Below are 56175 nucleotides of genomic sequence, written 5' to 3'. Positions count from 1 at the left end.
GCCGATGCCCGTCACGAAGCCGTCCGCCGCACGGCGCACGTCGCAGCCGAGCTCGGTGTAGAACTCCACGGCGCGGTCGAGATCCGCGGCCGAGCGCACGCGGTACGAGAAGGCGGCGACGGCGGCGATCGGCCCGCGGCGCAGCACGAGGTTGTGGTGGATGAACTCCTCGGTCGAGCGCAGGTAGATCGCGTCGTCGTCCTCCTCGGTGACGTACAGGCCGAGCACGTCGACGTAGAACTCGCGCGACGCCGCGAGGTCGGTCACGACCAGCTCCATGTACGCGCAGCGCAGGATGTCGGGCGGCGTGCTCGTCGGCGTCGCGACGGGGTTGTCGGAGTGGATCGGCGCCTCCTGGGAGACGAAGAATCCGGACGAGGTGAGGGTCTTCTGGGTCTTGTCGGTCATGTCAGCGTCCTTGCTGGAGGGGGTCAGTTCTTGCCGAAGGTGGGGTTGTGGGGAGCTCCGAGCGTGATGTGCACGCTCTGCTGATCGGTGTAGAAGTCGATCGAGCGGTAGCCGCCCTCGTGGCCGAGGCCCGACGCCTTCACGCCGCCGAACGGGGTGCGGAGGTCGCGCACGTTGTTGCTGTTGAGCCACACCATGCCGGCCTCGACCGACTGTGCGAAGTTGTGCGCACGGCGGAGGTCGTTCGTCCAGATGTAGGCGGCGAGGCCGTACTTGGTGTTGTTCGCCAGCGCCAGCGCCTCCTCCTCGGTATCGAAGGGCGTGATCGCGACCACGGGACCGAAGATCTCCTCCTGGAAGATGCGGGCATCGGGAGACACGTCGGCGAACACCGTGGGCGCCACGAAGTTGCCCTCGTCGAAGCCCTCGGGGCGTCCGCCGCCGGCGACGAGACGGCCTTCGCCCTTGCCGATCTCGATGTAGCCCATGACCTTGTCGTAATGCTCGGGGTGCACCAGGGCTCCGACCTCGGTCGCCGGGTCGTGCGGGTAGCCGACCTTCACGCGCGCCGCCTGGGCGGCGTAGCGCTCGACGAACTCGTCGTAGACCGAGCGCTCGACGATGATGCGCGAACCGGCGGTGCAGCGCTCGCCGTTGAGGGAGAACACGCCGAAGATCGTCGCGTCCACCGCCGCCTCGAGATCGGCGTCGGCGAAGACCACGGCGGGAGACTTGCCCCCGAGCTCCATCGAGAGACCCTTGAGGAACGGGGCGGCGTTGCCGAAGATGATCTGCCCCGTGCGGCTCTCGCCGGTGAACGAGATCAGGGGGACGTCGGGATGCTTCACCAGGGCGTCCCCGGCATCCTCGCCGAGTCCGTTGACGAGGTTGAAGACGCCGGCCGGAAGCCCCGCCTCCTCGAAGATGCCGGCCCAGAGCGAGGCCGAGAGCGGCGTGAACTCCGCGGGCTTGAGGACGACCGTGTTGCCGGTCGCGAGGGCCGGACCCAGCTTCCACGACTCCAGCATGAAGGGCGTGTTCCAGGGGGTGATGAGGCCGGCGACGCCGATCGGCTTGCGGTTGACGTAGTTCATCTGGCGACCCGGCACCTTGAACGCGTCGTCCGCCTGCGCGACGATCAGGTCGGCGAAGAAGCGGAAGTTCTCGGCGGCGCGCCGGGCCTGGCCCAGCGCCTGCGTGATGGGCAGACCGGAGTCGTACGACTCGAGCTCCGCCAGACGCGCATCGCGCGACTCCACCAGATCGGCGATGCGGTGGAGCACCCGGGAGCGCTCACGCGGCAGCATCCGCGGCCAGGGGCCCTCGTCGAACGCCCGCTTCGCTGCGGCGACCGCGAGATCGATGTCGGCCTTCTTGCCCGCGGCGGCGGTCGTGTAGGTCTGGTTGGTGACGGGGTCGAGCACGTCGAACGTGTCGCCGTCGACGGAGTCGACGAAGGAGCCGTCGATGTAGTGCTGGATGTGGTCGGGGAGGTCGGCGGGGATGCGCGGATCGGTCATGACAGGTCTCCGGTCGTGGGGGCGGAACGGGTGTGCAGGGCGTCGAGGAAGGCGTCCATCGTGCGCCAGCGGTGACGGCGGGCGGCGAGCTCGATCTCGAGGGGGTCGGCCTCCTCGCGGATGAGCTCGAGGATCTCGGTGTGCTCCTCGACGGAGTGCCTGGCGCGGCCCGGGACCGACGCGAAGGTCGAGTCGCGGATGCCGGACAGGCGCGACCACCCGCGGTGCACCAGGTCGAGGATGTGGGGATTGGGGCACGGCTCGAACAGCACCGAGTGGAATTGGCGGTTGAGCTCCGTGAACGCGTGCGCGTCGAGATGGTCGAGCATGCGGGCCATGCGGTCGTTGATGCGCGCCGCCTCGTCGAGGGCCGCCTCGTCGAGGAACGGAGCGGACAGCGCGGTCGCCGAGCCCTCGACGACGCCGAGCGCCTGCATCGTGTGTGCGTACTCGCTCTCGTCGACGAGGGTGACCCTGGCCCCGACGTTGCGCTCGAACGTCACGAGCCCCTCGGCCTCGAGCCGGCGGATCGCCTCGCGCACCGGGACGACGCTCATGCCGAGGTCGTCGGCGAGCGAGCCGAGCACGAGACGGTACCCAGGGCTGAAGATGTGCCCGGTGATGCGCGAGCGGATCCACTCGTACGCGACCTCGGACTTGCTCGTGGCGGTGGTCGTCATCGCTCGCCGCCGTCCTGGGCCGCCTCGTACCGCGCGCGCCACGCGGCGTTCAGCGGGAACAGGCCGTCGACCGAATGCCCGGCCTCGACCTGCGCCGCGATCCAGGCGTCCTCGGCCTCCTGCGCGAGCGCGGCATCCGCCACCTCCTCGGCGAGCGAGGGTGGGATGACGATGACGCCGTCGCCGTCGCCGACGATGATGTCGCCGGGCTGCACGGCGGCGCCCCCGCAGGCGATCGTGACGTCGACCTCCCAGGGCACGTGCCGGCGACCGAGCACGGAGGGGTGGGCCCCCTGCGAGAAGACGGGGAGTCCGATCTCGGCGACCGCGTCGAAGTCGCGCACCCCGCCGTCGGTGACGACGCCCGCGGCGCCCCGGGTGCGGGCCCGCAGTGCCAGGATGTCGCCGAGCGTGCCGGTCGAGGCGTCGCCGCGGGCCTCGATCACGATGACCTCGCCCTCCTCGACCGCGTCGAACGCGCGCTTCTGGGCGTTGTACCCGCCTCCGTGGCCGGCGAAGAGGTCTTCCCGGAACGGCACGAAGCGGAGCGTCTTCGCGGTGCCGACGATCTTGGCGCCGGCCAGATTGGCCGAGACGCCGTCGACGAAGCAGGCGTGGTGGCCGCGTTTGCGCAGCTGTGCGGAGAGACCGGCGGTCGGAGCCTCGAGCAGCTTCGCGCGCAGGGCCGGCGACAGCCCTTCTGCTCGCTCAGGCGCGATTCCTGAGCGAGGAGCATCATGGCGAGACGAAGGGCGGTCGGGAGCCGGGAGGCCCGCGGCCTCGGCGGATCCCCAGGCCTCGGTGCGCTGCAGGTCGTCGACCGCCGGCAGCGACCCGAGGTCGGGGTCGAAGGGGATCTCGCCCTGGGTCACGGTGGTCACGAGACGCCCGGAGGAGGGAGCGCCGGGTGCCTGGGGAGCGTCGACCTCGATCTCGACGACGTCGCCGGGCACGATGACCGACGAGCCGGCGGGCGTGCCGGTCAGGATGACGTCACCCGGCTCGAGCGTGAAGTGCTGCGAGAGGTCGGCGACGAGTTGGGGGAGCGGGAACAGCAGGCCCGCCGTCGTGTCGTCCTGACGCAGGTCGCCGTTGACCCACGCACGCACCCGGAGCTCGGCCGGGTCGACGGTGCGGGCGTCGATCAGCTGCGGACCCAGGGGGGTGTACCCGTCGCCGCCCTTCGAGCGGACGTTGGAGCCCTTGTCGTTCGCGCGGAGGTCGTAGAGTCCGAGGTCGTTCGAGGCGGTCACCCAGCCGACGTGCTCCCACGCGTCCTCGAGACGGACGCGGCGGGCAGGAGTGCCGATCACGAGCGCGATCTCGCCCTCGAAGGCGAGCAGCTCGGTGCCTGCGGGGCGTTCGACCGTGCCGCCCGAGACGCCGACGGAGCTCGCGGGCTTGAAGAAGTACGAAGGAGCGGCGGGACGGCGGCCCCGCTGGTCGGCCCGAGACGTGTAGCTCAGGTGGATCGCGATGATCTTGCCGGGGCGGCTGATGGTGTCCGTCACGGGGCGCCTCCTCGCGCGTCGTCGATGCTTGTGCGTCGTATCCGAAATCATATATCATCGGTCGTACCCCGGCAAGCGATTCGACCGAGACTCGGATGCGCGCCGTGACAGTGCAGTCACGAACAAAGGAGACACCGCATGAGCGGGCAGTCACAGACTGGGTTCACACCCACCGGAACCATCGCGACGGCGGCCGACCGCCGGCGCGTCGTCTTCGCCACGGTGGTCGGGACCACCGTGGAGTGGTACGACTTCTTCATCTACGCCACGGCGGTCGGGTTGGTCTTCGGCCAGCTCTTCTTCGCACCGCTCGGCGCCGACAGCGCTCTCATCGCCTTCGCGACCGTGGGCGTGAGCTTCCTCTTCCGCCCGCTCGGCGCGTTCCTCGCCGGTCACTTCGGCGACAAGCTCGGCCGCAAGACCGTGCTGATGTGGACGCTGATCCTGATGGGGGCGGCCACCGCTCTCATCGGCGTGCTACCCACGTACGAGGCGATCGGCGTCACCGCGCCGATCCTGCTCGTGCTCCTGCGCATCCTGCAGGGCATCTCCGCCGGCGGCGAGTGGGGTGGCGCCGTGCTCATGGCCGTCGAGCACGCGCCCCGCAAGAAGCGCGGCATCTTCGGGGCCTCGCCCCAGATCGGCGTGCCGCTGGGCCTCCTCCTGGCCTCGGGCGTGATGGCGGTCATGACCGCGATCGCCCCCGGCGAGCAGTTCCTCGCGTGGGGATGGCGCGTGCCGTTCCTGCTGAGCGTGGTGCTCATCCTCGTCGGATACTACGTGCGCCGTCGTGTCGAGGAGAGCCCGGTGTTCGCCGAGCTCGCCGAGCGCAAGGAGAAGGCGCGGATGCCGATCCTGCAGCTGTTCCGCAAGCACCTGCTGCTCGTGATCATCGCCGCGCTCGTCTTCGCCGGCAACAACGCCGTGGGGTACATGACCACCGGCGGGTACATCCAGAACTACACGACCAACCCGGAGGGGCCGATCGGGCTCGAGCGCGGACCCGTGCTGTGGGCCGTCGCCGGCTCGGCGGTCACCTGGCTGCTCACCACGCTCCTCGCAGGGTGGGTCTGCGACCGGATCGGTCGCCGCACGACCTACATCATCGGCTGGGTGCTGCAGCTGATCGGCGTGTTCGCACTGTTCCCGCTGGTCAACACCGGCGAGATCGGCCTCGTCTTCGCCGGTCTGGCCGTCCTCACCATCGGACTGGGCTTCACCTACGGGCCGCAGGCGGCGCTGTACACGGAGCTGTTCCCGGCCAGCATCCGCTTCTCCGGCGTCTCGATCTCGTACGCGATCGGGGCGATCGCCGGGGGCGCGTTCGCTCCGACCATCGCCACGGCAATCGTCGCGGCGACCGGATCGACGCAGGCCGTCACCTGGTACCTCGCGGGCATGACCGTGCTCGGCCTGATCGCGACGCTGCTCCTGCGCGATCGCTCCGGCATCCCCCTCGGACCGGATCACGAGGAGGAGCAGTCGGTCAGCCCGATCTACGGCCTGGCGAAGGCCTGAACCACTCCGCTCCCGTCGCCCTTCCCGTCTTCCGCCCCCGGGCCGAGGACGGAAAGGGCGATGGGAGCACACAACGACGACGAGAATAGAAGCGTCCGGAAGGAATCGACGACGATGCAGTTCCACCACCACGGCTATGTGTCCGGTGACCCGCGCGTGAAGGATGCCGAGGGAACCGGTATCGGGCGCTCGGAAGACCTCCCCAACGAGGTCGACGTGCTCATCGTGGGCTCGGGTCCCGCCGGCATGCTGCTCGCCGCGCAGATGTCGCAGTACCCGGAGGTGACGACCCGTCTCATCGAGAAGCGCGAGGGGCGCCTCGAGCTCGGCCAGGCCGACGGCATCCAGCCGCGCAGCGTCGAGACCTTCCAGGCGTTCGGGTTCGCCGAGCGCATCACCGCCGAGGCCTACAACATCGGGTGGATGAACTTCTGGGGTCCCGACCCGGCCGACCCCCAGAGGATCGTCCGGACGACCCGCACCGCGGACTACGCCTACGACATCTGCGAGTTCCCGCATCTCATCGTCAACCAGGCCCGTGTGCTCGACTACTTCGCCGAAGCCGCCGCCGACGGCCCCGGACGCATCGTCCCCGACTACGGGGTGGAGTTCCTCGGGCTGACGGTCCACGACGACGGCGACCACCCGGTCGAGGTGCGCGTGCGGCACACCGCCGGTCCGCGAGCGGGGGAGGAGCGCACCATCCGTGCCAAGTACGTCGCCGGCTGCGACGGGGCGCGCAGCGGCGTACGCGAGGCCATCGGCCGCAAGCACGTCGGCAGCATGGCCGCCCACGCGTGGGGCGTCATGGACGTGCTCGTCAACACCGACTTCCCCGACTGGCGCATCAAGTGCGCCATCAACTCCCGCGCCGGGAACATCCTGCACATCCCGCGCGAGGGCGGGTACCTGAGCCGGATGTACATCGATCTGGGCGAGGTCGCGGAGGACGACGACCACCGGGTGCGGCAGACTCCCATCGCGGAGATCATCCGCAAGGCGAACGCCATCCTGCACCCTTACACGCTCGACGTGCGCCAGGTGGCGTGGCACAGCGTGTACGAAGTCGGGCACCGCGTCACCGACGGCTTCGACGACGCGCTCGATGCGGACAGGACGCCCCGGGTGTTCCTCACCGGAGACGCCTGCCACACGCACAGCGCGAAGGCCGGTCAGGGCATGAACGTGTCGATGCAGGACGGCTTCAACCTCGGGTGGAAGCTCGGCTCGGTGCTCACCGGGCGGGCGCCCGAGAGCCTCCTCGCCACGTACGGCGCGGAGCGCCAGCCCGTCGCGCAGCAGCTCATCGACTTCGACCGCGAATGGTCGAGCCTCATGGCCCGCAAGCCGGAGGAGATCTCCGACCCGGGCGATCTCGCCACCTACTACCTCGCGACGGCGGAGTTCCCCTCCGGCTTCATGACGCAGTACACCGCGTCGATGATCACGGGATCCGATGCGCACCAGGGGCTCGCGGCGGGCTATCCGCTCGGAAAGCGCTTCAAGTCGGCGGAGGTCGTGCGCGTCGGCGACGGCAATGCCGTGCACCTCGGGCATCACGCCCGGGCCGACGGACGCTGGCGCGTCTACGCCTTCGCGGACCGCGACGGCACCGCGCTCGCGGCCTGGGCGGCGGAGGCGGAGTCGCTGTTCGCCCGCTTCACCCCGGCGGATGCCGATCAGGACGCCGTGTTCGACGTCAAGGGGATCTACCAGCAGCCGTTCGAGGAGATCGAGGTGACGACGACGCCGGCGCTGTTCCAGCCCCGCAGCGGTCCGCTCGGGCTGGTGGACTGGGAGAAGGTCTACGCTGCGGGTCCGAGCAAGTGGACGGACGTCGACATCTTCGCGGCGCGCGAGCTCTCGCGGGACGGCGTGGTCGTCGTCGTGCGGCCGGACCAGTACGTCGCTGCGATCCTCCCGCTGGACGGCACGGCGGAACTCGAGGGGTTCCTCCAGGGGGCGTTCCTCCCCGCACGCTGATCCCCGCGGGGAACCCGGTCCGGAGTCGTGGAGGAATGTCGGCGCCCCGGCGTACCGTGGTCGCGGACGGGCGACGGCGCCCGACAGAAGGAGTGCGTGATGGACTGGAAAATCGAACTCATCTTCGTGCCGGTGTCTGATGTCGACCGCGCGAAGGACTTCTACGTGAAGATCGGCTTCAACGCCGACCACGATCAGACGCCCGTGGAGGGTCTGCGCTTCGTGCAGATGACGCCGCCGGGATCCGCCTGCTCGATCGCGTTCGGCACCGGACTGGGGCTCGACCTCGAGCCGGGGCAGCAGAACACGATCCAGGTGGTGGTGCCGGACGCCGACGAGGCGCTCGCGCACCTGCGCGGCCTGGGCGTGGAGGCCGACGGCGTGGACGACCAGGACTGGGGTCGCTTCGTCCGCTTCGCCGACCCCGACGGCAACACCTGGACGCTGCAGGAGCTCCCGGACTACGGCGCTCAGGGCTGAGCGCGCCCGCCTCAGTCGAGCGAGAGCGGGGTGCTGACGCTCTGAGGGGCGCTCGTGCTTCGACGCGCGTTGCTCGTGCATTGACCGGCGTGCTCGTGCGCGGACTAGCGGGCTCATGCTCGGACGGGCGTACTGAGGCTCGGACGGGCATGCTGACGGTCTTGAGGGACGTGCTCATGCTCTGAGGCGCGTGCGACTGCGGCGTGCCGTCGTGTGGCTCGGTGTCGGGCGGTGTGGGGTGCGCCAGGTGCGGTGGGGGTCCCACCAGGCGGGTCCGCGGAGGTGGGGGATGCCGTTCTGCATGCGGATGTCCCACCCGGAGGTGTCGAGGGTGCGGTGGTGGTGCCAGCACAGGGCGACGCCGTTGTCGGTGCTCGTGGGTCCGCCGCGGGCGTGTTCGGTGACGTGGTGGATCTCGCACCATGCTGCGGGAACGTGACAGCCGGGGATGAGGCATTCGCCGTCGCGAAGGGCGATGGCGCGGCGTTGGGCGGTGGTGAAGATCCGGTCGGTGGAGCCGATGCCGGTGATCCGGCCTTCCGGGTCGAACAGCACCCGCTGCACGGTGCCCCCGCAGGCGGTGTGCCGGGCGGCCGAGACCGACACGGGGGTGTCGATGCCGTCGATGTGCGCCCATCCGCGCCCGGTCGCATAGTCGCTCGCATCGACGGAGACGACCAGCGTCGGCGCCGCCCCGCCGAGGGTGGGCATGTCCCGGTGCCGGGCGGCGATGCCGAGGGCTGCGGTGAGGGCGTCGTGCTGCTTCTGCGCCCGAGTGCGGGTATCGATCATCCCGCCGGGATCGCTGCGAGGCAGGATCGAGTTCTCGCCCGGTCGAAGCGCCTCGGTGGAGGAGGCGGGCGAACCGGCGGACGCGAAGGTGTCCGGCGCGGACGGTGAGCCCTCGTTGTCCACGAACCGCACCCCGGGCAGGGGCGGCCCGTCGACTTTCGGGTTCAGGTACGCGTCCCAGATGCGCTGCAGCTGTCCCGCGGTCTCGGGCAGCAACGACCCGCGGATCGGGATGACGCCATGCCGCGCCCGGCCGAGGATGATCCCCCGCTCGCGCATCGCGATCTCCTCCGCCGGGACCGCCCCATCCGGGTCCAGGTACGTCACGATCGCCTGCGCCAGAACCCTCAGATCCTCCGGCGTCGCGGCCGGACCGGACTCGGACTCACGACCGCCCTCTGCCTCTGCATCGGCATCCAACCGGGGACTGCCGTCATCAACGGCGTCCCAACCCCGCGCGAACGCGGCCAACTCCGCGTCCGCCTGCAACCGCTCCGCCGCACCGATCCGCCCCGCGGCCTGCTCCACAGGTCCCGTGGCGGCGAGAACCCCCGCGACTCCGACCACGCCGGACAACAGCGCCTCCCGCAGGGCGGGCCACCGCGCCGGCAGCAGTGCCCCGGTGGTGAACTCGACCTCCCGGTGCACCACCCGCGCCGCTTTCACGACCCGCCCCGCGCCCGCCACGTCCGTGCGGAGCACCCGCTGCAACAGCTCCCCGAGCGTGCGGCATCCGACCCCGCGCAGAACGTCGCCTCACCCGACCCCGCCGGACGCCCGTCGACCGACGCGACCGTCTCCACGACCACCGCATCGACCAGCCGGGACACCTCCCCGGCGGCACGCAGCACCTGCATCTTCGCCGCATCCGACAACCCCACCACCCCGTCTGCAGACAGCACGCGTCGGAGGTCGGTCGCGACCTGATCGAGCATCTCGGCGGGGTTGTTCATACCGCTCAGTCAACACACGGCCACCGACATTCACCCGCGATATACCCAGGTCATTCGCGATAAACGCTTGAATGGGGATGACCCTGCTTCTGGCGCGGGCAGTGCAGACGGAGTCGCCCACAAGACGGCGGCTCCGTCGGCCACCGCCGTCATCCGCGTCAGCCGATCGCGACCGCGCCTCCCGAGACGACGATGCCGCCCGAGGTGGGGATGGTGACGGTCAGCAGGCTCGGGCGGCCGACGTGCGCGCCCTGCCGGATCCGCACGGTGGAGCCGGCCACGCCGAGCTCGCGCAGGTAGGCGCCGGTGGATGCCGCGGCCGATCCGGTCGCGGGGTCCTCGGTGATGCGGCCCACGGGGAAGAGGTTGCGTGCTTCGAGGTCCGTCGGACCGGTGGGGTGCAGCACCGTGACGGTGCCGAGCCAGCCCTGTTCGCGCATGAGGCGGGCGACGTCGGCGGGGGCGAAGCGGAACTGGTGGAAGAGGTCGCGATCGGCGAGCACGAGGATCGGATGCCAGTTGCCGGCGAAGGCCTCGCGGGCGGGATAGCGATCGTCGAGGTCGGCGACGTCGAGGCCCAGAAGGGCGAGCAGCCGGTCGCGCACCGACGCGTCGAGATGCCGGACCTGCGGCTCCACGCTCGTGAACGACACGGTGATCGCACCGTCTCCGTCGACCGTCGAGCGCATGGTCACCGCGCCCGCGGCGGTGTCGAACACCGTCGTCCCCGGGCCGTCGCTCTCCGCCAGCGCGACCGCGGTCGCCACGGTCGCATGACCGCAGAACGGCACCTCCGCCGCCGGCGACCAGTAGCGCACCCGGTACCTCGGCGGGTCGTCGGCATCCGCATCCGCAGCGGACGACCGGCTCACGAGGAACGCTGTCTCGGAGTAGCCCACGTCGGCCGCGATCCGCCGCATCGCCTCGTCGTCGAGTCCCGTGGCGTCGAGCACCACCCCCGCGGGGTTGCCGCCTTCGGGCGTCGCGGCGAACGCGCTGTAGCGCAGGACCTCCGGATCACGACTCACGGCGCGAGCCTAACGGACGGCGGCAGCCGCCGAACGGGTGCGCGACGCTTCACGAGTTCACGCGGATGATCTCCTGCTGGTAGGGCGCGATCACGTCTCCCGAGATGCGCAGGTCGAGGAGGAGGAAGCGCCGGGTCTCGGCATCCTCCGCCGCCCACTCGCCGAGCCGGTCGAGATCGTCGAGGGTGCGGACGACCACGCCCTCTGCGCCGACGGCCGCGCCGAACGCGGCGAAGTCGACCTCGGGGATGCGCATGGGGCCCTCGGCGAGGCCCTTGAGCCCGTACAGGTTCACCTCGGCGCCGTAGGCGGCGTCGTTCCAGATGACAGCCAGGCCGCGACCCCGCGCGGCGCGCACGGCGGATTCGAGATCGGCGATGGCCATGAGCCCGCCGCCGTCGCCGGAAGTCAGCACGACGGTCGACTCCCGTCGCGCCAGTGCGGCGCCCACGACGCTCGGCCAGCCCTGCCCGATCGACTGGAAGGCGGTGCCGATCATCATCATGCGATCGGGTGCCGCGACCGGCCAGTACATGTTCGCCCAGCCGATGAAGTGGCCCCCGTCGGAGACCACGACGCGGTCCTCCGGCAGCAGCTCGGCGATGCGCCGGGCCGCGGAGCGCGGATCGAGTCGACCGTCGGGGGCGAGCGCGTCGCCCGCCTCGTAGGCCCGGGCCGCGGCGACGTCGACCGTCTCGCGCCAGGGGAGTGCCGGGACGGGAGCGGATGCCGTCGGCGACGCACCGCTCGTGACCGGGACGGATGCCGCGCGCCGCGGGTCGGCCCCGAAGCTGTGCACGACGCTGGGGTTGGCCGCAGCGGCGTTCAGCCGCGCGACGAGGGACTCGGCCGCCAGGCGGGCGTCGGCGCGCACGAAGCCGCCGACGTGGGCGTGCGTCGCCGCGAGGGCCGTGTCGATCTGGAAGACACGGGTGCCCGGGGCGAACAGCGCGCCGAAGCGCATCGTGAACTGGTTGAGGGAGGCGCCGAACACCACGGCGACGTCGGCCTCGCGGATGAGCTCCATCGCCCCCTCCGCGCCGAAGCCCCCGGTGACGCCCAGGTCGTACCGCTGATCGGGGAACACGCCGCGGCCGAGGGCGGTCGACGCGGTGAGCGCTCCCGTCATCGCGGCGAGCTCGCCCAGCACCTCGCCCGCTCCCGCCAGCCAGGCTCCGCGTCCGGCCAGGAGGAACGGGCGCTCGGCGTCGCGCAGCGCGGTCGCGATCTCCTCCAGCATCCCGTCGGCGAAGGCGCCGGCCGGGGCGAGCGGGGCGGGCACCCGGGGAGCGGGCGCGGCCGGGAGGGGGCCGGCGTCGCGCGAGGCGACGTCGTACGGGATCGCCAGCACCACGGGCACGCGGTAGGTCAACGCGTGCTCGATCGCGATGACGGTCGTGGCCGCGGCATCCGCCCGGCCGACGGTATAGGTGCGCGCGCCCACGGCCGAGGCGAGCGCGATCTGGTCGACGTCCCACGGGCGCGGGCCCGAGGTCGGCTCGTCGCCGACGACCAGCACGAGCGGGACGTGCGCCTGCACGGCCTCCGCCAGCGCCGTGAGGGTGTTGGTGAAGCCCGCCCCGTACGTCGAGGTGCCCGCGGCGATGCGGCCGGAGGCGCGGAAGTGGGCGTCGGCGGCGACGACCGCTCCCTGCTCGTGGCGCACCGCCGTGAAGATGACGTCGGTCTGGGTCTCGAGCGCGTCGAGGAAGTAGGCGTTGCCGTTGCCCATCACCCCGAACACCGCATCAACGTGCTGGGCGAGGGTGAGGGCGACGTGCGCGGAGACACTGGGCATGGCGAAGCCTTTCGAGACAGGGACGGAGAACCGGGGGATCCGTGTGTGTCTCGCAGCCGCTTCGACGCGACGTGCTTCGTGCCTCTTTTTCAGGCACCGGCCGAAATCAGCCGGACGCCGTCAGTCTAGCGGCCGGCTGCCCCGCGGATGCAGGACAATGGGCCGATGACGGATGCAGCTGACGCGCGCGAGACACTCACCTGGGACGGCTTCGGCACAGCGACCCGCGATCTGGCGCGGAGCATCCTCGCCAGCGGTTTCGAGCCCGAGGTGGTGGTCGCCATCGCGCGGGGAGGGCTGCTGCCGGCCGGCGCGATCGCGTACGGTCTGGGTGCGAAGAACTGCGGCGCGATCAACGTCGAGTTCTACACGGGAATCGGCACCGTGCTCGACGCGCCCGCCGTGCTTCCGCCCGAGCTCGACATGGCCTACCTCGACGGGCGCCGGGTGCTACTGGTCGACGACGTCGCCGACTCGGGCCGGACCCTCGCGCTCGCTGTCTCCCTGCTGCAGGAGAAGGGCGCCGACGTACGGTCGGTCACGATCTACACCAAGCCGTCGACGGTCATCCAGCCGGACTACGCGTGGAAGGACACGGACCTCTGGATCAACTTCCCCTGGTCGTTCCAGGGCACGGTCCACGAGGAGGACCAGGGGCTCGCACCCTCCGCCTGACCCGCCCCCGGCGCGGCCGTCGCAGGGCGTCAGCCCCGCAGGAACTCCCGCAGCGCCTGGACCGTGTCGGCCTCGGCGGGCGCCTTGTCGGGGCGATACCCCTTCACGCGCGCGAAGCGCAGCGCCAGGCCGCCCGGATAGCGGGAGGAGCGCTGCACGCCGTCGATCGCGATCTCCACGACGATCTCGGGCCGCAGGAACACGGCGCCCTGGGTCCGTCGCGTCTCGTAGGCGGGGAACGTCTCGGTCTGCCAGCGCAGCAGATCGTCGGTCAGCCCCTTGAAGGTCTTGCCGACCATCACGAACCCGCCGGGGTCGCCGAAGGCGCCATCCGGATCGCGCGCGCCGAGATGCAGGTTCGACAGCCAGCCCTGTCGCCGGCCGGAGCCCCACTCGGCCGCCAGCACCACGAGGTCGAAGGTGAGCACCGGCTTGACCTTGACCCAGGACTTGCCCCGTCGGCCTGCGGTGTAGGGCGAGTCGATCCCCTTCGTCACCACCCCCTCGTGCCCGGCCGCGAGCGCCTCTCGCGACAGCTGCTCCGCCGCGTGCGGGTCGGCGGTGACGATCCCCGGCATCCGCCAGTCGCCCGCCACGCGCTCGAGCTCGGAGAGCCGCGTGCGCAGCGGTTCGTCGATGAGGTCGCGGCCGTCGACGTGCAGCACGTCGAAGAACCAGGGGCGGAGCGCCAGCTCGCGCGACGCGTCGGCGCCGAAGCGCGACATGGTCTCCTGGAAGGGCCGCGGCCCGCCGTCCTCGTCGAGCGACAGCGTCTCGCCGTCGAGGATCAGGTCGTGCGCCGGCAGCCCGCGGACGATCTCGACGAGCTCCGGCACGCGGTGCGTCACGTCGGCGAGACTGCGCGTGTACACGCCGACCTCGTCGCCGCGCCGGTGCACCTGGATGCGCGCGCCGTCGAGCTTGTACTCCACCGAGGCCTCGCCGGTGATCCCGATCGCCTCGGACGGGGTCGATGCGGTCGAGGCGAGCATCGGCAGCACGGGTCGTCCGACCCGCAGTCCGACGCTCTCGAGCTCGTCTTCGGTTCCGGTCAGCGCGAGACGCGCGGTCTCGCCGAGGTCTCCCGAGAGCATGGCGGCCCGGCGCACCACCGCGATGGGGCGGTCGGAGGCGCGGGCGATCGCGTCGAGCAGCACGCCCCCGAGCGCGCCGGTGCGCAGCTCGCCCAGCATCGCCCGGGCGAGGAAGTCCCACTCCGCGGCCGTGGTGCGCGAGGCGAGGGAGCCCAGCAGCTCGGCGCGCAGAGCGGTGGAGCCGGCTCCGGATGCCGCGGCCAGCGCGCTGAGCGCCGCGTCGACATCGGCGATGCGCAGGCTCGATGCGGCGGCGTGCGACACCTCGAGCCCGCTCAGGCTCCGCCAGCCGACCCCCAGGCGTCCCTGGCGCGGGCTCGCCAGCAGCAGCCCGACGAGCGCCGCGACGTCGTCTTCGTCGGCTCGCTGCAGCAGGCCGGCGAGGGCGTCGATCTTCGCGAGACGCGACGAGGTCGCGGCGACCTGTTCGGTCGTCGACACGAGGGCGGAGAGCAGCATCCCCGCATTCTCGCACCGGCCGCCGACATCCGAGAGGCCGTTGACGCGGGAGCGCTCAGCGCTCAGCGACCGTGGAACTCCGGCGTGCGCTTCTGCTGGAAGGCCGCGAACCCCTCCCGGTAATCGTCCGTGTCGCAGAGCGCCGCCTGCGCGGCGTTCTCGTGATCCATCGCCTCCCAGAGCACCAGGCGCTCGTCGCGGATGCGTGCGATCAGGCGCTTGCTCGCCAGGAACGCGGCGGTCGCGCCGCGTGCGGCGGACCTCGCGGCATCCGCCGTCGCCTCCGCCACCTGGTCGTCCGGCAACACCCGGGAGAACAGGCCGGAGGCCACGGCCTCCGCACCGCTCATGAGCCGGCCCGTGTAGATCAGGTCGAGGGTCTTGTGCGCGCCGAGGCGGTCGAGGAACAGTGCATGCCCGCCCGAGTCGAGGGTCGCTCCCAGGGCGGCGAACGGCGAGCCGATCCGGGCCGACTCGGCCACGTAGACGACGTCCGTCGCGATCAGCAGTCCCAGCCCGACGCCCAGGCACGCCCCGTGCGCGATGGCGAACGTGGGCGCCGGGAAGCGCGACATGCGCTGCAGCAGCGGCGTCACGAGACCGCCGAGGTACCCCATCACGTCGTCCTCGCGGGGATCGACCGCCGAGATGTCGCGCCCGGCGCAGAACGCGCGCCCCTCGCCGCGCAGCACCAGTGCGCGCACCCCCGCAGCCTCCGCCTCCGCGTACGCGGCGTCGAGGTCTCGTACGGCCTGCTCGTCGAGCGCGTTCAGCCGTGCGGGGGCGTTCAGCGTCACGCGGGCGACGCCCTCGGCGATGGCGAGATCGATCATCCGGTGCTCCTCTCGGGCCGCGGCCTCAGACGTCGTAGTCGACGACGACGCGGTCGCTGGTGGGATGGGACTGGCAGGTGAGCACGAAGCCCCGCGCGATCTCGTCGGGCTCCAGCGCATAGTTCTCGGTCATGCTGACGCTGCCCTCGATCACGCGCGCCCGGCACGTGCCGCACACGCCGCCCGCGCAGGCGAACGGGGCGTCCGGTCGCCCCCGCAGCGCCGCGTTCAGGACCGACTCACGGGCATCGACCGGGCTCTCCACGGTCGACGACACCCCGTCGAGCGTCACCTCGATGCGCACCGTCCTCTCGCCCGCGCGCACCTCCACGGGACGCGCGGTGCGGGCGGACTCCTCGCCGGTCGTGAACAGCTCGAAGCGGATGTGCTCGCGTGCGACGCCGACGTCCGCCAGCACGGCGCGGCACAGGTCCACGAGCGCGAGGGGACCGCAGAGGAACCACTCGTCGACGTCGGCGGGCGGGATCAGCGAGGCGAGGATCGTCCGCAGCTTGGGCTCGTCGATGCGGCCCGACAGCACGGGTGCGGTGCGCTGCTCGCGGGACAGCACGTGATGGAGGGTGAGCCGGGTCGGGTAGCGGTCCTTGAGGTCGGCCAGATCCTCGAGGAACATGACGTCCAGCGTCGAGCGGTTCGTGTACAGCAGTGTGAACCGCGCGGATGCCGAGCGCGAGAGCACGGTGTGGGCGAGCGCCATCAGCGGTGTGATGCCGGAACCCGCGGCGATTCCGACGACGTGCCGGTGATCGAGGTCCGGCAGCGCCGACGTGAACGTGCCCTGGGGACTCATGACCTCGATGCGGAACCCCGGCGTCAGCCCGGTCTGCGCCCAGGTCGAGAACACACCGCCCTCGTCGCGCTTCACGGCGACGCTCAGCCGGGTGTCGCCCCCGTCCATCCGGTGCTCGGGTGCGCGGCACAGCGAGTACGACCGGCGCACCTCCCTGCCGTCGAGCACCGTGCGCAGGGCGACGTACTGCCCGGGCAGGTGGTCGTACTCCTCGGCGAGCGCCGCCGGCACCGTGAACGTCACCTCGACGGCATCCTCGGTGAGCGGGCGCACGTCCTCGACCACCAGTTCGTGGAAGCGGGCGCGTCGCCGCGGCGGAGGAGCCGAGCGGGGGAGAGGGGCATCGGATGCCGCGACCGGGGCGAACAGCGACATCAGTGCACCTTGAAGTGGTCGAAGGGCTCGAGGCACGCGCGGCACTCGAAGAGGGACTTGCACGACGTCGACCCGAACCGGGAGACCTCGCGGGTGTCGAGGGACCCGCACCGCGGGCAGCGGACGCTCAGCGCGAGACGGATGGGCCCGGCGGGCACGGCGGCGCGCCCGGTCGGCGGGGCGATCCCGTAGGCCGAGAGCTTGTCCTTGCCGGCATCCGTCATCCAGTCCGTGGTCCAGGCGGGAGAGAGCACCAGCCGGACGTCGACCTCGGCGAACCCGGCGGCGGTCAGCGCCAGCACGACGTCGTCGCGGATCGTGTCCATCGCGGGGCAGCCGCTGTACGTGGGCGTGATGTCAACGCGCACGCGCTCGCCCTCGATCACCACGTCGCGCAGCACGCCGAGGTCCGCGATCGTGAGCACGGGCACCTCGGGGTCGGGCACGGAGGCGGCGATCTCCCACGCCTCCCGGGCGCGCAGCCGGGTCACCACGTCGCCCCCGGGTGACGGCGGGCGAGCACCTGCATCTCGGCGAGGATGTGTCCGAGCGGCGTCGCATGGGAGCCGCGTCGTCCGCCGGCGGAGGAGGCCGCGACCTCGGGAATCGGGATGCCGGCCTCGGCGAACACGGTCGCCACCACCGCGTCGAATCCGCTCCGGAGGGACGACGGCCGCGCGGCGACGCCGTCGAGACGGTCGACCAGCTCATCGTCGCGGAATAGCTCGTCGGCGTACGGCCAGACGTCCGAGACGGCGCGGAGGATGCGGCGGCGCGACTCGTCGGTGCCTCCCGCCAGGCGCAGTACCCACTGCACGGCGTGGTCGCGGTGGTAGTCGACCTCCTTCCACGCCTTCTCCGCGATCGCCGCGAAGGTGGGATCGGTGCTCGCACGCAGGGCCGCGTACAGCTCGAACATGTACGTCGACACGACGAACTGGCGGGCGATGGTCTGGGCGAAGTCGCCGTTGGGCTGCTGCACGATCCAGGCGCACCGGAACTCCGGCTCGTCGCGGAAGTACGCCAGGTCGTCCTCCGAGCGTCCGTCGAACGAGCCCGCGTAGTGCAGGAACGACCGGGCGTGGCCCAGCAGGTCCAGCGCGATGTTGCCCAGCGCCACGTCCTCCTCCAGCTCGGGCGCCCGCGAGATCCAGGCCCCCAGCTGCTGCGACAGGATCAGTGCGTCGTCGCCCAGGCGGAGGGCGTACTCCGCGATGTCGGCGGAGGCCGCGACGGCGCCCACGCCCGCGAGCTCCTCCGACAGGCGCAGCTCCTCCACCGAGACGTCGCCGTGCCCTTCGTCTCGGTCCGCGTCGAGTCGTATTCCGTTCACAGGTGCGGCACCCCCTCGGACGCGGTGTAGTACACGGCATGGCGGTAGTTCTTGCCCGCCGCACTCTCGAAGTAGGCGCCCTTCGCGTCCGGGTCGCTCGTGGTGATGGCCGCGGCCGGGGCGACCCAGATCGACACGCCCTCGCCGCGCCGGGTGTAGAGATCACGCGCGTTGCGGATCGCCATCTCGGCGTCGGGGGCGTGCAGCGACCCGACGTGCACGTGGCTCAATCCGCGGTTCGCGCGGACGAACACCTCCCACAGCGGCCAGGGCTCGCGCTGATCCGTGCCGGGCGTCGCCATCACGCCACCGCCCTCTCGCGCTCGGCCTGCTTGCGGGCATACTCCGCCGCGGCCTCCCGCACCCACGCGCCCTCCTCGTGCGCGGAGCGGCGACGCTCGAGACGTTCGGCGTTGCACGGGCCGTCGCCGCGCAGCACCCGGAAGAACTCGTCCCAGTCGATCTCCCCCATCACGTAGCGTCCGCTCTCCTCGTCGAAGCGCAGGTCCGGATCGGGGAGCGTGACGCCGAGGATCTCGGCCTGGGGCACCAGCATCCCGACGAAGCGCTGCCGCAGCTCGTCGTTCGAGAACCGCTTGATCTTCCAGGCCATCGATTGCGCGGAGTTGGGGGACTGGTCGTCGGGCGGTCCGAACATCGCCAGGCTCGGCCAGTACCAGCGGTCGACGGCGTCCTGCGCCATCCGGCGCTGCTCGTCGGTGCCCTGCATGAGGGTGAGCAGGATCTCGAACCCCTGCCTCTGATGGAAGGACTCCTCCTTGCACACCCGCACCATCGCGCGGCCGTAGGGGCCGTACGAGGCGCGGCACAGCGGCACCTGGTTGCAGATCGCCGCCCCGTCGACGAGCCAGCCGATCGCGCCCATGTCGGCCCAGGTGGGGGTGGGATAGTTGAAGATCGAGGAGTACTTGGCCCGGCCGTCGATGAGCTGCTGCATCATCTCGTCGCGGGTGATGCCGAGCGTCTGCGCGGCGGAGTACAGGTAGAGTCCGTGACCCGCCTCGTCCTGCACCTTCGCCATCAGGATGGCCTTGCGCTTGAGGCTGGGCGCCCGGGTGATCCAGTTGCCCTCGGGCTGCATGCCGATGATCTCGGAGTGCGCGTGCTGCGAGATCTGCCGGATCAGCGTCTTGCGGTAGGCCTCGGGCATCCAGTCCCGCGGCTCGATGCGCTGCTCGTTCGCGATGAGCTCGTCGAAGAGACGCTGCTCGTCGGGGATCTCGGTCCCCGCGATCGAGAGGTCTGCCGGGCTGGTCATGGGGGTCTCCTCGCGTGCAGCATCTTTACTGACCGATCGTTAGGTAATTCTCACACGACGGGTCGCGGACTTCAAGGCCGTGGATCAGTCGTCGATCGGTGCGAGCCGCGGCGGCCACACGGTCGCGCCCAGTTCGCGCGAGATGTTCCGGGCGGTCTCGCGCAGCGCGTCGACCACGGCATCGGATGCCGGGGCCTGCGTGGTGGGGAGCACCACGGCGACGGCGGCCACGATGTCGTTCGCGGCGTCGGCGACGGGCGCGGCGACCGACGACTCTCCGAGCACCGCCTCGTCGGACTCGCTCGCGGTGCCGCGCTCGGCGATCGCCGGCAGCTCGAGCGTCAACCGTGCGACGTCCGTGATCGTGTCGCCGGTGAGACTGCGCAGCGGCTGCTCGAAGACGCGGCGCTGGAACCCCAGGTCGTGGGCGAGCAGCACCTTTCCCATCGCCGAGGCGTGGGCCGGGATCGCGACGCCCGTCTCGAGCATCTGCTGGCTGTCGTCCGGTCGCAGCTCGTGGTGGATGACGAGCACGTCCGCGAAGTGCGGGGCGCCCAGGCGGACGGCCAGGTTCGTGCGGCGCGCCAGCTCCTGCGTCCAGCGCATGGCCCGGGCGCGCACGTCGAGCGTGTCGAGGTACACGTTGCTCAGGCGCAGGAGTGTGGGGCCGAGCATGTACCGCTGCCCTCCGCGCTCCTTGGCCACGAGGCCGTGTTCGCGCAGCGACTTGACGATCCCGTGCACGGTGGACGGCGGCAGGCCGAGCGCGGCGGAAAGATCGGTGATGCCGAGGTGTCGCGCGCCCTGGAGCAGGTCGAGGATCTTGGCGGCACGGTCGATCGCCTGGATCACGGTGCGCCTCCTTTCCGGTCGTCGTCGAGCCGGCGGTGCGTGATGTCGGGATCGATCTTGACAAGAGGACCCGCCCCGAGCATATTCGACATTGACGAATTTCTTTCCGATTAACCCGACGACGGGTCCATCGATCGGCTGAGGGACCCGTGACAGATCAAAGGAGATCGCACGATGAAGAAGCTCATCAACGCCCCGGAGGACGTTCTCGTCGAATCGCTGAAGGGCGTCGCGGCCGCGCATCCCGAACTCTCGGTCGACCTCGAGACGCACGTCATCACGCGGGCGACGCCGAAGGCCGAGGGGAAGGTCGCGATCGTGTCGGGCGGCGGCTCGGGCCACGAGCCTCTGCACGGCGGCTACGTCGGCGTCGGGATGCTCGACGCCGCGGTCGCCGGGGAGGTCTTCACGTCTCCGACGCCGGACCGCGTGCAGGCCGCCACCAAGGCCGTCGACCGCGGTGCCGGCGTGCTCCACATCGTGAAGAACTACACGGGCGACGTGCTCAACTTCGAGATGGCGGCGGAGCTCGCCTCGATGGAGGGCATCGAGGTCGGCACCGTCGTGGTGGACGACGACGTGGCCGTGCAGGACTCCCTCTACACAGCGGGGCGTCGCGGCGTCGGACTCACCGTCCTGATCGAGAAGCTCGTGGGTGCGGCGGCGGAGGAGGGGCAGGACCTCGCCGCGGTCGTCGAGCTCGCGCAGCGCATCAACGCGCAGGGGCGCTCGATGGGCATGGCGCTGACGAGCTGCACCGTGCCCGCGGCGGGCAAGCCCACCTTCGACCTCCCCGACGATCAGATGGAGATCGGGATCGGCATCCACGGAGAGCCCGGCCGGCACCGGGAGCCCCTCGCCCCGGCATCCGACATCGCCCGGCAGCTGGTCGAGCCGATCCTCGCGGACCTGGACCTCACCGGTCCCGCGATCGTGATGCTCAACGGCATGGGGGCGACGCCGCTCATCGAGCTGTACCTGATGTACGGCGAGGTCGCGGCGCTGCTCGAGAAGGCCGGGGTGACGGTCGTCCGCAACCTGGTCGGCAACTACATCACCTCCTTGGACATGGCGGGATGCTCGGTCACGGTGCTCAAGGCCGACGACGAGCTCCTGCGCCTGTGGGACGCGCCGGTCAACACACCCGGCCTGCGCTGGGGCGCCTGACCCCGGCTCTCGTCGCGGCGCGACGACGCGCCCGGTGACCGCATCGACGGTCCCGGGTCCGTCGGAGGGCGTCGCGAGACCCACTTCCCCCACCCATCTGCGAAGGGACGCCATGACCACCCGCACCGTCACCACCGCCACGCTCCAGGACTGGATCGCGCGCTTCGCCGCGGCCGTCGCCGAGAAGCGCGAGTGGCTCACCGAACTCGACTCCGCCATCGGTGACGCCGACCACGGGGCCAACATGGCCCGCGGCATGACGGCGGTGACGGAGAAGCTCGGAGCCGGAGCGCCCGGGACCGTCGACGAGCTGCTCAAGACGGTGGGCATGACGCTCGTGAGCTCGGTCGGCGGCGCCAGCGGCCCGCTGTACGGCACGTTCTTCCTGCGCACGGGCATGACGGCCGGAGCCGTGACGGAGCTGGACGCCGGCGCCCTCGCCGCCGCGCTGCGGGCCGGTCTCGACGGCATCGTCGCCCGCGGCAAGGCCGAGGCCGGGGACAAGACGCTGTTCGACGCGATGTCCCCCGCGGTGGACGCGTTCGACGCCGCGCTCGCGGACGACGCGGACCTGATCGCTGCCGCGCAGGCGGCCGCCGAGGCGGCGGCTCGGGGCCGGGACGCGACCCTCCCGCTCGTGGCGCGCAAGGGCCGGGCGAGCTACCTGGGAGAGCGCAGCGCGGGGCATCTCGATCCCGGCGCCGCCTCCACGACCCTGCTGTTCGAGGCTCTCGCCGCGGCGATCGCGGAGGCGTGATGATCGGCGTCGTCGCCGTCTCCCACAGCACTCGGCTCGCGGAGGCGGCGCTGGAGCTCGCCCGGCAGATGGTGCGGGGCGCCGATGCGCCGCTGCGGGTCGCCGCGGGCGCGGGAACGGATGCCGACGGCGCGCCCGTCCTCGGGACAGATGCCGTGGCGGTGGCCGCGGCGATCGACGAGCTCGCCGGTGAGGCCGACGGGGTGCTCGTGCTCATGGACCTGGGGTCCGCCGTGCTCAGCGCCGAGCTCGCGCTCGAGCTGCGCAGCAGCACGGTGCCCGTGCGGCTGGCGCCCGCGCCCTTCGTCGAGGGCCTCCTCGCCGCCGTCGTCGCCGCCGGGGCCGGGGGAGACCTCGACACGGTCGCGGCCGAGGCCGCGGCGGCCCTGGGCGCGAAGACCGATCAGCTCTCGGACGACGGCCCGGTCACGGAAGAGCCGGTGCCGACAGACGGGGGAGCCGAGGGCGAGGGAGCACCGTCGGAACCGGACGCCGTCGCCGTGCGGGTGGTGCGGGTGCGCAATCCCCAGGGCATGCACGCACGCCCGGCCGCGATGATCGCCGAGGCGGCGGCGGGGGAAGAGGTGCGACTGCGTCGGCTGCCGGACGGTCCGGAGGCGCCGTCGAGCAGCCTCATGCGACTGCTCACCCTCGGCGCGCGCCAGGGCGATGAGATCGAGCTCTCCGCCCGGGGAGCGCAGGCCGAGGCCGCGCTCGACCGGCTGGTCAGCCTCTTCGACGACGGATTCGGCGAGGGGACGGATGCCGCGGCGGAGGTCCTGCCGACCTCGGAGACGGCGCCGGCTCCGGTGCCCGCCGGCTCGCCCGACAGCGCCGTCGCGCCGGGGACGGTGCTGCACGGTCGCGGAGTGAGCCCCGGCGTGGCCGCCGCGACCGTCGTGCACCTCGCTCCCGCCCTGCCCGAGCCGGACGCCGCGGTCATCGTCCCTCCGGAGCAGCGCGATGCGGAAGCATCCACGATCCGGGCGGCATCCGCTGTCGTGGCCGATCGCCTGCGGGCGCGGACCGACGCGGCGTCCGGAGAAGCGCGCGACATCCTCGACGCCGCGCGCGTGCTGGCCTCCGATCCCGAGCTCCTCTCCGAGGCGACGGCACTCGTGCGCACGCAGGGGCGCACCGCGGCGCGCGCGGTCTGGGAGGCGGCGGCGGCGCACGAGCAGGCGCTCGTCGCCCTCGGCGGCCGGATGGCCGAGCGCGCGGTCGACGTGCGCGACGTGCGCGACCGCATCGTCGCCGAGATCCTCGGCCGGGAGCTGCCCGGTGTGCCCGAGCGGGACCGCCCGTTCGTCGTGGTCGCGGTCGATCTGGCCCCGGCCGACACGGCGGCGCTCGCCGGCGGCGCCTGTGCCGCTCTCGTCACCGAGCACGGTGGTCCCACCTCGCACACCGCGATCATCGCCCGCTCGCTGGGGCTTCCGGCCGTGGTCGGCGCCGCGGGCGCGACCGGGATCGTCGAGGGGGAGACCGTACTCGTGGATGGCGACCGCGGGACGGTCGAGGTCGCGCCGGCCGTCGAGCGCGTGACCGCCGCCCGGGCCGCCTCGGCGGTCGTCGCCTTCGACGGTCGGGGAAGGCTCGGTGACGGGCATCCGCTCCCGCTGCTCGCGAACGTCGGAGGTCCGGACGACGCCGAAGGAGCGGCGGATGCGGCAGCCGAGGGGATCGGCCTGTTCCGCACCGAGTTCTGTTTCCTCGGCCGCACCGACGCCCCGGGCGTCGACGAACAGGTGGCGGCGTACCGCGGCGTGCTGGCGCCCTTCGCCGGTCGCCGGGTCGTCGTGCGCACCCTCGACGCCGGGAGCGACAAGCCGCTGCCCTTCGCGAACACAGCGCCGGAGGACAACCCCGCCCTCGGCGTGCGCGGCCTGCGCATCGCCCGGCGCGCCCCCGCCCTGCTCGACGATCAGCTCCGGGCGCTGTCGCTCGCGGCGGCGGCGGAGTCGGCGGTGGTCGAGGTGATGGCACCGATGGTGGCCACGGTCGAGGAAGCCCGCGACTTCGCGGAGCGCGCCCGCGCGGCGGGCCTGGAGCGGGTCGGCATCATGATCGAGACCCCCTCCGCCGCGCTGCTCGCCGCCGAGATGCTCGAGGTCGTCGACTTCGTCAGCCTCGGCACGAACGACCTCGCCCAGTACACGCTCGCCGCCGACCGGCTGCTCAGCGATCTCGGCGACCTCACCGACCCGTGGCAGCCGGCCGTGCTGCGGCTGATCGGAGCGGTGGGCGCCGCCGGTCGCGCGGCCGGTCGCGGGGTCGGGGTGTGCGGCGAGGCGGGTGGAGATCCGGCACTCGCGCCGGTGCTGGTGGGGCTGGGCGCGACCTCTCTCTCGATGACGGCCCGCTCGCTGGGGCGGGTGGCCGCCGCGCTCTCCACCGTGAGCGCCGACGACTGCCGGCGGGCCGCCGAGGCCGCGTCGAGCGCCGGGACCGCCGACGAGGCCCGGGCCGCCGCCTCCGCGGTGCTGGATCGCGCGAGCGGAGGCTGATCCGCGGGAGATCCATGCCCGCGTCGGCATGCGTCTCATATCGTTCTGGTCTCGACACCCCGGCGCGCGAGGGGCCGCCGCCCTCAGGGTCCTACGCTCACGAGTGAGGCGCCGCGGAGGGCGGCCCGTCACCCGGAGGAACCGCGCATGTCCACGTCCCGCCCGCTCGTCCAGGCCGTCCTCGGCTCTCTCGCCGTCGCCGCCGTGCTCGCCCTGTCGGCCTGCGCGCCGGAGGTCGAGCCCACGGCGTCCCCGTCGCCCGCGGCCGAGGCGCCGACTGCCGAGCCCTACTCCGGCCCCCTCGTCTTCGTCGGGGACGAGCTCGACCTGTTCGCGCTGACCCCCAGGAGGCCGCGAGCCTGTTCCCCGGGGTGGGCGAGGTCGAGACGCTGCAGGCGGTGCTCGAGCAGATCTCCGACGGCGGCGGCCCCGAGCCGGTGCCGGCCGTCTGCGCGGCGGTCCTGGCCGAGCAGTCCCTCGGCGCGGTCGAGGCGCGGACGCTGTCGTGGACGGTTCCCGCCGAGTCCGCGCCGTCCGGGTTCGGGCGCCAGTACATCCTGGGGTTCCCCGACGAGCAGCATGCCGCCGGGCGCATGGATCAGCTCGTCGCCGCGGCGGAGCAGTGCGCGAGCTTCGAGTGGGACGGTCCCGCGACGTTCGAGACCACGATCCTCGAGGAGGCCGACGGCGTCCGTGCCCTCGCCGGCGTGCTGCACACCGGGGAGGGCGAGTTCGACACCCGGCTGTACGTCGGCTTCGCCTCCGTCGGCAACGTCCTCGTCGACGTCTTCCAGCCCTTCACGGGGGAGACGTCGTTCGATGCGGACTCCCTCGCGGCGCTGCTGCGCGACCGCGCGTCCGAGGCTCGAGCCTTCGTGATCGAGCAGCTCACGGCCGACCCGCCGACCGAGCGTCCGGCCGACGCCCCGGCGGATGCTTCTGCGCCCTGGAGCGACTGGACGATCAGCCTCGACGGCGTCGGACCGGTCCGGCTGGGCGCAGACGTCCCGTCGGCCCTGGCGGCCTTCGAAGGGGTGCAGATCGTCGAGCCCGCCTACGCGAACGGGCCCTGGAAGATCATCGCGCCCCACGGCGTCTCGACGCTGTCGGTGCAGCCGGCGCCGGGAGGAACGACCGTCGGCGCCGTCGTGGTCGGTGCGGACTACAGCCACGGCGACGTCGACCAGGACGGATCGGCCCTGCCCGCGGCATCCGGCGTGCGGATCGGGGCGCCCCTCGCCGAGGCGCGCGCGGCCTTCCCCGGTGGCACGAGCGTCACGGTCGTCTCGTCGGGCGAGGACTTCTACGACGTCGCGACGCGTGACGGACGCCTGCTCCGGTTCCGGGCGGATCGCGAGGCGTCGGACCCGGCGGCCGTCGTCATCGGCATCACGCTGGAGGACGCGACGACGCGGGAGGAGCCGGTCTTCGGCTGACGCTCGACCCGGTCACACCGGTACCGGGGCGGGCGACGGCTCCTTGGTCACGAGGGTGAGGACGTCGTAGGTCGCGACCGTCTCGTCGGACTGGTTGCGGATCACGGCATCCCAGCGCACCTCGCCGTAGTCGTCGGTCTCCCGCGGGGTGATCTGCTTCGCCGTGAGCTCGACCCGGATCTCGTCGCCGGGCGAGACCGGGGTGACGAAGCGCAGGTTCTCGAGGCCGTAGTTCGCGAGCACGGGACCGGGCTCGGGGTCGACGAAGAGGCCGGCGGCCCAGGAGACGAGCAGATACCCGTGCGCGACGCGGCCCGGGAAGAACGGGTTGGCCGCGGCGGCCGCCTCGTCCATGTGCGCGTAGAACGTGTCGCCCGTGAAGCGCGCGAAGGTCTCGATGTCGTCCAGGGTGACGGTGCGCGACGCGGACACGACCTGATCGCCGATCCGCAGCTCGGCGAGCGACTTGCGGAACGGATGCCGTCCGCCGCTGCGCGCGACCGACCCTGCGTGCCACACGCCGGTGAGGGCGGTGAGCATCTCGGGCGAGCCCTGCACGGCCGTGCGCTGCATGTGGTGGAGCACGGCGCGGATGCCGCCGAGCTCCTCGCCGCCGCCGGCGCGGCCGGGGCCCCCGTGCACCAGGTTGGGCAGGGGCGAGCCGTGCCCCGTGGAGGAGCGTGCGTCGTCGCGGTCCAGCAGCAGCATCCGCCCGTTGAAGGGGGCGATGCGGGTGGCGAGCGCGACGGCCTGCGCGGGGTCGTGCGTGGCGATGCTGGTCACCAGCGAGCCGCCGCCCCGAGCGACGAGGTCGACCGCCTCGTCCGTGGTGCGGTAGGTGAGCAGCGAGGCCACCGGTCCGAAGGCCTCGACCTCGTGCACGGCCCGGGAACCCGGGTCGTCGAAGCGCAGCAGGATCGGCTCGACGAACGCGCCGTCGGGGGCCGGCGCGCGCGTGCCGTCCGCGTGCACGACCTCCGGCGCCTCGGTCGAGCCGAGCACGACCGTGCCTCCGCCGGCCTCCAGCGCATGCACCTGGCGCAGCACCTCGTCGCGCTGCCCCCGGGACGCCAGCGGCCCCATCGTCACGCCCTCGGCTCGCGGGTCGCCGACAACCGTCTTGTCGGCGATGCGCCGGCGCACGGCATCCACCACCGCGTCGGCCGTGGCGGCCGGGACGATGGCCCGTCGGATGGCGGTGCACTTCTGCCCCGCCTTCGTCGTCATCTCGGTCACGAGCTGCCGCACGTAGGCGTCGAACTCCGGTGTCCCCTCGACAGCGTCGGTGCCCAGCACCGAGGCGTTGATCGAGTCGGTCTCGGTCGTGAACCGCACGCCGCCGGTCTGCACGGACGGATGCCGGCGCAGGGAGTCGGCCGTCGAGGCGCTGCCCGTGAACCCGACGAGGTCGCCGAGCCTCAGGTGGTCGAACAGCTCGGGCACGCTCCCGCTGACGAGCTGGAGCGACCCCGCGGGGAGGAGCCCCGACTCGACGAGGATGCGCACCATGGCTTCGGTCAGATACCCGGTCGGCGTCGCCGGCTTCACGAGCGTCGGCATCCCGGCGAGGAACGCGGGGGCGAACTTCTCGAGCGAGCCCCAGACCGGGAAGTTGAAGGCGTTGATCTGCACCGCCACCCCGGGCAGCGTCGTGTACACGTGGCGGCCGAGGAACGACCCGTCCTTCGACAGCGGCTCGACCGGTCCGTCGACGTGCACCGTGCTGTTGGGCAGCTCCCGTCGTCCCTTGCCGGAGTACGAGAAGAGCACGCCGATGCCGCCGTCGATGTCGACCCAGGAGTCCGCCCGGGTCGCGCCGGTGCGCGCGGACAGCGCATAGAGCTCGTCCTTGCGTTCGGTCAGCGCGAGCGCGAACTGCTTGAGCAGGACCGCCCTCTGGTGGAACGTCGACGCCCGCAGGCTCGCCTGGCCGACCGTCCGCGCATGTTCGAGCGCCGCGGCGAGGTCGAGCCCGCTCGTCGACACCCGCACGATCGGGTCGCCGGTCGCGGCGTCGCGCACCTCGGTGGCGTCGGGGTCGTCGGACGGCATCCACCACGCATCCTGCACGTAGCTCGGCAGATATCCGGTCATCGCGTCTCCTCGGTCCAGTCGTAGAATCCGGCGCCGGTCTTGCGACCCAGGCGCCCCTCCGCCACCAGGCGACGGAGCAGATCGGGTGGGGCGAAGCGGTCGCCCAGCTCGCGTGCGAGCTCTTCCGCGATCCCCAGGCGCACGTCCAGGCCCACGAGGTCGGTGGTGCGCAGCGGACCGATCGGATGCCGGTAGCCGAGGGTCATGGCGGCGTCGATGTCGGCCGCCGTGGCGACGCCCTCCTCGAGCATCCGGATGGCCTCCAGGCCGAGGGCCACGCCCAGGCGGGAGGAGGCGAACCCGGGGGAGTCGGCCACCACGATCGGCGTCTTGCCCAGGGCCTCGACCCAGCCGCGCGCCCGCTCGACGACCTCGCCGGCCGTGCGCCCTCCGCGCACGATCTCGACCAGCGCCGAGGAGGGCACGGGATTGAAGAAGTGCAGGCCGAGAACGCGCTCGGGCCGGCGGCGGGCGGCGGCCAGGACGTCGATCGGGATCGAGGACGTGTTCGTGGCGAGCACCGCGCCGTCGGGCAGCACCGCCTCCGCGCGGGCCAGCGCCTGCTCCTTGAGGGCGCGATCCTCGGGCACCGCCTCGATCAGCAGCTCCGTATCGCCGAACAGCGTCACGTCGGTCCCGGTCCGGAGGCGCGCGGTGAGCTCGCTGGCGTCGAGCCCGGGGTCGCGCTCGACCGAACGGCGGATGCTGTCGCCCACGCGCTGCGCCGCAGCATCCGCGCTCGCCGCGTCGCGCTCGACGACCACGACGTGCGCTCCGGCAAGCAGGAAGGCGTGGGCGATGCCCGCCCCCATGCGTCCGCCGCCCAGCACGCCGACGCGGCCCGGGGCGCTCACCGCGCCTCCTTCCGCTCGAGGAACGCGGTCATGCGCCGCTCCTTCTCGGGGTTCTCGAAGAGCTCGGCCTGCAGGGTCTTCTCGATATCGGGATGCTCGGAGCGGGGAGCACGCAGCGCCAGCTTGGTGTGCCGAGTGGCGAGGGGGTCGTTCCCGGCGATCCGGTCGGCGAGCGCGTGCGCGGCGTCGAGGAGGTGCTCCGCGGGGTGCAGCGCCGAGACGAGTCCCCAGTCCCGCGCCTCCTCGGCCCGGAGGATCCGCCCGGTGAGCAGCAGCTCGGCGGCCCGTCCGGCGCCGACGATCTCGGGCAGACGCCAGGTCGCCCCGGCGGCGGCCATGATGCCCAGGCTCGTCTCGGGATTGCCGATCCGCAGCGCGGGGGTGGCGATGCGGATGTCGGCGGCGTAGGCGAGCTCGGCCCCGCCGCCGAGCGCGTAGCCGTCGAGCGCCGCGATCACGGGCATCGGCAGCTCGGCGATGCGGATGAAGGCGCTCGCGTTGATCGCCCGATGCGCGTCGTCGGCGCGTCGCGCCCGCAGCTGGGCGATGTCGGCGCCCGCGGCGAAGTCCCCGCCCGCCCCGGTCAGGATGAGGGTGCGCGGCTCGGCCTCCAGCTCCGCGCACAGGCCGTGCAGGGCGTCGATCGTCCGCTGGTCGATCGCGTTGCGCTTCTCGGGACGGTCGAGGACCGCCGTGACCCGGTCGGTCCGGCGCTCGATCCGCAGCGTCTCGTTCATGCGACCCGTTCCAGGATCATGGCCGTGCCCTGTCCGACGCCGACGCACAGGGTCGCGAGGCCGAGCCCCGCCTCCTCGCGCTCCATGCGTCCGAGCAGCGTGACGACGAGGCGGCACCCGCTGGACCCGAGGGGGTGCCCGAGGGCGATCGCCCCGCCGTCGCGGTTGACGATCTCCGGGTCGAGGCCGAGCCGGCGCATCGAGGCCAGGGTCTGCGTCGCGAACGCCTCGTTGATTTCGACCGCGCCGAGATCTCCCGCCGTGAGGCCCGCGCGACGGAGGGCCTTCTCGGTCGCCGGCACCGGGCCGAGCCCCATGATCTCGGGGGCCAGCGCCGCAGACGTCGCGGTCACGATGCGTGCGCGGGGGCGCAGGCCGTACCGCCGCACCGCCTCGCCGCTGGCGACGACGACGGCGGACGCGCCGTCGTTGAGCGAGCTCGAGTTGCCGGCCGTCACCACGCCGTCGGCCGAGACCACCGGCCGCAGCGCGGCCAGGGCGTCGGCGCTCGTGTCGCGGCGGGGTCCCTCGTCGGTCCGGACCTCGCCCGCGCGGGTCGGCACGGCGACGATCTCGGGGTCGAAGCGGCCGGCGTCGATGGCCGCGACGGCGCGCCGGTGGCTGCCCAGGGCGAAGGCGTCGGCCTCGGCGCGCGTGATGCCCTCGCGGCGCGCCACCTCCTCCGCGGTCTCGGGCATCGTGAACGTCGCGCGGTCGCGCGCGGCGAGACGCGGGTTCGTGAATCGCCAGCCGATCGACGTGTCGAACGCCTCTCCAGGCTTCGCCCACGGGCGCTCGGGCTTCGCCTGCACCCACGGCGCGCGGGTCATGGACTCCACGCCGCCGGCGATCAGGAGATCGGCGTCGCCGGCGCGGACGGCCTGAGCCGCCATCGCGATGGCGGACATCCCCGAGGCGCAGAGCCGGTTGACGGTGACGCCGGGGATCTCGTCGGGCAGGCCGGCCAGCAGCACGGCCATCCGCGCGACGTTGCGGTTGTCCTCGCCGGCCTGGTTCGCGGCTCCCAGGATCACCTCGTCGACGGCCTCCTCGGGGGCGCCTGCGCGCTCCAGCGCCGCGCGCACGACGAGGGCGGCGAGGTCGTCGGGGCGCACGCCGGCGAGCGATCCGCCGTAGCGGCCGATCGGGGTCCGCACCCCGCCGATCAGAAAGGCATCCGTCATCTCGTCGTCCTCACACCCGGCCGAAGGCGTGCAGCGGATGCTCGATCAGCTCGACGACCCGCCGGAGGAAGCTCGCGGCGTAGCCGCCGTCGCACACCCGGTGGTCGAACACGAGCGACAGCTGGGCGACGCGGCGCACCACGACCTGCCCCTCGACCGCCCACGGGCGCTCGAGCACGCGACCGACCCCGAGGATCGCGACGTCCGGGTGGTTGATGATGGCCGCGGACCCGTCGACGCCCAGGCCGCCGTAGTTGTTCAGCGTGAAGGTCGAGCCGCGCAGGCGCTCCGGGGGAAGCCCGCCGGTCCGTGCCGAGGCGGTGATCTCGCGCAGCGCGTCGTCGAGCCGTTCGACCGAGAGCCCGTGCGCGTCGGGGATCACGGGGACCAGGAGTCCGCGCGGGGTGTCGGTGGCGATGCCCAGGTTCACGCCGTCGAAGGTCAGCAGCTCCGTCGCGTCGTCGCTGAGCCGGGAGGCGAGCACGGGATGCTCCTCCAGGGCGATGAGCGCGAAGCGCGCGACGAGCGCGGTCAGCGACGGCGCCCGGCCTCCCTCGGCCGCCATCTCGCGGCGCAGATCCCACAGGCGTGTGGCATCGACGTCGACCCAGACCGTGGCCTCGGGGATCTCCGAGCGGCTGCGGCTGAGCCGGGCGCTCACGGCCTGACGGAGCGGTGACAGTCGCTCGCGGGAGACGACGGGGAGCCCGTCCACGACGGATGCCGGGGCGACGGCTGCCGGGGCGACGGATGCTGTGGCTGCCGGGGTGGGCACGCCGTCGACGGCGTGGTCGACCGCCGCGCGCAGGACGTCGGCGCGGGTCACGGCACCGTCGGCGCCGGTCGCGGCGATCGTGCGGACGTCGAGGCCGAGGTCGCGCGCGAGGCGGCGGACGAGCGGCGACCGGACGGCGACGGGGCGTCTGCCCGCGTCGCCGGTGGAGGTGCCGACCGGGGAGGCGGGTGCGGTCGGGACCGCAGGGGCCGGACGCTCGGCGGGCATCGGCGGCTGCACGGCGGCAGAGGTCCGACGGCGGCGCCGGCTGCGGCGTCCCTCGGTGGTCCCGTAGCCGATGAGCACGTTGCCCGATCCGGCCCGCTCCTCCTGGCGGTACGCCTCGTGCTCGGGAGCGCCGAAGGCGTCCGCCCCGGCCTCCGGCGGAGCCTCCGCCCCGGCATCCGGCGCGGCATCCGTCCCGGCGGTCGGCGGCGGCGGGGTCATCGCGTCGGCATGGGCGACCTCGAGCACCGGCGCGCCCACGGCGATGGTGTCGCCCGCCGCGCCGTGCAGTGCCGTCACCGTGCCGGCGAAGGGGGAGGGCAGCTCGACGATGCTCTTCGCGGTCTCGACCTCGGCGATCGGCTGATCCGTGGCGATCGTGTCGCCCACCTGCACGAGCCACTGCACCAGCCCGGCCTCGGTGAGGCCCTCGCCGAGGTCGGGGAGGCGGAACACCCGCGCGGTCAGCGTGCTCACGACTCGTCCTCCCAGTGCAGGGTGTCGAGCGCGTCCAGGATGCGGTCGACGTCGGGCAGGTACCAGTGCTCGAACTTCGGCGGCGCGTAGGGGATGTCGAAGCCGGTCACCTTGCGCACCGGCGCCTCCAGGAACTCGAAGCAGCGCTCGAACACGCGGGCCTGGATCTCGCTGGCGACGCTCACGTAGCCCGGCGCCTCGGCGATCACCACGGCGCGTCCGGTCGCGCGGACGGCGGCGGTGACCGTCTCGTCGTCGAACGGCGAGAGCGAGCGCACGTCGACCACCTGCACGCTGCGCCCCTCCTCGGCGGCGACCTCCGCGGCCTCCAGCGCCAGCGGTACCGCCGACCCGTAGGCGAGCAGCGTGGCGTCGGTGCCGTCGCGGGCCACGCGGGCGCTGCCGATCGAGGCGGTGACCGAGGTGTCGACCTCGCCCTTCGTCCAGTACAGCTTCTTGGGCTCGAGGAACACGACCGGGTCGGGCGAGGCGATGGCCGCCCGCAGCAGGGAGTAGGCGTCCTGCGGGGTCGACGGGCACACGACCGTGAGCCCGGGGGTGTGCGCGTAGTACGCCTCGGACGAATCGCAGTGGTGCTCGACGCCGCCGATGCCGCCGCCGAACGGGATGCGGATGACGAGCGGCATCCGCATCGCCCCGCGCGTGCGGTTGCCGAGCTTCGCGACGTGGCTGACGATCTGCTCGAACGCCGGCAGCGCGAAGGCGTCGAACTGCATCTCGACGACGGGGCGCATGCCGTTCATCGCCATGCCCACGGCCGTTCCGACGATGCCCGACTCGGCGAGCGGGGTGTCGAAGCAGCGGTCCTCGCCGAAGCGGGCGGTGAGTCCATCGGTGATGCGGAACACACCGCCGAGCGCCCCGACGTCCTCCCCGAAGACGACGACCTCCGGATCCGCGGCGAGGGCGTCGGCCAGGGCGCGGTTGAGGGCCGCGGCCATCGTGAGCGTCTCGGTGCGCGTCGTCGTCTCCGCGGCGTCCGTCGTGTCGGAGAGGCGGATGCTGTCGGGGGCCATGGTCATCGGGATCCTCCGGCGGGGGCGGGGTGCTGTTCGGCGTCGCGCTCGAGCTCTCCGCGCAGGAGCGCCCACTGCTCCTCGCGCTGCGGCGAGCGGGTCGCGGTCACGAAGCGGAAGAGGTCCTCGGGGTCGTGCTCCACGTCCGTGTGCAGCGCGGTGCGGAGCGACGCGGCGATGGCTTCGGCCCCGGCGGCGTACGCGGCCTCGCGCTCCTCGTCGAGAGCGCCCTCCGCCACCAGGTGCGCACGCAGGCGGCGCAGCGGGTCGCGATCCGCCCAGGCCTGCACCTCGGCGCGCTCGCGGTATCGGGTGTCGTCGTCGGCGTTCGTGTGCGCCTGCATCCGGTAGGTGTGCGCTTCGACGAGCGACGGACCGCCCCCGGTGCGTGCGCGATCCACGGCCTCGCGGAGCACGGCGAGCACCGCGGCGACGTCGTTGCCGTCGACGCGCCGACCCGGCATCCCGTACCCGATCGCCTTGTGCGCGAGCGAGGGCGCTGCCGTCTGGCGGCTGAGGGGGACGGAGATGGCGAACTCGTTGTTCTGCACGAAGAACACGACGGGAGCGCGGAACACCGCGGCGAAGTTCAGGGCTTCGTGGAAGTCGCCCTCGCTCGTCGCCCCGTCACCGCACAGCGCGAGGACCACCGTGTCGTCGTGGCGCCGAGCGGCGGCATGGGCGAAGCCCACCGCATGGAGCAGCTGCGTGGCCAGGGGCGTCGCCTGCGGGGCGACACGGTGCTCCCGGACGTCGTAGCCCGAGTGCCAATCGCCCTTCAGCAGCACCATCGCCTCGGCCGGCGGCACGCCGCGACCGATCACCGCCACCGAGTCGCGGTAGGTCGGGAAGAGCCAGTCCCGGTCGCCGAGGGCCATCGCCGCCGCCACCTGGCAGGCCTCCTGCCCGTGCGACGACGGATACACCGCGAGCCGACCCTGACGCACGAGCGCGCTCGCCTGGTCGTTGATGCGTCGCCCCTCGACCAGGCCGCGGTAGGCCTCGAGCAGGGTCTCGGTCGGGGGCAGCGCGTACTCCGCGTCCGCCGTGACGACGCCCTCGGCGTCGATCAGCTGCACCGCGCCGTCGCGCGGCAGCATGGCGCTCTCCTGCATCTGCTCGCCTCCCTCGCCGAACGTGATGAGGACAGCATCCTCCCCGTGCGACAGTCGTCCAAGGGGCGGGTGGGAATCGTGGACGATCGGCGGGGGATTGCGGGATTACTGAACGAAGTGTCAGTATTCACGGACGGGACGAAGGAGTGCCATGACCGCGATGGACGCGATCGACCACGCGATCCTCGACGAGCTGCGTCGTGATGCGCGTGCGTCGATGACGGCGATCGCGGATGCCGTGCACATCTCGCGCGCCGGTGCCCATGCACGCATCAAGCGTCTGACGGATGCCGGAGTCATCACCGGGTACACGGTGCGCACCGATCCGGTCCTTCTCGGGCACCACGCGAGCGCCTACGTGACGCTCGCGATCGAGCAGGCGAGCTGGCAGATGGTGCGCGACCGGCTTCGGGCCATCCCCGAGATCGAGCACATGGCGCTGGTCGGCGGCGACTTCGACGTCATCCTCCTCGTGCGCGCCCGGGATGCGCGGGATCTCCGCCGCATCGTGCTCGAAGACATCCAGGCGATCCCGTCCATCCGCTCCACGCGGACGACGCTGATCTTCGAGGACTCCATGCGCTAGGGCAGTACTTCTCCTGCACGGACAGTGCGCAGAGCGGGGTTGTCCTGAATCGAGCGCTTTTCGTTGGTGACCTGGGTATATCGGGCGGAAATGTCGGTGGCGACCGATGGAATAGGGGGATGAACGACCCCGCTCGCCTGCTCGATCAGGCCGCTGCCGATCTGCGTCGGATGCTGTCCGCAGATGCCGTGCCGGGGCTGACCGAGGACGCGAAGATGCGTCTCCTTCGGGCGGCGGGAGAGGTCTCCCGTCTCGTGGAGGCGGTGGTCGTGGAGACGGTCGCGTCGGTGGACGGGCGTCCGGCCGGCTCGGGGGAGGTGACGTTCTGCTCCCGGTTCGGCTGCCGCACGCTCGGCGAACTGCTGCAGCGCGCGCTTCGTACGGATGCGGCGGGGGCGGGCCGGGCGGTCGCGGCAGGACGACTGATGCGTCGCGAGGTGGAGTTCACGACCGGGGCGCTGCTCCCGGCGCGGTGGCCGCAGATGCGGGAAGCACTGCTGTCCGGCGCGGTCGGTGTCGCGGGAGTGTTGGCGGCGACGGGGCCGCTGGAACAGGCGGCCGGGAGGATCGGAACGGTGGACCGTCTGGAGGCGGATGCCGAGCTGGCGGGGTACGCGCAGGGGTGGAGTGCCGTCGACGAGGACGCCATGGGGGACGGGGATGGCGATGGCGAGAGGCCGCCCGGTCCGGCGGCGACACCCGAAGATCTGCGCCTGTTGGCTCAGGCGATCGTGACCCACTTGGACCCGGACGGCGCGGTGCCGGCGGAGGACATCGCGATGCGCGCTCGCGGACTCGTGCTGGGGCACGCCAGACACGGAGTGATCCCGATCCGGGGGTCGTTGCTGCCCGAGACGGCCGGGCAGCTCCAACGCATCTGGGATGCATATCTGAACCCGCGTGTCGACGGCCCGCCCCTGCCCGGACGCGTCGCCTTCAGCGAGACCGACACGTCAGCCGCTGCGACCATCGATCGTGACGAGTCGTTCGGACCAGGGGAGAAGGCGCTTCTGCCGGACGAAGATGCGACCGGGTTGATCGACACCCGCTCGCGCGCGCAGAAGCAGCACGACGCGTTGACGGCGGTGTTGGGCATCGCCGCACGGCACCACGACATGCCTTCCCTGGGCGGGGCGGCGCCGACGCTGCTGGTGTCGGTGACGGCGCAGGACTACGCGACTGGGCGAGGGTGGGCGCACGTGGACGGCATCGACAGCCCCGTCTCGATCACTACCGCTCGGCATACCGCGTGCGGGGGATCGGTGCAACGGGTGCTGTTCGACCCCGAGGGGCGCATCATCGGGATCGGCTCCACCGACCGGATCTTCACCACTGCGCAACGCCGTGCCATCGTTCTGCGCGACCGGCAATGCCTCATCCCCGGCTGCCATGTGCCCGCCACATGGTGCGAGATCCACCATGTTCAGGAGCACGCCGCTGGCGGACCCACCCACACGGACAACGGCGTCGCGCTGTGCTGGCACCACCACCGCACGCTCGACATCTCCGGATGGGAGATCCGCATGGACAACGGCATCCCGCACGTCCGCGGCCCCGACTGGTGGGACCCTCGCCGCGCCTGGCGCACCCCACCACCCCAGGCACGCCCTCACAGCTCACGCGCATCGCTCCTCGCCTGACCTCCTTCGGCGTACGACATGGATCCGCGGGAATCCGACGCGTGCCACACTGGGGCGATGGGTGAGTCGACGGTCCGAGCCGCAACGCCGCGCGGCCGGGGCGTCGAACCGGCGCGGCGGGGTCGTCCCGGGTTCGATCGGGCCACCCTCCTCGACGCCGCGGTCGCGGTGTTCAACGAGTCCGGCTACGACGCGACGTCGGTCGCCGCCCTCGCGGCGCGCCTGGGTCTGTCGAAGGCGGCGATCTACCATCACTTCGCCTCGAAGGAGGAGATCCTCGAGACGGCTCTCGGTGCAGCGCTCGACGGGCTGGAGGGAGTGCTCGCCGAGACCGGGGGCATCCCGCCGACCGACCGGCTCGCTGCGGTGCTGCAGGGCGCGGTGCGGGTCCTGGCGGCGAACCTGCCCTCCGTCACCCTCCTGCTGCGGGTCCGCGGCAACAGCGAGATCGAGAGACGGGCGCTCGACCGCCGCCGCGCGTTCGACCAGGCCGTCACCGCGATCGTGCGCGAGGCTCAGACCGACGGCGCCGTGCGGGCGGACGTCGACGCCTCGGTCGCGACGAGGCTGCTCTTCGGCATGGTCAATTCGCTCGTCGAGTGGTACCGCCCGGGTGGCCCGGAGGATGCCGACGGCCTGGCGCGAGACGTCCTCACCGTCGCCCTCGACGGCCTCCGCACCCGCTGACGGCGGAGCGGAGGCGGCCGGCCGCTCAGTCGATCGTCAGGACGAAGCCGTCCTCGGCCGCCGCCACGCCCACCCGGGTCAGGTCGTCGACGCGGAACTCGGGGGAGTGGGCGTGCGCGTGCGGCCCGACGCCGATCACGCGCATCCCGGCGGCGTGTGCGGCCTGGATGCCGGCGCCGGAGTCCTCGAACACCACGCAGTCGGCGGGGTCGACGCCGAGCGCGCTCGCCGCCTGGAGGAAGCCCTCGGGATCGGGCTTCGACGCCGACACGCTCTCGGCCGTCACCGCGAGCGTCGGCACCGTGAGACCGGCCCGGGTCATCCGTGCCTGCATGAGGGCGACGTCGGCCGACGTGACGATCGCATGCGGGTGCGGAGCCAGCGCGCGCAGCAGGGCGGCAGCTCCCGCGATCTCCACCACGCCGTCGAGGTCGCTGCTCTCCGTCGCCAGCATGGCCGCGTTCTCGTGAAGGTTGATCGCATGATCCCGCTCGGGCAGGAGGATCGCCATGCTCTGATGGCCCTGACGACCGTGGATGACCTCGAGCACCCGCTGCGGGTCGAGAGCATGCGGCTCCGCCCAGGCGAGCCACAGACGTTCGACCACGGCGGTCGAGTCGACGAGGGTGCCGTCCATGTCGAGGAGGACGGCGCGGGCGGGAACGGTCTCGGTCACCCACTCAGGCTACTGCCGCGGTGCGGGCCCCGCGCTCGCGAGACGCCGCTCGATGGCCGCTCGGAGGCCGCGCGGCGGCCGCCGCAGCACGCCGCGTCAGTCGCCGCGCAGTGCGCGGGTGGCGGCGGCGCTGCGCTCCAGCGCCTCGACCGCGAGATCGCGGCGCAGTTGCGCGGCGCCGATGAAGAGGCAGTCCACGAGGGCGAGCTGCGCGATGCGGCTGACCATCGCTCCGGCTCGGAAGCGGGACTCGCGGGCGTGGGTGATCAGGGCGTGGTCGGAGGCGCGCGCGAGCGGCGAGCTCGCCGAGCCGGTGATCCCGATCGTGATGGCACCGGAGTCGCGGGCGGTCTGCAGGAAGCGCACGGCCTCCGGCGTGGTGCCGGAGTTCGAGAACCCGATCGCGACCGTCGGCTCGATGCGCAGCGCCGCGGCGGCGCTGGCCTCATGGGCGTCTTCGAGGGCGATGGCGTTGTGCCCGATGCGCAGGAGCTTGTGCCCCAGGTCGGTCGCGGCGAGGCGACTGGCCCCGATCCCGAACAGGAGCACCCGAGCGGAGACCTCGATCGCATCGGCGGATGCCGCGAGCGCGGTGTAGTCCAGGCGTTCGACCGTCTCCTCGACGGCCAGTCGTTCGAGAGCGGCGAGCTTGAGGGCTGCCTCGCGGAGGGTGTCGTCGGCCGCGATCTCGGCGCCGAATCCGGAGCCGGTGCCCAGCTGCACGGACTCGCGCCCCAGTTCGGCGGCGAGGCCGCGGCGCAGGGCTGCGTACCCGCTGACGCCGATGACGCGGCAGAAGCGCACGATCGAGGCGACGGACGTGTCGCACGATGCCGCCAACTCGGTGATCGTGCTGTCGATGACCTGGGTGGGGTTGTCGGCCACGACGCGGGCGATGCGCGCCAGCGAGGGGGGCAGCGTGTCGACCGATGCCGCGATGGTCGTCTGGATGCTCATGCCGGTCCTCTGCTCACGTGAACAATTCTTTCATGCAGCGCGTGATCTGCGTACACTATTTTTATGACTCTCTCGCCGCGCGTGCTCGCCATCGATCTCGGCAAGACGCGATGCCGCCTCGTCGCGGCGGGGCAGGAACGTCGGTCTGCACCTGAGGGTACAGGTGCGCCGGGTCTCACCGTGCCCGGCGGCGTCACCGCCGCCCTTGAGGCGATCCGTCCGCTGCTCGACGGCGCCGACGTCCCCGCCGCCGCACTCGGCGTGGGCGCGGCGGGAGCGTGGGCCGCTCCCGCCGCGGCGGCGGAGCTCGCCCGGCTGCTCGCCCGGGAGTACGGGGCCCCCACCGTGGTCGCCTCCGACGTCGTCACCGCGCACATCGGCGCGCTGGGCGGACGCGACGGGGTGCTCCTGATCGCCGGCACCGGCGCGGCGGCGCTGGGCATCGACGCCGAGGGCGCGCGGCTCATCGACGGCTGGGGTCCCGACGTGGGTGATCTGGGCAGCGGCTCCTGGCTGGGGCGGGAGACGCTCCGTGCCGTGCTGCGTGCCACCGACGGCCTGGGGCCCGCCACGGCGCTGACCGAGGCCGTCGTGCCGACCGTGGGTCCGGCATCCGCCATCGTCCCCTGGGTCGGGCAGGAGGGGCCGCTGGCCCGCCGTCTGGCCACGCTCGCCCCCCTCGTGCTCGATGCCGCCAGAGACGGCGACGAGGTCGCCCGGGCTATCGCCGCCGAAGCCGTCGCCCTTCTGACCGCCTCCGCCTTCGCGGCCTCGGCGTCGTCGTCCGAGGTCGTGCTCCACGGCGGGCTCACGGCGCACGACTGGTTCCGCGGAGAGCTGACGACGGCGTTGCAGTCCGCCGGACGTCGGGTGCGCCCCGCCGCCGGCGACGCTCTCGACGGAGCGCTCCTGCTCGCCACCCGATTCGATCTCCACCACGAAAGGTTCGTGCACCGTGCCGAATGACGACACCCGACTCACCGCCCTCATCGACGAGCTCTCGCGGCTCGACACCGAGGCGGTGACCACCGAGCGCGGTGATCTGGACCTGCTGTCGACCGCCGAGCTGGCACAGCGCATGAATGCCGAGGACGCTCGCGTCGCACCGGCCGTCGCCGCGCAGTCCGCGCAGATCGCCGCGGCTGTCGACGGCATCACGGATCGATTCCGTCGCGGCGGACGCCTCATCTACATCGGTGCGGGAACGGCGGGTCGCATCGGGGTGCTCGACGCGAGCGAGTGCCCGCCGACCTTCGGCACCGACCCCTCCCTCGTGGTCGGCATCATCGCCGGCGGCGAGACCGCGATCCGCTCGGCGGTCGAGAACGCGGAGGACGACGCGGAGGCCGCCGGCGCCTCCCTGTCCGAGCTCGGGCTCACCGACGCCGACACGGTCGTGGGGATCTCGGCCTCCGGCCGCACCCCGTACGTGATCGGCGGTCTGGAATATGCGCGGCGCGTCGGCGCGTTCACGGTCGCCCTCGCCTCCAACCCCGGATCGGCGATCGGCGCGGCCGCCGACATCGCGATCGAGGTCGTCACGGGCCCGGAGTTCATCTCCGGCTCGACGCGGCTGAAGTCGGGGACGGCGCAGAAGCTCGTGGTCAACATGCTCACCACGCTCTCGATGATCAAGCTGGGCAAGACCTACCGCGGCGTCATGGTCGACCTGCTCGCGACCAACGAGAAGCTGCACGCGCGGTCGGTCCGCACGGTGTCGCAGCTCGCGGGCGTCGGCACCGACGAGGCCGCTCGGGCGCTGGCCGCGGCCGATGGATCGGTCAAGCTGGCGCTCCTGATGCTCGCGACCGGCGCGGAGGCGGGGGTCGCGGCATCCGCGCTCGATGCGGCGGGCGGGCTTCTGCGCGAGGCGATCGCGGCACTGAGCTGACCTGCGGCTCTGGTCGCAGCGCACCCCGCCCCGGCAGGATGGGGGCATGCGCAGCGCAGACACCCACGCCGGAGCGGAGCAGCCCGAGCCGCGGAGCCGCGTCGCCCTGCGCCGGGAGCGCCTGCGCTCGCACCGCCTCACCGCACCGGCCGCCACGGTGCTCGAGGCCGCGCAGCACATGCTCGCGGTGCAGAGCCAGGACTTCACCGCAGGGCGGTGGGCGCTCGCCGTGCGCACTCGCGGGCGGGTCACGCTGTCGGCGGTCGACCGGGCGTTCGACGACGGCGATCTGGTGCGCGCCTGGACCATGCGCGGCACGCTGCACACGATCCCGGCCCGCGACCTCACCTGGCTGCTGTCGATCACGGGGGCCCGGCAATCGGCGCCGCAGGGAGCCTCCCGGGATCGGGCGCTCGGCATCGACGACGAGGTCCTCGCGGCCGCCCTGCGCGTGATCCGCCCGGTGCTCCTCGACGGCGGATGCACCCGCGCCGAGGCGTTCGCCCGGTGGACGGCGGCGGGCATCGATCCCCGAGAGCAGCGGGGCGTTCATCTGCTCGGAGCGCTCGCCATGCGCGGGGAGATCTGCCAGGGTCCGGTGGCCGAGGCCACGTCGTCCGGGATCCGGCGCGAGCAGCGCTTCGTGCTCGTCGACCGGTGGATCCGCGAGCATGCGCGTCCGAGCGACCCGCTGGCTGAGTTCTTCGTCCGCTACGTCGAGGGCCACGGACCCGCCGGAGCATCCGACTTCGCCTGGTGGTCGGGTCTTCCGCTCGGCACCGCGCGGGAGGCGGCCGCGCGCGCGGCACCCCGCCTGGCCGAGATCGACGAGGGGCTGTTCGTCGGCGCAATCCGGCCGCGACGTTCGCCGGCGGCACCCTCCGTCGTCGCGCTGGGCGCCTTCGACGAGTACTACATCTCCTACGCCGACCGCACGGACGTCTGCAGTCCGGAGCATCTGGCCGCCGTCGGTCCCGGCAAGAACGGGATGGTGCGGGCCGTGGTGGTGGCGGAGGGTCGCGTCGTCGGCGTCTGGCGGATGCCGTCGACTCCGGGCGCACGAAGGGCGGGCGTGCCGGTGGCCGAGCTCTTCCCGCCGGTCACGGTCGCGTCGGACGAGGTGTCCGCCGCGATGCGTCGCTACGCCGACTTCCTCGAGCGCGGCTGACGACGGCTACTCGGCGGCGTGGCGTCCGAGGAACTCGTACACCTCGTTGTCGTCCACGCCCGGGAACGCGCCGCGAGGGAGCGGCGAGAACATGTGCGTGTGCACGCGGGCGCTCGGCCACGAGCGACCCTGCCAGCGCTCCGTCAGCTCGGCCGTGGGGCGGCGGCAGCAGGCCTCGTCGGGGCAGCTCGACACCGCCCGGTCGGTCGTCTCCCGGCCGCGCCACCAGCGCGCGTCGTCGAAGGGGACTCCGACGGTGATCGAGAACTCGCCGTCGCTCGACGAGCCCGTCTGCGTCGAGCACCAGAACGTGCCCGAGGGCGTGTCGGTGTACTGATGGTGCTCGGTCGTGCGGTTCTGCTGCGTGAAGGCGGCCCGCGCCTGGAACTTGCGGCAGACCCGCTGACCCTCGACCGCTCCGGTCACGTCCATCGGCAGCGGCAGATCGTCGTTCTCGTACACGCGCGTGATGGCGCCGGTGGCGTCCACGCGGAGGAAGTGCAGGGGCATGCCGAAGTGCTGGGTGAGCAGATTGGTCATCCGCATCCCCGCCGCCTCGTGCGTCACGCCGAAGCCGTCGCGGAAGTCCTCGACCGCGAGATTGCGGTCCTTCTTCGCCTGCTGGAGGAACGCGACCGCGGCAGTCTCGGGCATCAGGCAGCACGCGGCGAAGTAGTTGATCTCCAGGCGCTGCTGGAGGAAGTCGGCATAGTCGGTGGGCGGCGTGTGGCCGAGCAGCCGGTGCGCCATCGCCTGCAGCGCCATCGAGCGCAGCCCGTGTCCGCCGGGGATCGACGCCGGCGGCAGATAGATGCGTCCGTTCTCCAGATCGGTCACGGAGCGCGTCGAATGCGGCAGGTCGTTCACGTAGATGAGCTCGAAGCCCAGGCGCTCGGCCATGATGCTGACCGTGCGGTGGCTCAGCGCGCCCTGCACGTGACCGGCGGCGCGCAGCTGCTTCTCGGCGAGCTTCTCGATGTCGCCGAAGTAGTTGTTCTGGGCGCGCATGCGCAGGCGCAGCTCGGTGTTGGCCCGCCGGGCCTCCTCCGGGGTCGCGATCGCCTCGCGCTCGCGGCGCTGCAGTTCACGATGCAGACCGAGCACGGATTCGATCGTCTCGTCGCTCATGGCCTTGGTGACGCGCACCGGGGCGACGCCGAGCTGACGGAACACCGGACTCGCCTGGGCGCGCTCGAGCTCGATCTCGAGCGCGGCGCGTCGGTTGGGCGGCTCGCCCGAGATGAGGTCGGTCACCTCGGTCCCGGTGGCCTGGGCGATCGCCTGCAGCAGCGAGAGCTTCGGCTCGCGTTTGCCGTTCTCGATCAGGCTGAGCTGCGACCCGGCCACGCCGACGAGGGCGCCCAGGTCGTCGAGCGTGTAGCCCTTCGCCTGCCGGTGATGCCGGATGCGGTGACCGAGGGTGGTGAGGTGAATGCCGGAGGACGCCATTGTTTGAGTCTAGTGAAAGATCCGCGATTCTTACGTAAGGAATGGGTCGAAAACGACCCGAATTGCTGGCGAAGATGGAAGCAAGCCCCACACTTCAAAGGAGCAGTCATGGCCATCGCCGATGTCTTCACCCCTCGCACCTCGCCCGTCGCCGCCGCGCGCACCTTCGGCACGGCGCCGAGCTATGACACCCCCGCGATGGCGGAGCTCACCGCCTGGGTCGAGGAGATGCGCGCCCTGACCCAGCCCGATGCCGTGCACTGGGTCGACGGCTCCCGCGCCGAGAACGACTGGCTGCTGCGCGGCCTGGTGCAGGAGGGCAAGCTCATCAAGCTGAACCCCGAGTGGCGCCCGGGTTCCTACCTCGCCCGCTCGCACCCGAGCGACGTCGCCCGCACCGAGGGGCGCACGTACATCGCCTCCGCCACCGAAGACGACGCGGGGCCCACGAACAACTGGGCGGATCCCGTCGAGATGCGCGAGAAGATGACCGGGCTCTTCGCCGGATCCATGCGCGGACGCACGATGTTCGTCGTGCCGTTCTCGATGGGTCCGGTGGGCGGTCCGCTCTCGCACATCGGCGTGCAGATCACCGACAGCGCCTACGCTGTCGCGTCCATCGGCATCATGACGCGCGTCGGCGACGCGGTGACCCGGCAGATCGCCGAGGGTGCGCCGTGGGTGCGGACGGCGCACACCGTGGGCGCGCCGCTCGCTCCGGGCGAGCCGGATGCCGAGTGGCCGTGCAACGACGAGAAGTACATCGTGCACTTCCCCGACACCCTGGAGGTCTTCTCCTACGGATCGGGCTACGGCGGCAACGCGATCCTGGCGAAGAAGTGCTTCGCGCTCCGCATCGCCTCGGTGATCGCCCGCGACGAGGGCTGGCTCGCCGAGCACATGCTGCTCATCCGGGTCATCGACCCGCAGGGCCGGGCGTTCCACGTGGCGGCGGCGTTCCCCTCCGCGTGCGGCAAGACGAATCTCGCGATGCTGCGCCCGACCATCCCCGGCTGGCGCGTCGAGACGCTGGGCGACGACATCACCTGGATTCGGCCGGGGGAGGACGGCCGGCTGTGGGCGATCAACCCCGAGGCCGGGTTCTTCGGCGTCGCGCCCGGCACGGGTGAGGCGACCAACGTGACGGCGGTCGAGACGCTGTGGGGCAACACGATCTTCACGAACGTGGCGCTCCGCCCCGATGGCGACGTCTGGTGGGAGGGGCTCACCGAGAACGCCCCCGCCGAGCTGACCGACTGGGAGGGCAACCTCTGGACGCCGGACTCGGGCCGCCCCGCGGCGCACCCGAACTCGCGGTTCACGGTCTCGGCCGCGCAGTGCCCGCAGATCGCCGAGGACTGGGAGGAGGCGGTGCCGCTCGACGTCATCCTGTTCGGCGGACGCCGCGCCTCGAACATCCCGCTCGTCGTCGAGGCGACGGACTGGACGCACGGAGTGTTCCTCGGCTCGAACATCTCGTCCGAGCGCACCGCCGCGGCCGAGGGCACGGTCGGCGAGCTGCGCCGCGACCCGTTCGCCATGCTGCCGTTCTGCGGCTACAACATGGCCGACTACTTCTCCCACTGGCTGAAGGTCGGCCGCGGGCTGCGGTTCGATCGGGCCCCGCGCATCTTCCAGGTCAACTGGTTCCGCCGGGGCGACGACGGGCGCTTCCTCTGGCCCGGATTCGGCGACAACGCTCGCGTGATCGACTGGATCATCCGCCGCGTCTCCGGCGACGTGCCGGCCGTGGACAGCCCGATCGGACGCCTTCCGCGGCCGGAGGACCTCGATCTCGACGGGCTGGACATCCCCGCGGCCGACCTCGACGAGCTGTTCCGCGTCGATCCCGCGGCGTGGAAGGCGGAAGCCGACCTCACCGAGGAGTTCTACGGCATCTTCGGCGACCGGCTGCCCGCGGCGCTGCGCACCGAGCTGGCCTCGCTGCGATACCGCCTCGACAAGGCCTGACGCGCGGATGCCGCGCTGACGCGAAGACCAGGTGCCGGTTCGGGGGAGCCGGCGCCTCCGGGGCCTTGCGCCCCACACCCGCGAAGGCGGGATGTCCGAGACGAACCCATGGCTGAGTGGTCTCCGGCATCCCGCCTTCGCGTCGTCGATCGGCCTCAAGCGAGGAGCTGATGCCTCGCGAGGTCGCGATAGAGCGGCGTGGACTCCACGAGCTCCGCGTGCGTCCCCTGCCCGACCACCGCGCCGTCCTGCAGCACCACGATCAGGTCGCTGTCGACGACGGTCGAGAGGCGGTGGGCGATCACGACGAGCGTGCGATCCGTCGACACCGCGTCGATCGCCTCGCGCATGCGCTGCTCGTTCACCCCGTCGAGTGACGAGGTGGATTCGTCGAGCAGCAGGATCGGCGCCTCCGTCAGCAGGGCCCGGGCGATCGCGAGGCGCTGACGCTCGCCGCCGGAGAGCATCACGCCGTCCTCGCCGACCGGCGCGTCGAGGCCGAGGGGGCTGCGGGCGAGCACGTCGCCCAGGTTCACGGCGTGCAGCACGCGCTCGCATTCGGCGTCGGACGCCTCGGGTGACGCGAGTCGCAGGTTGTCGGCCAGGGTACCGGCGAGCGTCGGTGCGTCCTGCTCGACGTAGCCGAACTGCGCGCGCAGCTCCTCGCGAGGGTAGGTGCGCGCGTCGTGGCCGTACAGGCGGACGGAGCCGCCCGTCGGGTCGTAGAACCGCTCGACCAGCGAGAGGATCGTGCTCTTGCCCGCACCGCTGGGACCGACCAGCGCCACTCGGGCGCCGCGCGGCACCGCGAACGACACCCCCCGCAGCACCTCCCGATCCACGGCCGCCTCGACCGGGTCGCCGCCGCTCTCGAGATGCGCGTCCGCCAGCAGCGTGCGTGCCTCCGCGGCCGCGGATTCGCGGGCGGCGACGACGGCGTCGGGGTACTGGAAATGCACATCGCGGAACTCGAGCGCCGGCGCGTCCGGCCGCGCAGGATCGCGCACGAGCGAGGCGGCGAGAGCCTCGTCACCCGCGGTCTCGGTCGGGAGGTCGAGGATCTCCTGGATGCGCCCCAGCGCTCCGAGCGCCTGGTTCACGGAGGTGATCGCGCCGAACGTCGTGGCCAGCGGCATGACGAGCAGGAACAGGAACATGATGAAGGCGATGAGCGAGGCGATCGAGATCGCACCCGCGGCGACGCGGAATCCGCCGACCCCCAGCACAACGAGGAGCGACAGCTGGAGGGCGATGCCGGCGACCGGCACGACCAGCGAGGAGATCTTGGCGATGCGCACGCCGATGCCGTAGGCCTGGGAGGCGAGCTCCGAGACGCTCGCGCTCTCGCGCTCCGTGGCGCCCGAGGCCCGGATCGTGCGGATCGACCCCACCGCCCGCTCCACGCCCGAGGCGAGTTCGCCGACCTTCTCCTGCTGCGCGGTGGACGCCGTGCGGATGCGACCGCTCAGCGCCACGACCACGACGACCGAGACGCCGATCACGAGCACGATCAGCAGGAGCAGGATCGGGTCGATCACGAGCATCGCCACGAGGGCTCCGACGAACAGCACGGCGTTGCCGACGGCATCCGCCAGCCCCTGCGTCAGCACGGCGTACAGCAGGGTCGTGTCGGTGCCCACCCGCGACACCAGGTCGCCCGTGCGGCGCGCGTCGAACTCCGATGTCGGCAGATGCAGGATGCGGGCGATGAGCTGCCGGCGGCTGGAGTACACGACCGCCGTGCCGGTGCGCTGGAGCAGGTAGTGCTGGAAGCCGGAGATGATCGACGAGACGATCACGAACCCGACGAGCAGCCAGACGAGCACGCCCAGCGTCCCTCCCGCCTGCACCGCCTCGATCACCTGCCCGACGAGGAGCGGCTGGACGAGCGAGGTCGCGGCGCCGACGACGCTGAGCACGGCGACGACGACGAGCGTGCGCTTGTGCTCGAAGAGGAAGGGGAGCAGCTGGCGGAACGTGGCGCGCGGACCGGTCTGCTGCGCACCGCGTCCGCGTCGGCGTTCGGTCGCCGTACGGGACATGGAGGACCTCGTTCTGGAGAGAGGGGGTACTACGACCGTACTTCGTGCGGCGGGCGTCGGAGTGCCGTCACGTGCGACCGAATCGGCGATGCGCGGCCTGCTTCGTGACGCCGAGGGCGCTCGCGATGGCCTGCCAGGAGTACCCGGCCAGGCGGGCGCGACGGACCTGCGCCTCCTCGGCGCGGGAGATCTCGCGGCGGATGCCGGTGAGCCGGGTCAGCTCGGCCAGCGGCTCCCCCTCGGGATCGGTGGCGATGGCTGTGCGGATGGTCATGGAGTCTCCTCTCGCTGACGTCAGCCTATGTTGACGACCCGTTGCCCGTCAATACATCTTGACGACCGGCAGCGCGCGGTCACGCACGACGCCCCCGACCCCTCGGGGGACGAGGAGGCGGGGGCGTCTGGTGTCGACGGGCTCAGGGCTGCGGCAGAGCCGCGACGCCGAGGTCGTCCTCGTAGTCGTGGTCCTTCGTCTCGGGCGAGAGCAGCAGCGCGATGAAGGTCAGCACGCCCATGGCCGAGAGGTACAGGCCGACGAGCCAGGGGGCGCCGTCTCCGAGCTCCCACAGCCACACGGCGATCAGCGGGGCCACCGCCGCGCCGAGGATCGACGACACGTTGTACGAGATCGCCGAGCCCGAGTACCGGACGTTGGTCGGGAACAGCTCCGGCAGGAGCGCGCCCATGGGACCGAACGTCGCGCCCATCAGCATGAATCCGAAGACCAGGAACGCCTGCGTGAGGGCGCCGCTGAACTTGGGGTCGAGCGTGGGGAGCAGGAACGCGTTGAACGTGAGGCCGAACACGATGATGAGACCGGTGACCCAGAGCAGTAGCTTGCGGCGACCGATGGCGTCGGCGATCGGGCCCGAGAGCAGTGTGAAGATGCCGAAGAACACCACGCCGATGATCTGCATCAGCACGAAGTCCGTGTAGCCGAAGCCGAGGCCCGGGTAGAACTGCGCGGCGAAGGCCGAGGCGTCGAAGGTCTTGCCGGAGGCCTCGGCGGCGGCCTGTGCGGCAGCGGAAGCGGTCTCGAGCGAGGCGGGCTTGGTGCCGTACGTCAGCGTGAAGTTCGTCATCAGATAGAAGAGCACGTAGGTCGCCAGCATGATGAACGTGCCGAGGATGAGCTGCTTCCAGTGGTGGCGGAAGACCGTGCCGAGCGGCAGCTTGCGGATGACGCCCTTCGTCTCGGCCTTCTTGAACGTGTCGGACTCGACCAGCTTGAGGCGCACCCACAGGCCGATGATGACCATCACGGCGGAGAAGAGGAACGGGATGCGCCAGCCCCACTCGAGGAAGGCGTCGGAGCGCAGCGCCGGGCTCTCGGGGTGGGGGAGCAGCCAGTTGATCGCGAGGAACAGGAAGTTCGCGATGATGAAGCCGAGGGGAGCTCCGAGCTGCGGGAACGTCCCGTACCAGGCGCGCTTGCCCTTCGGGGCGTTCTCCGTGGCCACGAGCGCCGCGCCCGACCATTCGCCGCCGAGCGCGAAGCCCTGGGCCAGGCGCATGATCAGCAGCAGCAGGGCGGCCACCCAGCCGATCTGCTGGAACGTCGGCAGCAGGCCGATGACGAAGGTGGCGATGCCCATGGTGAGAAGCGACGCCACGAGCGTCGCCTTGCGGCCGAACCGGTCGCCGAAGTGGCCGAACACGACCGCTCCGATCGGGCGCGCGACCATGGCCGCGCCGAAGACGCCGAACGAGGCGAGAAGCGACGTGGTGTCGTTGCCGGTCGGGAAGAAGAGGATCGGGAACACGAGGACGGCCGCCGTGGCGTACGCGTAGAAGTCGTAGAACTCGATGGTCGTGCCGACCAGGCTCGCGGTGATGACACGCGAGCGGGGATTCGCCGGCGCTGTGGTGGTGCTCATGCTGCTCCTTCGGTAGGTGCGTTGGTATACCAACGCACCGGGCGATCCTACGGCAACCTGGGAGTTGCCTGGACGCGTATGACGCTTCTCGACGGAGGAGGAGCGCGGATGCCGCGGGCCCGAGGCCGCCGCGATCAGCGCCAGAGCACGGCGAGCGCGGCGTTGACGAGCGCCAGGATGCCGACCAGCCAGAACATGACGGGCGGAACGGCGGCGCCGCGCTTCTGACGCGCCGAACCCATGCCGAGAAGGGCCCCGATCACCAGCAGCACGACGAGCTTGACCGCGATCTTCGTGTAGTTGAGCTCACGGTCTCCCAGACCCCACGGGGCGGCGAGCGCGAGGCCGGCGACGCCCGCGATCAGCAGGCCGTAGTCCATGATCCTCGTGAACACACGCTTCCCGCCGAAGGCCTGCGCGGCCCACGAGCCGAAGAGCACGGCGAAGCCGACGAGGTGGACGAGAAGCACGATCAGGCGAAGGGTCTCCATGACCTCACGTTAGAAGCGCGGCACCGCGGCCGCCAGCAAGGGAAGCCTCAGAGCCCGGGGGTCTCGGCCCGCAGCTCCCGGATGACGAGGGCGGTGCGCAGCGCGGCGTCCGCGGCCTCGGCGCCCTTGTCCTCCTTCGAGCCCTCCAGGCCCGCACGGTCGAGGCCCTGCTGCTCGTCGTCGAGCGTGAGGAGCCCGAAGCCGACCGGCTTGCCGGCATCCAGCGACACCCGAGTCAGCCCGTCCGTCGCCGCGGCCGAGACGTACTCGAAGTGCGGGGTGCCGCCGCGGATGATCACGCCGAGCGCGACCACGGCGTCGGCGCCGCCCGCGAACGCCGCCTGCGCCGCGACCGCCAGCTCGAACGACCCCGGCACGCGCACCAGGCGGTGCGTCGCATGGGCCGCGTCGAGCACCCGCACCGCGCCCGCGATCAGGCCATCCGAGATGGTCTCGTGCCAGGTGCCGGCGACGATGACCACGTTCAGTCCCCGCCCGTCGATGTCGCCCGTCCGGGGCGCTCCTGCACCGCTCATGCGTCGTCCTTCCCTGCGAGGGCGGCCTTGAGCTCGTCCTCGCCGATGATGTGACCCATGCGGTCACGCTTGGTCTCGAGATACTGATGGTTGTTCGGTCCGACGCCGACGATGAGAGGCACCTGCTCGATCACGTCGAGGCCCAGCTGGCGGAGCTGAGTGACCTTGTCCATGTTGTTCGTCAGCAGGCGGACCTTGGACACGCCGAGATCGGCCAGGATCCCGGCCGCCGCCGCGTACTCGCGGGCGTCCGCCGGAAGGCCCAGGGCGAGGTTCGCGTCGACCGTGTCGAGGCCCTCCTCCTGCAGGCTGTACGCCCGGAGCTTGTTGATGAGGCCGATGCCGCGTCCTTCGTGGCCGCGCATGTAGATGACGATGCCGCCGTCCTTCTCGATCGCCTGCAGCGCGGCGTCCAGCTGCGGGCCGCACTCGCACTTGAGCGAGCCGAACGCCTCGCCGGTCAGGCACTCGGAGTGCACGCGCACGAGCGCGGTCTCCTGCGGCTCGCCCGAGACGACCGCGATGTGGTCGGTCCCCGTCACGCGGTCCTTGTAGGCGAGGAACCGGAAGCTGCCGTGTGTGGTGGGCACCGTGGCGTCGGCGCGCAGGCTGACGCGGCGGTGCCGCACGCGGCCGCCATCCTCCTGCGGGTCGATCTCGTTCAGGTGCGCGATCAGCTGCTCGATCGTGATGACCGGCACGCCGTCGCGGGCTCCGAGCTCGAGCAGCCCCGGCATCCGCATCATGCTGCCGTCCTCGGCGACCACCTCGGCGATCGCGCCCACCGGTCGCAGCCCGGCGAGGCGCATCAGGTCGACCGCGGCCTCGGTGTGGCCGCTGCGCTCACGCACGCCGCCGTCGACCGCACGCAGCGGGAGCACGTGCCCGGGACGGATGATGCTCGTCGCCGTCGACGCGGGATCGGCGAGGACGTTGAGGGTGTGGGAGCGGTCGTGCGCGCTGATGCCCGTCGTGACGCCCTCGGCCGCGTCGACGCTCACGGTGTAGGCGGTTGCCCTGGCGTCCTCGCTGGCGGCGACCATCGGCGGCAGGTTGAGGCCGTCGGCGAGGTCCGCCGGCATGGGGGCGCAGATGAATCCCGAGGACCACCGCACCGTCCACGCCACCCACTCCGGGGTCGCGAGTTCGGCGGAGAGGATGACGTCGCCCTCGTTCTCGCGGTTCTCGTCGTCGGCCACCAGGACGGGGCGTCCGGCGCGCAGGGCGTCGAGGGCTTCGGGGATGGTGGCAAGGCTCACAGCGAGCCTCCTTCCGGTGCGGTCCGGAACGCGAGCAGGCGCTCGACGTGCCGGGCCAGGATGTCGGTCTCGAGGTTGACGCGGTCTCCGACCGCGCGGGTGCCGAGGGTGGTGGACTGGAGGGTCTCGGGGATGAGCGACACCTCGAACCAGGCCGGGGCCTCGTTCGGCGCGCTCACGGCGCTCACGGTCAGCGAGGTGCCGTCGACCGAGATGGACCCCTTGTCGACGATGAGCGGGGCGAGGTCGGCCGGCAGGGCCATGCGGAGCACGCTCCACTGGGCGCCGGGACGGACCTCGAGCACCGCGCCCACGCCGTCGACGTGACCCTGCACGATGTGACCGCCGAGGCGCGCGCCGACCGGCATCGCCTTCTCGATGTTCACGCGCGTCCCCACCGAGGCGTCTCCGAGCGCGGCGACGTCGAGCGTCTGCTTCATGACGTCGGCGTCGAAGGTGTCGGCGGTCGAGTCGACGACGGTGAGGCAGACGCCGGAGACGGCGATCGACTCTCCGTGCACGGCATCCGCTGCGGCCTTGGGTGCGCGGACGGTGAGCCGCCACCCGTCTCCCGACGGGGCGATGGCGGTGATCTCGCCGATCTCCTCGATGATCCCGGTGAACATCAGACGGCTCCTTCGTCGACGGGGGTGGGGTGAGCGATCGCGAGCAGGTCGTCGCCCAGCGGGACCCACTCGTCGATGGTCAGGCGGCGGGCCTCGTCGATCGAGGTCACGCCGATGTCGGTGAGGGCGAGCCGACCGCCCCCCAGCAGCACGGGCGCCAGGTAGGCCAGCACCCGGTCGGCGAGGCCCGCGGCGACGAACGCGCTCGCGAGCGTGGGCCCACCCTCCACGAACACCCGCTGGATGCCGCGGCCGTGGAGGTCGGCGAGCACGGCCGCGAGGTCTCGTGTGCCGTAGAACAGAGGCGTCCGCGGATGGCGGCGCACCGCGGCCTCGGCCGGGGTCTCGCGCGCACCGATCACGACAGGCACGGGCTGGGCGGAGAAGAGGTCGTCGCCGTCGCGCGCGGTGAGGGCGGGGTCGTCGGCGAGCACGGTGCCGGTCCCCACGACGATGGCGTCGGATGCCGCGCGATGGCGGTGCACGTCCGCCCGGGCCGCGGGACCGGTGATCCACCGGCTCGACCCGTCGTCGGCCGCGGCGCGCCCGTCGAGGCTCTGCGCCCACTTCACGGTGACGTGCGGGCGGCCGAGCCGCTGGGCCGTGAGCCAGCCCTCGATGAGCCGGCGGGCCGCATCCTCCTGCTCGCCGGATTCGACGTCGACGCCCGCCGAGCGCAGGCGTTCCGCGCCGCCGCCCGAGACCGCGCCCGGGTCGTCGAGGGCGTACACGACACGGGAGACCCCCGCTTCGATGAGCGCGAGGGCGCAGGGGCCCGTGCGGCCGGTGTGGTTGCAGGGCTCGAGCGTGACCACGGCGGTCGCCCCGCGCGCGGCGCCCGGCGCGAGCTTCGACAGTGCGTCGACCTCGGCGTGCGGGGTTCCGGCACCGCGGTGCCAGCCCTCGGCGAGGATCTCGCCGTCGCGGGAGAGGATGACGGCGCCCACCTGGGGGTTCACACCCCGAGGTCCGCGCTCCGCGAGTTCGAGCGCGCGGCTCATCGCTCGTCGCTCGGTCTCGTCCACTGCCATCCGTCGTCCTTCGGTGAGGCTCCGGGGATGCAGGACGGCGCGCACGTCGGCGCATCGTGCTGCCTCCCTTCCGGACTAGCGGGATCTCTCCCGCATCACCGTCGGTCCCGGATTTCCACCGGATCGGCACCGGGATCTCCCTCGGCGCTCGCGGACTGTCACCGCCGGTTCGGATTCCCACCGACCCCGGAGCACGTTGATGCTCTGAGTGTACTCAACGCACCTCCGGGCATTTCATTCCGCGACGGCAGACCCGGTCGATGAGCGGCGCCGTCACTTGCCGATCCCCTCCGAGAGGCCCTTGATGAAGTACCGCTGGCTCGCGAAGAACAGCACGATCACCGGAAGCGCCGCCACCACCATCCCGGCGAAGACCACGGGGTAGTCCGTGCCGAGCTTGCTCATCAGGCTGGTGAGCCCGACGGGGAGCGTCTGCACGCCCGTGCCGCTGGTGAAGACCATCGCGAACAGGTACTCGTTCCAGGCGAACAGCACGTGCAGGATCACCGTGGAGATGATGATCGGCTTGCACATCGGCAGGGTGATCCGCCAGAACGCGGTCCAGCGGCTCGCGCCGTCCATCTCGGCCGCCTCGTCGACCTCACGCGGCAGGTCGATCATGTACGCGCGGATCAGGAAGGTCGTGAACGGGATGCGGAAAGCCGTGTAGAGGATCAGCAGCGCCCAGAAGGTGTTGTACAGGCCCATCGCCTGGAACATGCGGACGAGCGGCACCAGCGCCACGGCGGGTGCGAGCATGAGCCCGCCGAGGATCACGAACGACGCCGCGCGGCCGAACGGCATCCGCACCCGCGTGAGGCCGTAGGCGGCCCAGGCGCTGATGAAGACCGTCGCGATGGTCGACGTGACCGTCACCAGCACGCTCGCCATGAGGTAGTCGCTGACCCCGCGGTTCCAGGCGTCGGCGTAGTTCTCCCAGTCGAGCTGGAGCGGCAGGGCGAAGGGGTTGCCGAACAGCTCGGCGTTGGTCTTGAAGCCGTTGAGCACCATCCACAGCAGGGGATAGGCGACGACGACGACGAGGGCGAGCAGGAACGACCAGAGGAAGACGCGGCCGATCGCGCCGAGGAACCCGGTGCGGGTCATCAGAACTCCACCTTCTTGCGACGGGTGTACCAGAGCTGCGCGACCGCGATGATCAGGGTCACGACGAAGATGACGGTGGCGATGGCGGCGGCGTAGCCGAAGTCGTTGCGGACGAACCCGCTCCGGTACAGCCAGGTGGCCAGCACCTGCGTCGAGTTGTTCGGGCCGCCGCTGGTCATGACCATCACCTCGTTGAACACCTGGAAGGCGCCCGACACGGTGACGATGATCATCAGGCCGGTCATCTCCCGGACGAGCGGCACGGTCACGTGGAAGAACCGCCGTACGGGGCCGATGCCGTCGAGGGCGGCCGCCTCGTACAGCTCGGTCGGCACGCGCTGGATGGCGACGGCGAAGAGCAGGGTCGAGTAGCCGAAGCCCTGCCACTGGCTCATGGCGATGATGGCGACCATCGCGGTCGACTCCTGCCCGAGCCACGGCTGCGCCAGCGCGTCGAGCCCGACGGCGGAGAGCAGGTGGTTGAGCATGCCGAGGTTCGGCTCGTAGATGAAGTAGAACAGCAGTCCCGCGACGGTCAGCGAGATCGCCGAGGGCACGAAGTAGATCGCCCGCAGGGCCTTGCGCCAGCGGGTGCTGCGCAGGCTCTCGATCATCGCGGCGAGCACGAGCGCACCGCACACCTGGAACACGATCGACAGGATCGCGTAGAGCGCGTTGTTGCCCAGCGACGTCCAGAACACCGGGTCGCGGAACAGCTTCTCGTAGTTCTCGAGCCCGACGAACTCCGAGACGCCGGAGTAGATGTCCCACTCCTGCGTCGAGAAGGCGAGGTTCTGCACGAGCGGCAGGTAGACGAACACCGCCAGCACGACGAGGGCGGGGAGCACCCACGCGAGTGAGGCGAGACGGGCGGCCCGACCGCGCACGGGGCGGCCGGACGGGCGCCCGCCGCGGTCGGACGTGGTGATGACCTCGGTGACCGTCGGGGGCAGGCGCAGGCCCGCCCCCGACGACGCCTCAGCGAGCGGAGTCGTTCGCTGCTCGGACACTCTCGAGCACTTCCTCGGCGCTGGTACTGCCGCTGATGATCGCCTCGCCGCCGGCCAGCCAGGCGTCGGCCACCTCCGGCACGGTCACGGTGTCGAGCCACCCGATGAGCCGGGAGGCGTCGTTGACGGCGGTGATCCCCTCGAAGACGGCCCGGCTGGACGTCTCCTCGGTGACGGCGCCCACGACCGCGCTGGGCTGGCCGTAGGGGAGGGCCGAGAGCATCTCGGCGTGCGCGGGCTCGGTGGCGAACTTCATGAAGTCGACGGCGAGCGCGGCCTGCGGGGAGCGGGCGTTGACGAGGTAGCCCTCGGGCGATCCCTCGATCGCGCCCACATCGCCCTGGGCGCCGTCGGGGACGGGCAGCGGGAAGATCCCGAAGTCGTCGGTCGTGAGGGTGGCGCCCTCGACGGTGACCGTGTCGAA

General features: G+C 72.0%; 52 protein-coding genes and 1 riboswitch (2 of these 53 running past the window's edge). Of the genes, 15 read left to right on the top strand and 37 right to left on the bottom strand.

Features of this window, described 5'->3' with window-relative positions:
• The 4 genes in view from hpaD to AB3M82_RS04040 are tightly spaced (at most 23 nt apart) and all read right to left on the bottom strand, a layout consistent with a single transcriptional unit that may run on beyond the window.
• On the bottom strand, nt 1–408 hold the 5' portion of the coding sequence (gene hpaD, locus AB3M82_RS04055) for a 3,4-dihydroxyphenylacetate 2,3-dioxygenase (protein ID WP_412955707.1). The gene continues 759 nt to the left of window position 1, outside the view; only the first 408 of its 1167 coding nucleotides appear in the window; its start codon is at nt 406–408; its stop codon lies off the left edge, out of view.
• 23 nt (nt 409–431) lie between these two features.
• Nucleotides 432–1928 (bottom strand): 5-carboxymethyl-2-hydroxymuconate semialdehyde dehydrogenase, encoded by a 1497-nt coding sequence (gene hpaE, locus AB3M82_RS04050; RefSeq protein WP_412955705.1) that lies wholly within the window; start codon nt 1926–1928, stop codon nt 432–434.
• Nucleotides 1925–2608 carry a GntR family transcriptional regulator gene (locus AB3M82_RS04045; protein WP_412955703.1) on the bottom strand — a complete coding sequence of 228 codons (684 nt, stop codon included), beginning with the start codon at nt 2606–2608 and terminating at the stop codon, nt 1925–1927. The genes hpaE and AB3M82_RS04045 overlap by 4 nt, the downstream gene beginning before the upstream one ends.
• Nucleotides 2605–4119, bottom strand: coding sequence for a fumarylacetoacetate hydrolase family protein (locus AB3M82_RS04040; RefSeq protein ID WP_412955702.1), 1515 nt, complete (start codon nt 4117–4119; stop codon nt 2605–2607). Before AB3M82_RS04040 ends, AB3M82_RS04045 begins: the two co-directional genes overlap by 4 nt.
• Before the next feature lie 138 nt (nt 4120–4257).
• Here AB3M82_RS04040 and AB3M82_RS04035 point away from each other — a divergent pair, with 138 nt between their 5' ends.
• The 3 genes from AB3M82_RS04035 (at nt 4258) to AB3M82_RS04025 (ending at nt 8100) form a co-directional block, all read left to right on the top strand.
• On the top strand, nt 4258–5637 hold the full coding sequence (locus AB3M82_RS04035; RefSeq protein ID WP_412955700.1) for an MFS transporter: 1380 nt from the start codon (nt 4258–4260) through the stop codon (nt 5635–5637).
• Between the two features lie 114 nt (nt 5638–5751).
• A complete protein-coding gene (locus AB3M82_RS04030; RefSeq protein ID WP_412958002.1) occupies nt 5752–7620 on the top strand; it encodes an FAD-dependent monooxygenase in 1869 nt (622 codons plus the stop codon).
• A 99-nt stretch (nt 7621–7719) separates the two neighbouring features.
• A complete protein-coding gene (locus tag AB3M82_RS04025) occupies nt 7720–8100 on the top strand; it encodes a VOC family protein (protein ID WP_412955698.1) in 381 nt (126 codons plus the stop codon).
• Between the two features lie 174 nt (nt 8101–8274).
• On the opposite strand, the gene AB3M82_RS04020 is transcribed toward AB3M82_RS04025, so the two are convergent.
• From AB3M82_RS04020 to AB3M82_RS04005, 4 genes are all read right to left on the bottom strand, one after another.
• Nucleotides 8275–9579, bottom strand: coding sequence for an HNH endonuclease signature motif containing protein (locus AB3M82_RS04020; RefSeq protein WP_412958001.1), 1305 nt, complete (start codon nt 9577–9579; stop codon nt 8275–8277).
• A complete protein-coding gene (locus AB3M82_RS04015; RefSeq protein ID WP_412955697.1) occupies nt 9555–9845 on the bottom strand; it encodes a hypothetical protein in 291 nt (96 codons plus the stop codon). The genes AB3M82_RS04020 and AB3M82_RS04015 overlap by 25 nt, the downstream gene beginning before the upstream one ends.
• A 158-nt stretch (nt 9846–10003) precedes the next feature.
• Nucleotides 10004–10873: a PhzF family phenazine biosynthesis protein gene (locus AB3M82_RS04010; protein ID WP_412955696.1), complete on the bottom strand. Its 870-nt coding sequence runs from the start codon at nt 10871–10873 to the stop codon at nt 10004–10006.
• Between the two features lie 49 nt (nt 10874–10922).
• Nucleotides 10923–12671 (bottom strand): thiamine pyrophosphate-binding protein, encoded by a 1749-nt coding sequence (locus AB3M82_RS04005; RefSeq protein ID WP_412955695.1) that lies wholly within the window; start codon nt 12669–12671, stop codon nt 10923–10925.
• 165 nt (nt 12672–12836) lie between these two features.
• Here AB3M82_RS04005 and AB3M82_RS04000 point away from each other — a divergent pair, with 165 nt between their 5' ends.
• The gene (locus AB3M82_RS04000; RefSeq protein WP_412955694.1) at nt 12837–13346 is read left to right on the top strand and encodes a phosphoribosyltransferase; all 510 of its coding nucleotides are present in this window, start codon (nt 12837–12839) and stop codon (nt 13344–13346) included.
• A gap of 29 nt (nt 13347–13375) precedes the next feature.
• Here AB3M82_RS04000 and AB3M82_RS03995 read toward each other — a convergent pair whose 3' ends face one another.
• From AB3M82_RS03995 to AB3M82_RS03960, 8 genes are all read right to left on the bottom strand, one after another.
• Nucleotides 13376–14899 (bottom strand): ATP-dependent DNA ligase, encoded by a 1524-nt coding sequence (locus AB3M82_RS03995; protein WP_412955693.1) that lies wholly within the window; start codon nt 14897–14899, stop codon nt 13376–13378.
• 62 nt (nt 14900–14961) lie between these two features.
• The gene (locus AB3M82_RS03990) at nt 14962–15732 is read right to left on the bottom strand and encodes an enoyl-CoA hydratase/isomerase family protein (RefSeq protein WP_412955692.1); all 771 of its coding nucleotides are present in this window, start codon (nt 15730–15732) and stop codon (nt 14962–14964) included.
• A gap of 25 nt (nt 15733–15757) precedes the next feature.
• Nucleotides 15758–16918 (bottom strand): 1,2-phenylacetyl-CoA epoxidase subunit PaaE, encoded by a 1161-nt coding sequence (paaE, locus tag AB3M82_RS03985; protein ID WP_412955691.1) that lies wholly within the window; start codon nt 16916–16918, stop codon nt 15758–15760.
• On the bottom strand, nt 16918–17409 hold the full coding sequence (gene paaD, locus AB3M82_RS03980; RefSeq protein WP_412955690.1) for a 1,2-phenylacetyl-CoA epoxidase subunit PaaD: 492 nt from the start codon (nt 17407–17409) through the stop codon (nt 16918–16920). Before paaD ends, paaE begins: the two co-directional genes overlap by 1 nt.
• Nucleotides 17406–18251, bottom strand: coding sequence for a 1,2-phenylacetyl-CoA epoxidase subunit PaaC (paaC, locus tag AB3M82_RS03975; RefSeq protein ID WP_412955688.1), 846 nt, complete (start codon nt 18249–18251; stop codon nt 17406–17408). Before paaC ends, paaD begins: the two co-directional genes overlap by 4 nt.
• Nucleotides 18248–18553, bottom strand: coding sequence for a 1,2-phenylacetyl-CoA epoxidase subunit PaaB (gene paaB / locus AB3M82_RS03970; protein WP_412958000.1), 306 nt, complete (start codon nt 18551–18553; stop codon nt 18248–18250). The genes paaC and paaB overlap by 4 nt, the downstream gene beginning before the upstream one ends.
• Nucleotides 18553–19530, bottom strand: coding sequence for a 1,2-phenylacetyl-CoA epoxidase subunit PaaA (gene paaA / locus AB3M82_RS03965; protein WP_412955686.1), 978 nt, complete (start codon nt 19528–19530; stop codon nt 18553–18555). Before paaA ends, paaB begins: the two co-directional genes overlap by 1 nt.
• 84 nt (nt 19531–19614) lie before the next feature.
• Nucleotides 19615–20382: an IclR family transcriptional regulator gene (locus tag AB3M82_RS03960; protein ID WP_412955685.1), complete on the bottom strand. Its 768-nt coding sequence runs from the start codon at nt 20380–20382 to the stop codon at nt 19615–19617.
• Between the two features lie 174 nt (nt 20383–20556).
• Here AB3M82_RS03960 and dhaK point away from each other — a divergent pair, with 174 nt between their 5' ends.
• The 4 genes from dhaK (at nt 20557) to AB3M82_RS03940 (ending at nt 26249) form a co-directional block, all read left to right on the top strand.
• Complete coding sequence (dhaK, locus tag AB3M82_RS03955; RefSeq protein WP_412955684.1) at nt 20557–21549, top strand: dihydroxyacetone kinase subunit DhaK; 993 nt, start codon at nt 20557–20559, stop codon at nt 21547–21549.
• A 112-nt stretch (nt 21550–21661) separates the two neighbouring features.
• Nucleotides 21662–22306 carry a dihydroxyacetone kinase subunit DhaL gene (gene dhaL, locus AB3M82_RS03950; RefSeq protein ID WP_412955683.1) on the top strand — a complete coding sequence of 215 codons (645 nt, stop codon included), beginning with the start codon at nt 21662–21664 and terminating at the stop codon, nt 22304–22306.
• Nucleotides 22306–24813 (top strand): phosphoenolpyruvate--protein phosphotransferase, encoded by a 2508-nt coding sequence (ptsP, locus tag AB3M82_RS03945; protein WP_412955682.1) that lies wholly within the window; start codon nt 22306–22308, stop codon nt 24811–24813. Before dhaL ends, ptsP begins: the two co-directional genes overlap by 1 nt.
• Before the next feature lie 371 nt (nt 24814–25184).
• Nucleotides 25185–26249 (top strand): hypothetical protein, encoded by a 1065-nt coding sequence (locus tag AB3M82_RS03940; RefSeq protein ID WP_412955681.1) that lies wholly within the window; start codon nt 25185–25187, stop codon nt 26247–26249.
• Between the two features lie 12 nt (nt 26250–26261).
• On the opposite strand, the gene paaZ is transcribed toward AB3M82_RS03940, so the two are convergent.
• From paaZ to AB3M82_RS03905, 7 genes are read right to left on the bottom strand one after another with little or no spacing between them, the layout of a single operon-like run.
• On the bottom strand, nt 26262–28343 hold the full coding sequence (gene paaZ / locus AB3M82_RS03935) for a phenylacetic acid degradation bifunctional protein PaaZ (RefSeq protein ID WP_412955680.1): 2082 nt from the start codon (nt 28341–28343) through the stop codon (nt 26262–26264).
• Entirely contained in the window at nt 28340–29197 is an 858-nt protein-coding gene (locus tag AB3M82_RS03930; protein WP_412955678.1) for a 3-hydroxyacyl-CoA dehydrogenase family protein, read from the bottom strand. Before AB3M82_RS03930 ends, paaZ begins: the two co-directional genes overlap by 4 nt.
• Complete coding sequence (locus AB3M82_RS03925) at nt 29194–29934, bottom strand: enoyl-CoA hydratase/isomerase family protein (RefSeq protein ID WP_412955677.1); 741 nt, start codon at nt 29932–29934, stop codon at nt 29194–29196. Before AB3M82_RS03925 ends, AB3M82_RS03930 begins: the two co-directional genes overlap by 4 nt.
• A complete protein-coding gene (locus AB3M82_RS03920) occupies nt 29931–31118 on the bottom strand; it encodes a thiolase family protein (protein WP_412955676.1) in 1188 nt (395 codons plus the stop codon). Before AB3M82_RS03920 ends, AB3M82_RS03925 begins: the two co-directional genes overlap by 4 nt.
• A 10-nt stretch (nt 31119–31128) precedes the next feature.
• A complete protein-coding gene (locus AB3M82_RS03915) occupies nt 31129–32595 on the bottom strand; it encodes a dihydrolipoamide acetyltransferase family protein (RefSeq protein ID WP_412955674.1) in 1467 nt (488 codons plus the stop codon).
• Nucleotides 32592–33638 carry an alpha-ketoacid dehydrogenase subunit beta gene (locus AB3M82_RS03910; RefSeq protein WP_412955673.1) on the bottom strand — a complete coding sequence of 349 codons (1047 nt, stop codon included), beginning with the start codon at nt 33636–33638 and terminating at the stop codon, nt 32592–32594. Before AB3M82_RS03910 ends, AB3M82_RS03915 begins: the two co-directional genes overlap by 4 nt.
• Nucleotides 33635–34747 (bottom strand): thiamine pyrophosphate-dependent enzyme, encoded by a 1113-nt coding sequence (locus AB3M82_RS03905; protein WP_412955672.1) that lies wholly within the window; start codon nt 34745–34747, stop codon nt 33635–33637. The genes AB3M82_RS03910 and AB3M82_RS03905 overlap by 4 nt, the downstream gene beginning before the upstream one ends.
• A gap of 151 nt (nt 34748–34898) precedes the next feature.
• Between AB3M82_RS03905 and AB3M82_RS03900 the strand changes: the two genes are divergently transcribed.
• The 3 genes from AB3M82_RS03900 to AB3M82_RS03890 all read left to right on the top strand — a co-directional run bounded on the left by AB3M82_RS03900 (nt 34899) and on the right by AB3M82_RS03890 (nt 37660).
• On the top strand, nt 34899–35333 hold the full coding sequence (locus tag AB3M82_RS03900; RefSeq protein WP_412955671.1) for an Lrp/AsnC family transcriptional regulator: 435 nt from the start codon (nt 34899–34901) through the stop codon (nt 35331–35333).
• A 119-nt stretch (nt 35334–35452) separates the two neighbouring features.
• Nucleotides 35453–36973 (top strand): HNH endonuclease signature motif containing protein, encoded by a 1521-nt coding sequence (locus tag AB3M82_RS03895; RefSeq protein ID WP_412955669.1) that lies wholly within the window; start codon nt 35453–35455, stop codon nt 36971–36973.
• A 57-nt stretch (nt 36974–37030) separates the two neighbouring features.
• Nucleotides 37031–37660 (top strand): TetR/AcrR family transcriptional regulator, encoded by a 630-nt coding sequence (locus AB3M82_RS03890; protein WP_412955668.1) that lies wholly within the window; start codon nt 37031–37033, stop codon nt 37658–37660.
• Nucleotides 37661–37685: 25 nt separating this feature from the next.
• Here the strand turns inward: AB3M82_RS03890 and AB3M82_RS03885 are convergent, their stop codons facing one another.
• Both AB3M82_RS03885 and AB3M82_RS03880 read right to left on the bottom strand, forming a co-directional pair.
• Nucleotides 37686–38336 (bottom strand): HAD-IA family hydrolase, encoded by a 651-nt coding sequence (locus AB3M82_RS03885; RefSeq protein ID WP_412955667.1) that lies wholly within the window; start codon nt 38334–38336, stop codon nt 37686–37688.
• Nucleotides 38337–38432: 96 nt separating this feature from the next.
• Entirely contained in the window at nt 38433–39293 is an 861-nt protein-coding gene (locus tag AB3M82_RS03880) for a MurR/RpiR family transcriptional regulator (protein WP_412955666.1), read from the bottom strand.
• Nucleotides 39294–39356: 63 nt separating this feature from the next.
• Here AB3M82_RS03880 and AB3M82_RS03875 point away from each other — a divergent pair, with 63 nt between their 5' ends.
• Genes AB3M82_RS03875 through AB3M82_RS03865 form a run of 3 tightly spaced genes read left to right on the top strand, consistent with a single transcriptional unit; the run spans nt 39357 to nt 42352 of the window.
• Nucleotides 39357–40259, top strand: a complete 903-nt coding sequence (locus AB3M82_RS03875) for an N-acetylglucosamine kinase (RefSeq protein ID WP_412955665.1) — start codon at nt 39357–39359, stop codon at nt 40257–40259.
• A complete protein-coding gene (gene murQ, locus AB3M82_RS03870) occupies nt 40249–41184 on the top strand; it encodes an N-acetylmuramic acid 6-phosphate etherase (protein WP_412955664.1) in 936 nt (311 codons plus the stop codon). Before AB3M82_RS03875 ends, murQ begins: the two co-directional genes overlap by 11 nt.
• A gap of 46 nt (nt 41185–41230) precedes the next feature.
• Nucleotides 41231–42352, top strand: coding sequence for a winged helix DNA-binding domain-containing protein (locus AB3M82_RS03865; RefSeq protein ID WP_412955663.1), 1122 nt, complete (start codon nt 41231–41233; stop codon nt 42350–42352).
• 6 nt (nt 42353–42358) lie between these two features.
• Here the strand turns inward: AB3M82_RS03865 and AB3M82_RS03860 are convergent, their stop codons facing one another.
• Complete coding sequence (locus AB3M82_RS03860) at nt 42359–43801, bottom strand: helix-turn-helix domain-containing protein (RefSeq protein WP_412955662.1); 1443 nt, start codon at nt 43799–43801, stop codon at nt 42359–42361.
• A 108-nt stretch (nt 43802–43909) separates the two neighbouring features.
• Between AB3M82_RS03860 and AB3M82_RS03855 the strand changes: the two genes are divergently transcribed.
• The gene (locus tag AB3M82_RS03855) at nt 43910–45772 is read left to right on the top strand and encodes a phosphoenolpyruvate carboxykinase (GTP) (RefSeq protein WP_412955661.1); all 1863 of its coding nucleotides are present in this window, start codon (nt 43910–43912) and stop codon (nt 45770–45772) included.
• Nucleotides 45773–45927: 155 nt separating this feature from the next.
• Here AB3M82_RS03855 and AB3M82_RS03850 read toward each other — a convergent pair whose 3' ends face one another.
• From AB3M82_RS03850 to AB3M82_RS03800, 11 genes are all read right to left on the bottom strand, one after another.
• Complete coding sequence (locus AB3M82_RS03850) at nt 45928–47814, bottom strand: ABC transporter ATP-binding protein (RefSeq protein ID WP_412955660.1); 1887 nt, start codon at nt 47812–47814, stop codon at nt 45928–45930.
• Between the two features lie 67 nt (nt 47815–47881).
• Nucleotides 47882–48088 carry an AsnC family protein gene (locus tag AB3M82_RS03845; RefSeq protein ID WP_412955659.1) on the bottom strand — a complete coding sequence of 69 codons (207 nt, stop codon included), beginning with the start codon at nt 48086–48088 and terminating at the stop codon, nt 47882–47884.
• Between the two features lie 142 nt (nt 48089–48230).
• On the bottom strand, nt 48231–49691 hold the full coding sequence (locus AB3M82_RS03840; protein WP_412955658.1) for an MFS transporter: 1461 nt from the start codon (nt 49689–49691) through the stop codon (nt 48231–48233).
• Nucleotides 49692–49825: 134 nt separating this feature from the next.
• A complete protein-coding gene (locus AB3M82_RS03835; protein WP_412955657.1) occupies nt 49826–50182 on the bottom strand; it encodes a Fe-S protein in 357 nt (118 codons plus the stop codon).
• A 47-nt stretch (nt 50183–50229) separates the two neighbouring features.
• On the bottom strand, nt 50230–50718 hold the full coding sequence (ribH, locus tag AB3M82_RS03830) for a 6,7-dimethyl-8-ribityllumazine synthase (RefSeq protein WP_412955656.1): 489 nt from the start codon (nt 50716–50718) through the stop codon (nt 50230–50232).
• Nucleotides 50715–51977: a GTP cyclohydrolase II gene (ribA, locus tag AB3M82_RS03825; RefSeq protein WP_412955655.1), complete on the bottom strand. Its 1263-nt coding sequence runs from the start codon at nt 51975–51977 to the stop codon at nt 50715–50717. Before ribA ends, ribH begins: the two co-directional genes overlap by 4 nt.
• Nucleotides 51974–52603 carry a riboflavin synthase gene (locus tag AB3M82_RS03820; protein WP_412955654.1) on the bottom strand — a complete coding sequence of 210 codons (630 nt, stop codon included), beginning with the start codon at nt 52601–52603 and terminating at the stop codon, nt 51974–51976. The genes ribA and AB3M82_RS03820 overlap by 4 nt, the downstream gene beginning before the upstream one ends.
• Complete coding sequence (gene ribD, locus AB3M82_RS03815; RefSeq protein ID WP_412955653.1) at nt 52603–53634, bottom strand: bifunctional diaminohydroxyphosphoribosylaminopyrimidine deaminase/5-amino-6-(5-phosphoribosylamino)uracil reductase RibD; 1032 nt, start codon at nt 53632–53634, stop codon at nt 52603–52605. Before ribD ends, AB3M82_RS03820 begins: the two co-directional genes overlap by 1 nt.
• A 53-nt stretch (nt 53635–53687) precedes the next feature.
• Nucleotides 53688–53832: riboswitch (FMN riboswitch) on the bottom strand.
• Between the two features lie 75 nt (nt 53833–53907).
• Nucleotides 53908–54741 carry a carbohydrate ABC transporter permease gene (locus AB3M82_RS03810; protein WP_412955652.1) on the bottom strand — a complete coding sequence of 278 codons (834 nt, stop codon included), beginning with the start codon at nt 54739–54741 and terminating at the stop codon, nt 53908–53910.
• Nucleotides 54741–55751 carry a carbohydrate ABC transporter permease gene (locus tag AB3M82_RS03805; RefSeq protein WP_412955651.1) on the bottom strand — a complete coding sequence of 337 codons (1011 nt, stop codon included), beginning with the start codon at nt 55749–55751 and terminating at the stop codon, nt 54741–54743. Before AB3M82_RS03805 ends, AB3M82_RS03810 begins: the two co-directional genes overlap by 1 nt.
• On the bottom strand, nt 55720–56175 hold the final stretch of the coding sequence (locus AB3M82_RS03800; RefSeq protein WP_412955650.1) for an ABC transporter substrate-binding protein. The gene runs 861 nt beyond the window's last position; 456 of the gene's 1317 nt are visible here — the last part of the coding sequence; its start codon lies beyond the right edge, outside the window — the gene reads right to left on this strand; its stop codon occupies nt 55720–55722. Before AB3M82_RS03800 ends, AB3M82_RS03805 begins: the two co-directional genes overlap by 32 nt.

Source organism: Microbacterium californiense (assembly GCF_047246625.1).
In the GTDB taxonomy this organism is placed as follows: domain Bacteria; phylum Actinomycetota; class Actinomycetes; order Actinomycetales; family Microbacteriaceae; genus Microbacterium.
The sequence above is the reverse complement of the archived record's forward strand: the minus strand, read 5'-3'. Positions and strand labels throughout refer to the sequence as shown.

Bases quoted from the DNA above. Each gene is read 5' to 3' on its own strand.
- hpaE (WP_412955705.1), bottom strand. From the start codon at position 1,928: ATGACCGATCCGCGCATCCCCGCCGACCTCCCCGACCACATCCAGCAC.
- AB3M82_RS04045 (WP_412955703.1), bottom strand. From the start codon at position 2,608: ATGACGACCACCGCCACGAGCAAGTCCGAGGTCGCGTACGAGTGGATC.
- AB3M82_RS04035 (WP_412955700.1), top strand. From the start codon at position 4,258: ATGAGCGGGCAGTCACAGACTGGGTTCACACCCACCGGAACCATCGCG.
- AB3M82_RS04030 (WP_412958002.1), top strand. From the start codon at position 5,752: ATGCAGTTCCACCACCACGGCTATGTGTCCGGTGACCCGCGCGTGAAG.
- AB3M82_RS04025 (WP_412955698.1), top strand. From the start codon at position 7,720: ATGGACTGGAAAATCGAACTCATCTTCGTGCCGGTGTCTGATGTCGAC.
- AB3M82_RS04015 (WP_412955697.1), bottom strand. From the start codon at position 9,845: ATGAACAACCCCGCCGAGATGCTCGATCAGGTCGCGACCGACCTCCGA.
- AB3M82_RS04005 (WP_412955695.1), bottom strand. From the start codon at position 12,671: ATGCCCAGTGTCTCCGCGCACGTCGCCCTCACCCTCGCCCAGCACGTT.
- AB3M82_RS04000 (WP_412955694.1), top strand. From the start codon at position 12,837: ATGACGGATGCAGCTGACGCGCGCGAGACACTCACCTGGGACGGCTTC.
- AB3M82_RS03995 (WP_412955693.1), bottom strand. From the start codon at position 14,899: ATGCTGCTCTCCGCCCTCGTGTCGACGACCGAACAGGTCGCCGCGACC.
- AB3M82_RS03990 (WP_412955692.1), bottom strand. From the start codon at position 15,732: ATGATCGATCTCGCCATCGCCGAGGGCGTCGCCCGCGTGACGCTGAAC.
- paaE (WP_412955691.1), bottom strand. From the start codon at position 16,918: ATGTCGCTGTTCGCCCCGGTCGCGGCATCCGATGCCCCTCTCCCCCGC.
- paaB (WP_412958000.1), bottom strand. From the start codon at position 18,553: ATGGCGACGCCCGGCACGGATCAGCGCGAGCCCTGGCCGCTGTGGGAG.
- paaA (WP_412955686.1), bottom strand. From the start codon at position 19,530: ATGACCAGCCCGGCAGACCTCTCGATCGCGGGGACCGAGATCCCCGAC.
- dhaK (WP_412955684.1), top strand. From the start codon at position 20,557: ATGAAGAAGCTCATCAACGCCCCGGAGGACGTTCTCGTCGAATCGCTG.
- dhaL (WP_412955683.1), top strand. From the start codon at position 21,662: ATGACCACCCGCACCGTCACCACCGCCACGCTCCAGGACTGGATCGCG.
- ptsP (WP_412955682.1), top strand. From the start codon at position 22,306: ATGATCGGCGTCGTCGCCGTCTCCCACAGCACTCGGCTCGCGGAGGCG.
- paaZ (WP_412955680.1), bottom strand. From the start codon at position 28,343: ATGACCGGATATCTGCCGAGCTACGTGCAGGATGCGTGGTGGATGCCG.
- AB3M82_RS03925 (WP_412955677.1), bottom strand. From the start codon at position 29,934: ATGAACGAGACGCTGCGGATCGAGCGCCGGACCGACCGGGTCACGGCG.
- AB3M82_RS03920 (WP_412955676.1), bottom strand. From the start codon at position 31,118: ATGACGGATGCCTTTCTGATCGGCGGGGTGCGGACCCCGATCGGCCGC.
- AB3M82_RS03910 (WP_412955673.1), bottom strand. From the start codon at position 33,638: ATGACCATGGCCCCCGACAGCATCCGCCTCTCCGACACGACGGACGCC.
- AB3M82_RS03905 (WP_412955672.1), bottom strand. From the start codon at position 34,747: ATGCAGGAGAGCGCCATGCTGCCGCGCGACGGCGCGGTGCAGCTGATC.
- AB3M82_RS03900 (WP_412955671.1), top strand. From the start codon at position 34,899: ATGACCGCGATGGACGCGATCGACCACGCGATCCTCGACGAGCTGCGT.
- AB3M82_RS03895 (WP_412955669.1), top strand. From the start codon at position 35,453: ATGAACGACCCCGCTCGCCTGCTCGATCAGGCCGCTGCCGATCTGCGT.
- AB3M82_RS03890 (WP_412955668.1), top strand. From the start codon at position 37,031: ATGGGTGAGTCGACGGTCCGAGCCGCAACGCCGCGCGGCCGGGGCGTC.
- AB3M82_RS03880 (WP_412955666.1), bottom strand. From the start codon at position 39,293: ATGAGCATCCAGACGACCATCGCGGCATCGGTCGACACGCTGCCCCCC.
- AB3M82_RS03875 (WP_412955665.1), top strand. From the start codon at position 39,357: ATGACTCTCTCGCCGCGCGTGCTCGCCATCGATCTCGGCAAGACGCGA.
- AB3M82_RS03865 (WP_412955663.1), top strand. From the start codon at position 41,231: ATGCGCAGCGCAGACACCCACGCCGGAGCGGAGCAGCCCGAGCCGCGG.
- AB3M82_RS03860 (WP_412955662.1), bottom strand. From the start codon at position 43,801: ATGGCGTCCTCCGGCATTCACCTCACCACCCTCGGTCACCGCATCCGG.
- AB3M82_RS03855 (WP_412955661.1), top strand. From the start codon at position 43,910: ATGGCCATCGCCGATGTCTTCACCCCTCGCACCTCGCCCGTCGCCGCC.
- AB3M82_RS03850 (WP_412955660.1), bottom strand. From the start codon at position 47,814: ATGTCCCGTACGGCGACCGAACGCCGACGCGGACGCGGTGCGCAGCAG.
- AB3M82_RS03845 (WP_412955659.1), bottom strand. From the start codon at position 48,088: ATGACCATCCGCACAGCCATCGCCACCGATCCCGAGGGGGAGCCGCTG.
- AB3M82_RS03840 (WP_412955658.1), bottom strand. From the start codon at position 49,691: ATGAGCACCACCACAGCGCCGGCGAATCCCCGCTCGCGTGTCATCACC.
- AB3M82_RS03835 (WP_412955657.1), bottom strand. From the start codon at position 50,182: ATGGAGACCCTTCGCCTGATCGTGCTTCTCGTCCACCTCGTCGGCTTC.
- ribH (WP_412955656.1), bottom strand. From the start codon at position 50,718: ATGAGCGGTGCAGGAGCGCCCCGGACGGGCGACATCGACGGGCGGGGA.
- AB3M82_RS03820 (WP_412955654.1), bottom strand. From the start codon at position 52,603: ATGTTCACCGGGATCATCGAGGAGATCGGCGAGATCACCGCCATCGCC.
- ribD (WP_412955653.1), bottom strand. From the start codon at position 53,634: ATGGCAGTGGACGAGACCGAGCGACGAGCGATGAGCCGCGCGCTCGAA.
- AB3M82_RS03810 (WP_412955652.1), bottom strand. From the start codon at position 54,741: ATGACCCGCACCGGGTTCCTCGGCGCGATCGGCCGCGTCTTCCTCTGG.